Raw genomic sequence first — 55,300 nt, 5'->3', positions numbered from 1 at the left:
TTAATATCTTTCATCACCTGCTCTTTATTTAAAATAGAAATTCTGTGTTGGCGCATTATAACGCCCCCTTTAAAGAGCGCACTTTTCATTGGGTTGTTTGTTGAAAATCTGAACTTTTAATCAAACCCAGCGTCAACCAAAAATTGAATACTGGCAAGGCACTAGCGCGTAATTTCTAAACAGGCTTTAAGTTTTTGACTTTGCAAAAAAGAATATCCTAAATTAAGTCCAATGTTTGTCATTGTAAAGCACATAAGCATGACGGCTGTAAAGCTTTTTATGGTTGAGAGTTGTGTGTCATGTATTAATTGATTTTGGGTGGAGTCGCTTAAGGGGCTGAGAATTTATTGTAAATTGCCTTGATGACTAAAGACGGCATGATCAATTTAGCTCAGCGTAATCGAAAGCAGTTCGTTCGAGTACGTATTAAATGGGCGAAATCTACAGATAAAACTTTTCTCGTCCCAAAAATTGAAATAAGAGTGGCAATAGCAACACAAAGAATACCGGAGAGTAAAAATTGTATTAATAATGCCGGCGCTTTTACCAAGTTTTTCTTTTGGCAAAGCTTGCATCCTAAGCGATGAACTACGATGAACTATTTGAGAAACAAGCTCGAACCAAGCCCCGTTAACAACGGAAACTACAAAGCATGGTAGGTGGTAGAGACGGTGATGTTGTGCAATAAAAGAGCCCTGATGTTGAATAAAAGTGTTGAAGAAATAAAGCATTGCCATCATGGTAAATAAACTCACTGTAATGACTATGTTACCAGAAATAAATAGATGCTTCCGAAAATCAATAAAATAAACGACTGGAATTTGGAAGGGGTGTTCCATAAATCAAAAAAGTAATAAAAGAAAAACACCCGTGATTAATAAAATAAGGATTTTTAAAAAAATCCATCCCCACACATTCCCTTCGACCAAACTTAAAGTTAAGGTAATAAGACCAAAAGCTAGAAAAGCTAAATCCCATAAATCAAGGCGAATATCCTCTCGTGCTCCACGCAATTTTCTCGCCAATAGGCGAGCCATGATAATAGCGATAAACATTAAAAGAACGCGGCCTAAAAAATATAGCGCCAGCTTACCAGCTTAAATAAGTAGAAAAAATACCGCTGATTACTGGACAAAATGCAAAGCTGAGTCCTACAGAGCCTGTCTATAAAGCGATAGAAAATTTCTTTCTTATTCAGAAAAGCGAATTTCGTTATGGTTAATGTCATGGGCGCGACAATGGCGGTGCTAAGCCTTGTGAAGCACGCCCAACGACTAGTATAGTGGGGTGATGTCCAAGGGCGATCATTAACGAGGAAATAATGAAAAACCTGCATCGACAAAAACATATTTCGACGCCTAAAAGATTGCCCAGTTGACCGCCAACGACGATAAACGAAGCGCAAGCGAGTATGTAAGCATTTACAATCCATTGCAATGCGACGGGGTTAAGTGAAGTTCATTGCTCATGGCTAGGAGGACGTTCATCACCGCCATAGTATTAACGGTGAGAGTGAAAACGGCTAAACACCAGCAGTGAGTACTAACAATTTTCGCAAGATATTGATTTTTAGTTAATAAATTTTCATGAATTTCCTTGCAAAGGGTAGGCTACGCATGCTGGTTGAATTCTATCAGTCATAAATTTTTTCAACCCGACAATCCAATTGGCCTTCCGCGACTCGTGTTGTGATTTTATCTCCTACTTTAAGGGCCTGCGCTTTTCGTATAATTTGATTTTGATGGGTCACAATTGCGTAGCCGCGTTTTAATGTTGTAAGTGGACTCATTGTTTGGAGCGTTTGCGCTTTACCTGCTAGATTTTGTTGGCGACGGTTAAAATCGTAATCCATGGCCATCATCAACTGGTGTTGCAGTGTTTCGATTTGGCGGCGCTGTGATTCGAGCTGTTGATCAGGACGTTGCAGCCGCGTGATTAAATGGCGCAATTGTAATTGATAATGGCGCAAGTGGGTGTTTATAAAATGCTGTAGACGCCGCTGGAAAGAATGAACATGTTGCAACCATTCTTTGCGGTTAGGGCTAACTATTTCAGCGGCGGCTGAAGGGGTTGCCGCTCGGTGGTCAGCCACGAAATCGGCGATCGTAAAATCAATTTCATGGCCCACACCAGTAACCACTGGAATTTCGCAGGAAAAAATAGCTCGTGCGACCCTTTCTTCATTAAAAGGCCATAGATCTTCTAAGGAGCCGCCGCCGCGAACGACTAAAAGCACATCGCACTCTTTTCGGCTGCCAGCCTTTTTGATGGCGTGAGTAACTTGTTCAGCCGCTTTATCGCCTTGCACTAGCGAGGGATAAACAATAACCGAAATGGTCGGGAAACGACGGTTTAGCACTTTTAACACGTCACGAATGGCAGCTCCCGACGAAGAGGTGATAACTCCGATGGTCGTTGGAAAGGGAGGAATTGGCTTTTTATTTTCAGGTGCAAATAATCCCTCTTTTTCCAAGCGCTGTTTCAATTTTTCGAAAGCAATTTGCAAGACCCCGCTGCCTGCTGCTTGCATTTGCATGACAATCAACTGGAAGTCACCGCGCGTTTCATACAAGCTGATTTCAGCCTGCAGCAAAACATGGTGGCCATTCTCGGGGTTGAAATTCAATTGGTGATGGTGATTGCGGAAAAAGGCGCAACGCACCTGCGCGCGTTCGTCTTTCAAAGAGAAATACAAATGGCCCGAAGCCGGGCGCGATAAATTGGATATTTCTCCTGTAATCCATATTCTTTGGAAGCGTTCCTCCAAGAGTAAGTGCGCTTCGTTATTGAGTTTGGAAACAGTATAAATAATTTCTGTGTTAAGGCTAATTTCTTCTTCAAGTAGCGACATATTTTTTATTGCCGTTTAGATTCCTTGCCAATTATAAAGATTCCTGTAGTGTAAACATAATTCTGATTCTTTGGAATTCATATTATTAAGGAACAACAGCAAGGGAGTTCCTATCTGATCTGTAGCCAGAATATTGGTTTTTTCCTTTACCTTAATCAATTCACCTATTTTCGCCAGCGGAGGACATTCGTTTTATCTTTTCGCTTTTATTAATCCAGCCGACCTTTCTCCAGTTAAACATTGGAAAGTGAGTGTTGGTTATTTATGTTGCTTTGGTCAGAAACAAATTTCAGGGGTCCCTGCTTGTTCCGATTGGTTTCAATTTCATCACTCGAGCAATTTATTAGTCCTTTGTTGCTCCTAGCTTTAACGTAAATGAAGGGCTTTCAAAGAATCACGCAAGTGGATGGGGATTAGGATGGCATATTGGTATGTTGACTAACCCTTGGTTAGGAAATACCCGGGTTTGACCTAATTATTCGAGATCCCGTTACACGTTCCATGGTGTCACCTAATTTAATGGCACTTTTTCGGCCTATTTTTGCATTTTTGATCTGCACGCTGGAGTATTTTACAATCCATCGCCGTCGCTAATATAGCCGTATCTTCTTACTTATACCTCTAACACGTTCAGCATTGGCTTTAAATATCGAAACGTATGGCGCGTCGGTTTTTGTGGAAGATATGTACTTTCTGACAATTGGATATTCATTTTAGGAACTACGTTTGATCAAACTTCGGTTCCTTTTCCTGAAAATATCGGGGCTTGTTCTTTCCAGAAACTAACACAATCCACCTGTGGGCCTCGCTTACTCGAAAATTCACCAAACAGTTCAGTACGAGTTTAATGTACTCTCACAGTTTTTGTCAAAAAAGAGCTTTGGGTAATAGTTTTGCTGGCGTTACTTCATTAGGTGTTAATCACCCGCTAGTTGATTTCATAGATCTTGATTTAACTTACGAAAGTTAATTCTCCAACCTCCGGCTTTAGCTGGAGGTTTTTTGTCTATCTTTCCTTCATGATGGCAGTTTTTAGCTGAGCATGGTCTACTAGGGCATGTATGTGAGCAGCGGGCCCGTAAATCAATAGCTACTAGTTGTTTTGAGCAGAAAAGTACAATATAAAGTAACGTTGTTGTCGAAATAGAAGGAGAAGAAAAAAATGGTTAAGCATGTCAAAGTAGCGGTGACGGGTGCGGCGGGGCAAATCGGTTACGCCTTATTATTTCGTCTTGCTTCCGGACAAGCGTTTGGGTTAGACACCACTGTCGATTTACATTTATTGGAAATTGAACCCGCTCTGCCAGCGCTTAAAGGATTGGTGATGGAGTTGGAGGATTGTGCGTTTCATCTTTTGCGTAACATGGTTGTAACTTCAAATCCTAGCGTGGCTTTTAATGACGTCAATTGGGCGCTTTTAGTCGGTGCTACGCCGCGTAAAGTGGGGATGGAGCGCAAAGATCTGTTAGAGCAAAACGGAAGCCTCTTTGCTGGTCAAGGCAAAGCTATTAATGAAAATGCCGCGAGTGATGTTCACATTTTTGTTGTTGGGAATCCCTGTAATACGAATTGTCTAATTGCAATGAATAACGCGCCGGATATTCCTAAGGACCGTTTTTATGCAATGACGCGCCTTGATCAAAATCGCGCTATTGGCCAGTTGGCGCTTAAAGCCGGTGTAGATGTTCCCTCCGTTAAGAACATGATAATTTGGGGTAATCACTCTTCGACGCAATATCCCGATTTTTACCACACCACCATTGACGGAATGCCTGCGACCGAAGTGATTCGAGATAAAAATTGGTTATTGAACGATTTCATTCCCGTCATTCAACAACGCGGTGCCGCGGTCATTAAAGTTAGGGGTGCTTCATCTGCCGCTTCTGCGGCAAATGCTGCGTTGGATAGCGTATGGAGTTTAATTAATACCACACCTGCGGATGATAATTATTCGGTTGCCTTATGCGCTCAAGGCCAATATGACGTGGATGAAGGGTTAATTTTTTCATTCCCATGCCGAACAGAAAATAGTGTCGTTAGTGTTATTAAAGACGTTGAACACAACGAATTTGGCCAACAGAAATTGCAAGAGACGTTGGATGAACTTCGGGAAGAGCGCGACGCTGTTGAGGCTTTAGGATTAATTTAAGAAAGAAAACTCCGACCCTCGCGACTGAGATTTTTAACTGTTTTCATGAAATGTATTCTAGGCGTTGAAACCTCCTGTGATGAAACCGCTGTCGCGTTGTATGACGCAGAACGGGGATTATTAGCGCATCGTATTTATAGTCAAATAGCTATTCACGCTGAATACGGAGGTGTGGTTCCCGAGCTTGCTTCGCGTGATCACATTAGAAAAATTTTGTCTTTAATTAAAGCCACTTTGGATGACGCTGCCTTGTCAAAAGAAAAGATTGACGGAATTGCTTACACAAAAGGCCCTGGTTTAATCGGGGCATTGATGGTAGGGGCGTCAGTGGCAAAAAGCTTAGCGTATGCGTTGCGGGTGCCGGTCGTAGGGGTGCACCATATGGAAGCGCATTTAATGGCGGTGCAATTAGAAGAAAGCCGACCTGCTTATCCGTTTGTTGCATTATTGGTTTCGGGGGGCCACACGATGTTGGTCCACGTCGAGCAGCCAGGCCGATATAAAATATTGGGAGAAAGCGTTGATGATGCTGCGGGAGAAGCGTTTGATAAAACAGCTAAATTATTATGGCTGCCTTATCCCGGTGGCCCCGCGTTGGCTCGTTTAGCAGAGCAAGGGGAACCTAAACGTTTTATTTTTCCACGGCCAATGGTGAATCAACCACATCTTAATTTTAGTTTTAGCGGCTTAAAGACACACGCGGTTAATTGTTTTAAACAATACGGCGGTGAGGAACAAACACGAGCGGATATTGCTTGCGCGTTTGAGAACGCGGTCGTCGATACTTTAATTATTAAATGCTTACGAGCCTTGGAAAAAACAGGAATTAATACTTTGGTTTTAGTTGGTGGCGTCGCGGCAAACAAGAAATTGCGTGAACGATTGGGACAAGCCACGGCAAAGCGAGCCGCACAAATTTATTACCCCCGTCAAGAATTTTGTACGGATAATGGCGCTATGGTCGCTTATACAGGCTGGCTGCGGTTAAACGCTGGCGAAAAAGAAGATAAAACAATTTGCGTTAAATCAAGATGGTCGATGGCCGAATTAAATATAATAGACTAGAGTCACAATTTGATTTTGTCTTCTGTACCTTTTCGTAAGCGTTGCAAGTTTTCCCAATGGTTCCAAATAATGAGTATGGCTATTATTAATACAGGGAAAATATAATCGGCCCGGCCGGTGATTATTATACAGATAGGCGTTGCAACGGCAGAAACGAGGGCTGCAACCGACGAATAAGGGAAAATGCAAATGACGATCACCCACGTTGCAATAACAAATAAACCTATCCAAAAAGATAATCCCAATAAAACGCCCATCATAGTAGCAACCCCTTTCCCTCCACGGAATTTAAAATAAACCGGAAAAAAGTGTCCAAGGACCACGACTAAACCAACGAACGCTAAGCTGACGCCCTGAACATTAAGAAAGCGAGCAATCAAAATAGCAATTAATCCCTTTGCAGTATCCCCCAAGAGAACATAAAATGCAGCTTGCCTTCCTCCTACCCGCAACATATTAGTGGCCCCCGCGTTACCGGAACCTATGGTACGAGGGTCAGCAAGCTTCATTAGCTTTGCCACGATAACCGCAAAAGAGAGCGATCCTAGAAGATAAGCGATGATGATGCTAATAATGATGAAGACCATAGTGCTCTAATTGTTTAAATGAAAGCTAAATTAAATAATAAATAGTAGCGACTTGGGGGTAAAATGTCCAGGCTGTTTATTTGACGGGTGAGTAGTACCTTGCTGCCAAAGTGATGTATATACATTAAACAGGGGGAATCTATGATTCGTACTCAAATTTAGCTCACTAAACAAACAAGAGCGCAAGTATTTAAGCTTGCTTTTACAAAAAATCAGTAAGTCAAAGAGTGCATTAATTCGAGAGGCGATTGATCAATTTGTTAAGGTTCATCTAAAAGCATCTGACGATCATCAGGCGGCTATGGAAGCGGCCAAAGGCTTGTGGGTAACCTGAAAGGATTTGTCCAATCCCACTAAAATCCGAAAAGAGCTGGATAGTCGGTTAGAAGGCACAGAGAACGATGACGATGGTGTTGCTATTGGGACGGACATTATTATTGATTTCCTGCTAGGACAGGAGACCGCAGTAAAGTTTAACAAAAAACTATAGTTAAGGTCATTTGCCACACCTCCACGTTGACCATTGCGGAACTTTACGTTAGTGTGAGGAATGGCGAAGAATATGGCGTATTAGAGTGATTTTTAGAAAATATACCGGCTTATTCAAGTCAGCCCGAAAATCGCTCAATCAGGTGGCTTATATCGCCGAGATTATGGAAAAAGCCACACGGCACCAGATTAGCCAATGCAATTATTGCGGCAACCACTCAATCTATTTCCATTAAACTGCTCACCGTAAATAAAAAGCACTATCCCATGTTAAAAAACATTAAAGCCTATATTTCATGTTCCTTACTTAAAAATCCTAAACATATGATGTATGGGGAGAAGTGCGAACCCCATCATTACTCATTGGAATACATTTAATGTGCTTTATTTTGACAAACTTAACAAATTGGCACGGTAATAACGAAGTTCTTCGATGGAATCACGAATATCCTGCAAAGCCAGGTGTTGGGACTCTTTAATGTGCGCGGCGGTAATTTGTGGAGCCCAGCGTTGGGCAAGAATTCTTAAGGTGGTGACGTCTAGATGGCGATAGTGAAAAAATTGGTTGAGCCGGGGCATGTAGCGAGAGAGAAACCGCCGGTCTTGGCAAACCGAATTTCCACACAGGGGGGATTTTCCGGTGGAAACGTATTTTTCGAGAAAGGCCAGAGTCAGGGTTTCTGCTTCGACTTCATCCACGAAGCTATTTTTCACCCGTTCAAGCAGGCCAGAAACAGTGTGGTGGGAGGTGTTCCAGTTATCCATTGCCGTTAAAAGTTTGTCAGGTTGATGAATGGCGAAGTCTGGACCTTCGGCTAGGATATCCAGATGGCTATTCGTGACAATCGTCGCAATTTCAATAATCCTATCCCGCTCAGGATCGAGTCCCGTCATTTCGAGGTCTAACCAAATGAGATTGTCGTCGCTGAAGTCCATTCAGTCATTATAACAACAATGGTTATTTCTACAATGCTGTGGAAACTTTATCCCAGGACAATCGTGCCAAGCAGGGTCGCGCCATTTGTTTAAGTTTTGGTCTGATTGACATGAACTCTATTGTAATTATGCACAGTGGTTGAGGTGGAGTGAAGGTGTTATTTTAACAACCATTCCCATAAAGGCTGTACAGTGATTTGAAAGTGAGAATTGCCGCGCTCGATTTCAAATCTATTAGTTTCGTTATACGTTAATATTATTTCTTCGTTTAAGTTATTGGTTTTCATAACATCAATTAATCTTCCAATTTCCCGTTTTTTATTCTCGAAGTCTTCAAGTGAACAAGTGACCTGAATGGCAAATCAGACATCGAGATTTTCTCTAATTAAAAAATCACATTCTTTATGGCTTCGATAGAAATAAATTTCCTTTTCGCGTTACTTTTAAAGCCTGATAGACAATAGTTTCTAATAAATGGCCTTTATTCTTAGAAAAAAGAAAAGAAACAGCATTACCCAGCCCGGTATCGATAAATATAAATTTTTTTATCATTGCTGTACTGCTTTTTAAGCGAATAATTAAATTTATGAAGTACCTCAAATAAAAAATCTCTTTTTTAAAGATATAATCGGCTATCGTATTGGGATGTAAGTTGATTGCTTTTGCTATATTTTGATAACTGATTATTTTTGCTGAATGAGTTGCCAAATGAATGGCGAGATCCTTTAATTTTGATACATTGAAGTTGTATCGAGAGGCAATACCTTTATAAAGAAAGTCTTGAAAATAATTAATAATTCTCGTTGATAAACGGGGCGTAGAGTAACGGCCGGGAAGGAGGCGATTGAAAGGAATTCATCGAAATATCTTTTTATTTCCACTTCGCGTTCGCGTGAGAGCGGGTGTTGAATAGGAGAGAGTCCGTTAAACTATATTCGATAAACGACAGTGGCCATAAGTAAGCAGCTTAATACTCCGTCCCGTGAGCATTTCCGAATATTTTTTAGTAATTAGAGAGGTATTGGAACCGGTGATCCAGATTTGATCGAATATTTTTCGCTCGTAGAATTTTCGAATGAAAGTGACCCAATCGATGCAGTGCTGTATTTTGTCGATTAGTAAATAGTTAACCGGGTTGTGTTGGAGGTAACCGTAATAAATTTTGGAAATGGAGTATTGTTTGAGTACTTCATATTCAAAATTAATGTAAGGCACTTTCTTGCCTTCTTGAAGGGCGTGATCAACGACCTGGTAAAGTAAAGTGCTTTTCCTGATCGCCGGAGGCCTTCTAAAATTTTGATTTTTGGAATGGGAAGAAGGTGGAAATCGGATAATCACGTTCTATCCCCATTAACTCCTTTGGGAAGGGACCTTCAAGTCAGGGGTTCCAACCGATTAAGGCGGGCAATGATGGCGTCGTGCATTGGTGTCTCCAAATATACTATGTAATCTAGTATATTAAAAAATATAAATTGACATACTGGGCTAGATCATTTTTCTTGTATGTTTTCGTTAAAAATGCCATTGGGAACATGCCCCGTAGCAACGTGCTGCGCGGCGGATTGACAATGGCGGTGTTGATCGTCGAAGAAAATATCGGCTTCGAAGGCTTGTAAAAAGCGGCCTTTTTTAAGCCATCGAGAAACAGGGCTTCATCGATTCTAATATTTCGCGCACGTAATGTTTTGATGACGCGTTCATGGGTAGGCGATTGGCGGGCAGTGACAAGGGCGGTACGAATTTGGCATTGGTCTGAAGGGAAGCAGCTTTGGAGTTGTTGTAGCGCTGCAAGGAATCCTTTGAAAGGGCCACCCGAAAGGGGATATGATTGGCTGCTTTTTGTTCGCTAGCGGTAAATACAGCGAGCCCTGCTTCTAAAGCTTTTCTCACGTCTCGCACGTGGGTAGATAAAAATAAGTGAGCGCGCCGAAAGCTTGAATATTTTAAAAGGGCTCTTACCGCCTGTGAAAGCGACACCGGGTTTTAAAATTTCACTTTTGTGCTGAATTTGATAATTGGGATAGCTGTCAACACCTTCTTGCTCGTAAACTGCATTGCTCTTGTCCAGGTCAAATAAAGCTCGTGATGAGATTGCAACAACCAATTTGCGGGAGATATCTTTTGTTATTGTTGATATTCTGACATATTTTCATTTTAAAAATCGCCACGTATCACCCGCAGAATCCGGCTACTACTATACCACTATTTAAGTAGCTCGTATAAAGCGAAGCGTAATACGGAGAAATAATAAAAATTCTCGTATTTCGCTTCGCTTTAAATACGGGCTACTTATGGACGCGGGGTGGGGTGTTTTAGAAAGGTATTTATGGTTTCGGCACCCATTCGCATTCGCACCAGGCTTGGCAGAGTGGAAAATAAAGGCCTAGTTTTATAGGTCGTGAATCAAAGGCATGAAATGCATTTGCGTATTGTCGAAGTTGGGCTTCGTGAAGTGAGCGTTGTCGTTGTAAAAATAAATCGAGGGGTTCGTCGTTTGGCGTAGCGGATTTATAATCGATAATCCATCGTCTTCCCGCCTCATCAATAAAGGTGCAGTCAATAATAAAATGTTTGATTTTTTTATCTTCTACTAGAGTAATAGGATATTCACTTTTTTGACTGTGTTGATGGGATAAAATCCACCGCCCTTTAGCATCGCAGAGCGTTTGGGATACAGCGGTTATAATACCATTCAGGTAATGGGTCAATTGCTCGGTGGAAGTGCCAAGTTGTATCAATCGTCGTTGCCAAAAAGATTTATTATTTTCAATTCGTTCTTTATCCCAGCTTTCCAGACCTTCATTCGCTATTCTTTCCAATGTTTCATGAATGACGATTCCGAGTCGCTTACTAGAAGCTTGGGTAAAAGGGGTAATAGATTTTGACTCGGCGGAGGATAGAGTTTTTAAAATAAATGGAGGCGCCCAATCGCTAGCTAAACGGCGTAATAATTTTAAGCCTCCCTTTTGAGAAAGCAAAATATCGTCAAAAGTAATAATGGATTGTTCAAAGGCTTCTTGACAGACGGGCCATAAGATTTCTGCGAAACTCCCTTTTGAGGGTGATTGAATAGGGGATTCTGGATCTTCTTTATTGAGTGAGGTTAGTAGATGCAAACTTTCTTTAGCGCGAGTGGTCGCGACGTATAACAAACGGGTAATTTCATTCGTTGTTTTTTCTTTCTCGATTCGCTTAAGGTAATTATAAACAGAGTCAGCTTTTTCGGAAGCGGCTTTAAGTGGCGCTAAAATAAGCTCGTTATTACCTGCTTTTGTGCGGCGTTCGAGCCACAATAATAAATCGTGATCATCCGAACGAGGTCTTTTTTCCAAGCCGGGTAAAATAACGTGATCGAATTCCAATCCTTTCGCTTTATGAATAGTCATAATTTGAATCGGATTTTTAGCATCGGTATCAATTTGAGCATACAGTTGGTTAAGTTTTTGAGTTAGACGCTCCAAGGTAAATTCATTTTGTAATGTTTCTAACAATTGAAAGTAAGCTTGAGTATTTATTAATTCGGTTGAATTCGATAAACAAGCGGGACCGCCTAAGGCCGTCCAAATACCTTCAATCCATTGAGCGAGCACCAGACGATCACGGTTATCAAAAGCGGCGGATAAAATTGGAAAAATGCGATTAATACGATTTTTCCCGTCGGAAGTGAGTAAGGCTATGTCACTGACATTTTGAAGGGCGATCCAGATGGGTTTATCGTTGGCGTAGCGTGATACGGTGTGTAGATCTTGCAGTGTCAGTCCGCACCACGGAGCACGCAACAATGCGAGCCAGGCGATGCGATCTCCAAGGTGGTGGAGTGCGCGAGTGAGCGAGAGTAGGTCTTGTATTTCAATGCGATGCGCCAATTTTTCGATTTCTACGGCGTTGAAAGGAATATCTGCACTTCTAAGCGCCGGCGTAATTTCTATTAATTTGGAACGGGAGCGAACCAATATCGCAATAGTCTTTTCAGGGTTTTCACTCCGGCAGCCTTGGATAATTTTTACAATTTGTGTTGCTTCATTCAAAGCATTTGCGTTTAGGAGTGAATAAAAATTAATATTTTTTTGGCTGATACTGTTATTAGTTGCAAAAGAATGAGAATAAGAAATGGAGCCTAGGTGACTGTTTTCTTCTTTGGGAAAAGTGGGTTCAAATGTTTGGTTAAACCAATCGACTAAATTTTTTTGAGAGCGAAAATTATTCCATAAGATGAGAGGTGTTAATTGAATTTCACCAAGGCCTTCATTTTTCACCTGCAAAAATAATCCCACTTCAGCTTGACGAAAGCGATAAATAGATTGCATTGGATCACCGACTAAGAAAAGTGTCCGGTCGTCCTTCACTTGCCAACCGGCGATGAGTTTTTCAATAAAGTGAAATTGAATAATGGACGTATCTTGAAATTCATCTATTAAAAGATGTTGAATTTGTTCATCTAGCTGTAAAGCGTAATCTGAAGGCTGCTCGCTGTCGCCTAAAACACGGATAGCGCCTAATGTAACTTCCATAAAATCGACCGCATTGCGTTCTTGGAAAATAACATTGAGTTGTGCCGTTAAAATAGGTAATATGCTCACAAGAGCATGGATGATGTTCCATTGTTTTTTGGTGTAAGCAATCGGGGGACAGTTTTTTACTTCGTTCAGCGCCAGTCGGAGCTTTTCGTTTTTACCTAATTGAGATAATAAATCTTTTATCTGCTGTTTATGTTTTTTATCTTCGACAGGAAAACCATCATTTTTATCTAATTGTTTTCGCCAAAAACCTTCTTTAGTTAAAAATAACGCCGCTATACCTCGCCATAAGTCAGCCTCATCAATGCTAACTCCTGGTAATGTCGTTAGCGCGTGACAAGCGCTAATGGCTTCGGTGGGCTTTACTTTATACAAATTATGACCCGCGAATTGAGCGAGAGAAACAAGCTCGTCTGCGATAGTAGGGTTAACTAGCATGCGCACTGTCTGTAATGCGTCCAGTGTTATTGTGGTTAACGATTTTTCCAGTTCTTTTTTCATAGAATTGGGATTTCGATAATGATTAATAATATGAGGCAACCACTGTTCACGGCGAATTAGCATTTTAATTAATAATGTTTCTAGCAATTCCGCTTTATTATCGAGGTGCAACAATAATTCTTCGATGGCGTTCGCATGTTTCTCAGACTCGAAAAGTCTAATAACGGCTTCGTGATAAAACTCAACAATTTCTTCGGATTCTAATGTGGAAGTCGGGCCGCCGAGTCCGGAAAGAATAGGCATCTGAGAACAGATTTGGTTGGCTAACGCATCGATAGTTAATAAACGTAAACGATTGGGATTCATATCTAATTGCCAGTCATAATGCTGATTACGTTCGATAACTTTTCTGGCTAATGTCCAGGTAAGTTTTTTGTGGAAGTCAAATGGGGCCGGTTGGGTTTGTGCTTCGTTAAGCGCAGCGATAATGCGTGCGTGCATTTCAGCGGCTGCTTTACGTGTGAAAGTAATTGCGATAATTTCTTCCGGAATTTTGGCTGCGGCTAATAATTTCAGGAAGCGTTGAATTAATAACTCAGTTTTACCCGATCCAGCCGGTGCTTGAACAATAAAAGATTGCTGCGGATCTAACGCTTGTTGTCGAATGATTTCGTCGTTCATTCGATTTCCCCGATACGGCAGAGCGAATCTAAATGACAGACTTTACAAACGGTTTTTGAGTCGACAGGATCAACATCAGCTTTTCCCGATGAAAAATCCACGGCTAAATGATATAATTGCATTTTCCATCGACGAATTAATTCATCCCACGCGAGCGGTGAAGGTTTCACTTGAGAAAATGAATTAAATTTTTCATTGGCGCTGATTAATCCTTTGAACGTCATTTTTTGACTTCGCACTTCGGCATAAGCAATGCCAACAACCTCTCGCGCGGCGTACGCGCAATACAAGGGCAATTGAATATTTTTCAATCGATCGCTAAACCAATCGCCCACGCTATTTTGACCGCCGGTTTTATAGTCGATAATAAAACGATTATTGTCTATCCGATCAATTCTCACCTCGAGTCGAAGCGGACCAATTTTAATATGGCGTTTGGTTTCCCGTTGACTAACTTCAAAGGGTGGGCGTTTTTTCTCAAGAAGTAACCATTTTTTAATGAGTTGCTTGAGTCGTTTTTTTTCGGTGTTCAAAAATAACGGTTGAATTAATTTTTCTTGGCTAACAAGATAGGTAATAGTTTCGTCAATAATGTTTTCTAATCCGCCGTCGGAAAAGGAATTTAGGGTTTGCCAATCTTTAATTTTTTTCCACACAAGATCGAGGGTTTGATGAACGAAATTTCCACGCTCTACCGCGTTTAGCCCCGTATGAGGTTTATTTAATGGTTTTGCTTGAAGACGAACTTTGGCAAAGGCCTGAAAAGGACAGGTCGATTGACTTTGTAACAGGCTGCTGCCGCCATTCATCGGTTCATTTTCTTGAAGAGCCGGCGCTTGCGCATCCTCTATCGTTTCCAGCATTTTTATTTTAAACAAATGAGCTTTTAGCGGTTGCCACGCAGTCAACTGTAGGTTCTCATTATTTATTTCTGGGAAATGGCGGATGAGGGGGCTGGCAGATAGCTGAATGTCCCCTTCTTGCAATGGCGCACTTAAAATAATATCAGGCGCGCTCTTTAAAAGACGGTTTTGTAGTTGCAATGTGTAGTCCATTTCCCGTTTAGCAGAAGCGTGCGGCATTTGGCAGCGCCTTTGCAAACTTAGCGGTAAAAAAGGGTTGGAGGAGGCTACAGGCGGCCATTTTTTATCATTCAATCCGGAAATCCACAGCTTATCAAAGTAATGGCCCGTTGTTTCTAATAAACCCAATATTTGAATAGAGGAATCTTGGGAAGACATGGGCTGAAATAGTGTATGGTGTGCAAGCTGTCGGAGCAGCTGTAACGCATTTTTTCGTGTTTGCCGTTGTGTAAAGGTATCTAGCGCAGCGTATTCATGCAGAAGGTTCTCCCAACGTTTCCATTGTTGGTATTCTTTTGAATCCAAAGACCGTTGTCCCGGCCAGCCAATAGCGGTTAGTTCTTCGCTAAACTGTTGAGCCCAGGCGCTAGGGAAAAGGCTAGTCGATGATCTTTTACTGAGCCATGTTTGGCAACGCGTAGTTAACGTCGTTGATTGAAAATTGGGTTGGAGTTGATTGAGGTGATATAAAATGAGCGCGGGATTCACTTGCCAATGCTCTGATTCTCGCAGTTTCACATCAAGTTGAGCGGCTAGACAGACATCGGCGGTACTGCTGTTGATGTAAGAAGAGCGAAAGGCAGTCCCTAATTGCATGATATCGATTTTAAAAGGATCTAATTCTAAGCACTTAAGGGCTGTTTGAGTCAGCGGTATTTGAGTCAACGACTCAGCGACAGAAATGTTAAAATGCTTGCCGCTTCCAAATATTTCTGTGAAAAGGCGCAATACCTGAGTACGACGTTGAGCAAGATCTGGCATAACGCAGCCGATTTTTTGATTAGGTTTTTTTTCCCATTGGGCATACGCCCACCGTGCCATCGTTTGAATTTCTATTTCGTTGTTTTGGAAGTTGATGCGCCTGTATGAAGTACAGTGAAATACGAGAGGTAATGATGATTCGGTTCTTATATTCCACTGCGCTTCATACGGGCTACTTTGTGGGATTGTTATTGTGATTTTTTTTTCGAGTGCTGCGAATAATTGCTGGACGTTGGGTGCTAATTCATCAAAACCAATCAAAATTATTTGTTTGGGTAGCTTTAAATGCGGGATTAACAATTGCAGTTGTTTGGGCAGTTCAGCGGAACTAATCCACTGGTTTTTTTCCAATCCCTTTTGGAATTGCAGTGCCCAATCAATAAAACACTGAACCTCGCTATTGGCTTCAAGTTTAAGCTCGTCAGTTGATAATCCCCAGGCTTTCATCAAGCACCAGGCTTCCTTTGCTAAGAGAGCGGTTTTATCCAAAAGCGGAACAATTTTTCTCCAAAGGAATTGCTCTTGAAAATCGGTGAGAAGAATGCCTTCCGCTTGGGGGCAGCGTTGCCAACAATCAAAAAGCCAAGTGGTTAAAGGAAAAATACTGGGTGTAGACCAAACTTTCTTCCCCATATTGAGCTGATATTGTGCATATTCCTTTGAAAGATAATGGGTAAGACGACGATTGGCGGTTAGTACAATGGTATCTTCATTCAATCTAAGAAATAACTCACGATACATTACTATTAACATCTCTCTTGAAGTTTTTATATCTATACCAGTTGCTCACAGGTCTAACCGATTATAAAAATGATGTCAAAACTTTTTTATGAAAATGAAACAAACCTGGGCAAAAAAATCTAATCCATTGAATTTACTAAATTAATTTTCATTGCTTATTTTGTTTTCAATCTGTGTCGGTGGGTTATGATATCAATTAATTAACTCTCATTCTGACAAATTACTCACAAAGTTATCCACAGAAATTGTGAATAAGGGGTAAAGTCACCAAAAAATCTAATCCTTTCCAATGGTTAGGTGTTTTGAGGGCAATTTCTACATTATGGAATTTGGTGATTTGAAGGACAATGCTTATTAGGCCCAGTCCACTTCCCGTGGCTTGATTGCCAATTATTCTGAAAAACTGTTCAAAAACCCGTTCGCGTAGTTCTTCGGGATGCCTGGTCCGTTGTCAATTACGCGTAGAATTACCCAGTTATCTTCTTTTTTGATTCAAATCGTGACTTTGCTCTTTTCGGGTGAATAACGGATAGCGTTGTTATTGCCTTTTGCTTTAGGGGGATCATCGGGGGTGATGAGCTCAAGATCAATATTTTAATAGCCTCAGGTGCTAATTGGGCGGCAATATCCGCTGCCTCTTTGCCCAGGTCCATCTAATTTTTCTCATGGAGAGTGGCTTTAGGAAGCATCCGATTTAAAAACAATTGTTGAACCACATGAGTGTGCCGCGATTAACGCCCGCTAAAAACCTTCAGTAGCGCTTCTTTTCGTTCTTGCGGGGTTTTGGACTCGCAAGGCCACTTTTGTATGCGTGTTTAAGGCCGCTAAAGGGGTACGCAATTCATGCGCTGCGTCTGCAGTAAAGCGTTTTTCTCGTTCAAACGCTTCTTTAATCGACCAAAGAGATTATTCAGCTCGCTGACAAGCGGCTCTATTTCTAAGGCACTGCCTCTAAATCTACAGGTTCTAAGCAGGCGGGTTCGCGATGGCGGACTTCCTTGGCTACTTTTTTAAGAGTGTCTAACCCGCGCCCGACAATAATCCAGATTAAAAAGCCCAGAAATGGATAAGTGATTAGCATGATAAAAATGGAATCTTGGGTGAGTTGATTTTGTAACTGTTAGCGATAATTGGATCGCTCGGCCACCATAAAAGTGAGTTCCGTGGTAGGAATAAAGAGTATTTACACGCCACGATTTGCCATGCAATCAAAGGGTGGATAACCATTCGTTGCTGTTGGAGAAAGGAATGCTGGGTGTACTCGCGGAATTAAGAAGCAATTTTCCTTGATTATTCCATATTTGAAACTCCAAATGATTACTGGCTTCTTTATCCGAACGCAATTGTTCGATCTGTTCTTTTGTTAGCCGAAAATGGGAAGACATCAACATGGATCGTGCACTAGCTTTTAGTAGATTGCCTTGAACAAGGGAAAGGTCTTTATGTTGAATCCCGTAGTCGCTAAAAAAGGCCTGCGTGCGTTCGGCTGAGTGGATCAACTGAGTATCTAAACTGCGTTTGAATGTCTTTATGGGCTAAAAAGGTTGCCGATAATAGTTAATTTAAGGTAATAAGTGTCACGCTTAGTAGTAAAAATTAATGAGAAGAAAAAATTAATGAGAAGAAACGTATGTATCGACGGCGTCATTCAGACTTTTTTCTACTATGTAACCCACACCTCGAATGGTGCGTATTAGTTTTGCCCAAATCGTTTGCGTAAGTTGTGAATATGGACTTCTAGAGCATTGCTATCAATATTTTCCCCCAACCATAGGGGGTTTGATTGAGTTGTTCTCGTGAAATGACATGCCCCGCGTTTTCCAGTAATTTTTGAAGTAACGCAAATTCTCGGCGGGAAACCATCACTTCTTTCTTCTTAAGCGTTACGACGTGAGAAGCAGGGTCTAGCTAGAGTAATATCACCATGAGAAATGATCAGTTTTGCTCGTTCTTTGGAGCGGCGCTGCATAGCGCGCATACGGGCAAAAAGCTATTCAAGATCAAAGGGTTATCCATTTTTTCGCGAATAGTTTTCAGAACATCTAATCCGGAACGTTTAGGAAGACCAAGGTTGAGGATAATACTATCAAAAATTTCGTGGGCGGAAGAAAAAACATCGTTAGCAGCTTGGCGGTCTCTTACTCAATCAATCGCATGACCGTATTGCTTTAAGTTTGCCCGGATGTCATCGCCGAGGAATTCATCATCTTCAACAAGTATGGCCCGCATTGCTCTCACCTTAATTTACTGTGAGTATCCCTGACGGTCTTGGGTGTTACTTTAAAATCCATTATAGTGACTCGATTCAAATTGTAAGTCAGCCATGAGTTTCTTGCTATTGCATGATAGAATGACGGCGATTAATAACTCACTTTGAATTAAAGTTACAATAGTCTAATTTTGCTTTAAATGCAAGCATTTTTATTAAGCTAACTTTACACTTGCTTAAATACAGGGGTATCCATTGTGTCACATGATCGTTTGACTTTGGTCGATAAAATCCTTGAAAAAGTCGTTACTTATGCGGAAAAGCAATTGCCAAAAGAGAAAATTGCTTTAATTATCAAATTCATCCGACTTTACTACGCTCACATCGCATTAGAAGATATAAAAGAACGTTCTATCTCCAGTTTATACGGTGCGGTGATGTCGCACTGGGAGTTGATGCTATACCGTAAGCCGAATGAAGTTAAAATTCGCATATTTAATCCCCAATTAGATCTGGACGGCTGGCAGTCTACACATACTATTATTCAAGTGGTTACCCAAGATATGCCATTTTTGGTGGATTCCATCCGTATGGAAATTAATCGATTAGGCCTAACCACCCATTTGATGATCCACATTGGGGGGATAAAAGTTTGCCGGAATAAGAAAAACGAAGTAGATGACGTTCTGGCTTACCACGTACAACATCATAAGGAAAGCACGCTAGAGGCGCCTATCTCCATGGAAATTGATCGGCAAACCGGCCCTAAAGTATTAGCTGATATTCAACGTAATATTCGCCGAGTTTTAAGGGATGTTCGCGTAGCCGTTGAAGATTGGGGGTTGATGCGAGAGCGTGTGCAAGAAGCCCTCTTAGAATTAGACCCTGCTAAGATGGTTCAAGATCCAGAGCAAATTAAAGAAACTAAAGCATTTTTAAATTGGCTGATGGATAATCATTTTACTTTTTTAGGGTTTCGTGATTATGAATTGGTTGGCGAAGGTAAAGAACAGGCTTTACTTTTAATTCCTGAATCGGGTTTAGGTGTGTTGCGCGATCATACGCACAGTAAAATGTTGAGACAATATGCGGACTTGCCGAAAGCCGCTCGAAAAATGGCGTTATCGACGGAACAAATATTGATTTTATCGAAAACGAATACGTTATCAACCGTTCATCGACCTGCCTATACGGATTATATTGGCGTCAAACGATTTAACGAAAAAGGAGAATTAATTGGTGAATCGCGTTTTATTGGTCTTTATACTTCGGATGTATATCGTTCCGACCCTCGTGTCATTCCCATTATTCGCCACAAAGTCGAATCGGTTTTGAAACGCTCCCAACTACCCGCCAAAAGTCACAGTGGAAAAGATTTACTCCATATTCTAGCTACCTTGCCACGTGATGATTTACTCCATGCAACGGTGGATGAATTATTTCACTGGGTGATGGGTATTTTGCATTTGCAAGAACGACGCCGCATTCGTTTATTTGTGCGGAAAGATGCTTATGGCCGTTTCATGTCGTGTTTGGTGTATGTGCCACGTGATTATTTTACAACGGATTTAGTAATGCGCATGCAGGATATTTTAATGAAAGCATTCCATGGATTGGACGTGAGTTTTACGACTTATTTTTCTGAATCAATGCTCGCTCGCATTCACTTTGTTATCCGCATCAATCCGCGCCGTGCTTTGGAATACGATGTAAAAGAGTTAGAAGAAAAATTAGCTAAAGTAGGCGTATCCTGGGAAGACGAATTTTATAAACACGCGTTGGATTATTTTGGCGAAGAACGGGGCAATGATATTTTTAATCGGTATCGACATGCCTTTTCTTCTGCATATCGTGAAGAATTTGAAGGGCAGCAAGCCGTGTACGACGTTGTGCATATTGAGAAATTATCGGAGCGAACCCGATTAGGTATGAGTATTTATCGTCCTCGTGGCGCTGCGCGGGATGTGATTCGTTTTAAATTATTCCATCCCGATTTTACCGTCCCTTTATCCGATGCTTTACCGATGTTAGAAAACATGGGATTACGTGTAGTAGGTGAGCAGCCTTACGAATTAACTTTTCAAGATGGACGTAAAGTTTGGATTAATGATTTTTTGATGACTTACGCGAGCGAACCTGAGTTTGAAATTGAAACAGCTAAAACAATTTTTCAAGAAGCTTATGAAAAAATCTGGTTTGGTGCAGCTGAAGACGATGGTTTGAATCGTTTGGTATTAGAAGCCCAATTAACGTCGCGGGAAATAGCTGTTTTTCGTGCTTACATGAAATATTTCCGTCAAGTAGGGCTTACCTTTAGTGAAGGATATATTACGGACGCTTTGGTGGATAACCCAAAAGTAGCACGCCTGCTCATCGAATTATTTAAATGTTATTTTGATCCTGAACGAGCGACGACGTCAAAAGAAAAAGCGAAAGATATCGAACAAATCATTCAAAAAGAATTAGATGAGGTAGCCGGACTCGATGAAGACCGGATTTTACGCCGTTATTTAGCCTTGATCCACGTCACTTTACGCACTAATTATTTTCAGCGTGATGAAAAAATGAATCCTAAGCCTTATCTTTCCTTTAAATTAGATTCCTCAAAAATTCCTGACATGCCTTTGCCTTTTCCGAAGTATGAAATATTTGTGTATTCGCCGCGTTTCGAAGGAGTACACTTACGCGGTGCGGCTGTGGCACGAGGTGGTATCCGCTGGTCAGACAGACGCGAAGATTATCGAACTGAAGTGTTAGGATTAATGAAAGCGCAACAAGTCAAAAATGCTGTTATTGTGCCAGCTGGAGCGAAGGGGGGATTTTTTCCAAAACGTCTTCCGTCAGAAGGCAGTCGTGAGGAAATTCTACAAGAAGGACTTTTCTGTTATCGTAATTTTATTCGCGGTTTATTGGATTTAACCGACAATTTGGAAAATGGGGAAATTGTTTCACCTAAAAATACCGTTTGTTATGATGGACCGGACCCTTATTTAGTTGTTGCTGCAGACAAAGGCACGGCTACTTTTTCTGACGTGGCAAACAGTATTGCCATCGAAAAAAACTATTGGATGGGCGATGCGTTTGCTTCAGGTGGTTCTACGGGTTACGATCATAAAAAAATGGGAATTACGGCTCGCGGCGCATGGGTTGCAGCAAAACGGCATTTTCAAGATTTAGGAACTAATTTAGATGAAGCCGAAATTACCGTCGTAGGTATTGGCGATATGAGCGGCGATGTGTTTAGTAATGGGATGTTAATTTCACGTTATATTAAATTAGTGGCTGCTTTTGATCATCGTCATATTTTTTTGGACCCCAATCCGGTCCCAACTTTAAGTTACGAAGAACGCCTGCGGTTATTTAATCTTCCACGATCAAGCTGGAACGATTACGATCACAGTTTATTATCGGCAGGAGGGGGTATTTATTCTCGGACCGCAAAATCCATTCAATTATCACCCGAAGTTAAAGCGTTATTGCACAGTGAAAAAGATGTCATGGTGCCGAACGAGTTAATCCGAGCTATTTTAAAAGCGCCCGTCGATTTAATTTGGAATGGAGGAATTGGTACCTACATTAAGTCTAGCGAAGAAAAAAATATTGATGTAGGCGATCGTAGTAACGATAATTTAAGAGTGAATGCCAAAGATGTGCGAGCGCGGGTAATCTGTGAAGGGGGAAACTTGGGCGTGACGCAACTGGGTCGTATTGAGTATGAATTAAATGGCGGAAAAATTAATACGGATTTCATTGATAATTCAGCGGGCGTGGATTGCTCTGACCATGAAGTAAATATAAAAATTTTGCTTAATCAGATTGTTGCTAATGGCAGTATGACAGAGAAGGATCGCAATCAATTATTAGCTAGCATGACAGATGAAGTGGCTCAGTTAGTATTGCACGATAATTATTTCCAAAATAAAGCGTTGAGTTTGGCATCGCATCTTGCCCTGCGTGATATGGGTTTAAATATGCGTTTTCTTGACACTCTTGAACAAGAGGGGAAAATTAATCGGGCACTTGAATTTTTGCCCGATGATAAAGCGTTGTTGGAACGTCGTGCGCTCCGTCTTGGTTTAACTCGACCTGAGTTAAGCGTTTTATTTGCCTATAGTAAGATTATTTTAAAAGCGCAAATTAAAACATCCGTTGTGGTTGAAGACCCTTATTTATCACGGTATGTGGCTTACGCATTTCCCACACCTTTACGAACTCGTTTTAGAGAACAAATGAAGGAACATTATTTAGCTAAGGAAATTATCGCCACTCAGTTAAGCAATCGCTTGGTTTCAATAATGGGTATTACGTTCATTTACCAAATGCAAGACGAAATGAGTGTCTCAGTGCCTTCAATTATGCGTGCTTTTGTGGCAGCGATGAAAATATTTCAAATGGAAAAGCTGCTGGCCGATATCGATGCGCTGGATTATAAGGTGGATGCGGAAGTTCAATACCAAATGAATGTTGAAGCGATTCGTTTAATCCGACGTGCTTCTCGGTGGCTTTTACGTCACCGTCGTGGCGAACTTGATATCGCTTCGACGGTAACTCATTTTGGTGACTATGTAGCTGCGATTTATTTTCGATTACCAAAATTATTGTTAGGGGCGGATAAAGAGGCAGTGGACAACCGTCAAAATAATTTGATCGAACGCAATGTGCCACCAGAACTTGCCCTGCGCATTGCAGGTACATCGCCACTTTTTCATGCTTTAAATATTGTGGAAGCGGCAACGACGTATCATGAAGAAGTATTTCGCGTAGCAAAAATTTACTTTATGCTCGCCGATAGATTGGATTTATTTTGGTTCCACGAAAGAATTAACGCCTATCCTGTTGACGATCAGTGGGCAGTTTTAGCAAGAGCTGCTTATAAAGGCGATTTAGATTGGATTCAACGCGAGCTTACAGTCCGGGTGCTACTAGATACGAAGGCAAGGAGTATCCCCGGTAAAGTTAAAGAATGGTTGGTCGAACACGATCCTATGATTCAACGATGGCAAACGATTTTAGCGGCGATGCGCAGTGCAGAGAAAAAAGACTTTGCTATACTATTTGTGGCAATTCGCGAGCTATTTGATTTAGCTTCGAATGTGGCTGCTGTCAACGTGGAGTGATTGTAATTTAGGAGGGGTGTTTCGTGGCGGATTATACTTCACGCTTCGTGAGCGTTAAGGGTGCGAAGATGCACTATATCGAGACCGGCCAAGGTGAGCCAGTTCTTTTTATTCACGGTATGCCGACTTCGTTTTCAGGATATGTTGTCTTTACCGGTGCGACAGTTAGTGACGTTATTACATCGCCTCGGCGCTAGTTATCGGGCTATCGTTGAACAAAAATTAATAAATTATTACCCGCAAGCATGATGCGTAAATTGTCCGATGAAGAAATGGCCAATTATTTTTGTCATTTTCTAACCAAAGAAAGTCGAAAGCCATTATGGCAATATTTGCCTAATTTAACGTTGGTCGAATTTTCTGATGTATTACATTTTGCGAATGAAGTGAGATCAGTATTATTCGTCTGATAAATTTTCTGCCGAGATGAAATTTCCATCGTATAAACTTGCATTTCCTTTCAAATACTCCTATCATTTTTACTGGGTTTAAATTCACTCAACCTCGATAAGGATTATTTTATGAACAAAAAAATTGCTGTTATGACTTCAGTGATTGTTGCTGCACTTCTTTTAAGCGGTTGTATTTCACGCACGCCAATGCCAGCCGATCGCGTAGTTTATCATCAAACAGGGCCCAGTGCAAAATTGGGTACTGCACACCGTTGTGTGAACTATCGGCGTGGCCATCGTCATTGTAATCATCATTGATAAAATCTTTTTATAGCAAAAAAGCCAGATTTTATCTGGCTTTTTTGTTTTTTCCATTTATTCTTCCTGGAATGAGAAGTATTGTCCTACCATTTTTATCACGTCATTCTTGCCCACCGATCTGGTCGGGAGCGGGAATGATGGGGTTGGCGGCAGGTTGGTTGTCTTGAAAATCCAATTCCACCTTTTCGATTTTATTAAACCGACTTGTAATTTTTTGCGAAGATTTATGAACCTTGGAAACATCTTCATGCGCCAAGCCGATGTGATGAGCCAATTTGTCCATCCGGTCTTGAAAGCGGTCGAAATCTTTACTCAGCATGATTAAATGTTCTTGAATAATGTGCACTTGTTTTCGAGTCGCTGCATCTTTTAAAACGGCTCGCGCTGTTGTTAAAATAGCCATCATGGTCGTTGGCGACACTAGCCACACCCGCGATTTATGGGCTATTTCGATGAGATCGGGGTAGTGAGCGTGTATTTCAGCAAAAACTGCTTCAGCCGGAATAAACATAACCGCGCCTTCAGCCGTTTCCCCAGGAACAATGTATTTTTCAGCAATATCTCGAATATGTTTTCGTATGTCCAATCGAAATTGCTTTTCCGCTTGCGCTCGCTCGCTTTCCGAAAGTTTTTCGTTTCGGATTTGCTGATAACTTTCTAAGGGGAACTTTGCGTCAATGACGACATTTCCGGTGGGCTCAGGTAAAAATAAAATGCAATCACAACGTTTATTATTCGTTAATGTGTGCTGTAATGCATAGTGAGATTCGGGCAGCATATTGCGGATTAAACTCGACAATTGCACTTCGCCAAAAGCGCCGCGCGAACGTTTATCAGATAAGACTTCTTGGAGACTAACCACATTTGTTGATAATTCGGTAATTTTTTTCTGTGCTTCATCGATAATGGTTAAACGCTTAACCACATCCGTAAACGTTACGGTAGTTTTTTCGAAGCCTTCCGTCAACCTACGATCCACTTGCCCGCTAATTTCTTTGAGTCGTTCTTGCGTTTCACTCGTGAGCTTGTCTACGCGTTTACCTAAGTTTTCGGTGTGATCGGTGAGAGTAGCGCTGACTTGCTCTCGAATACTTCGCATGTTCTGTATCAAACTATCTTGAATCAATTTCAAGCTTTTTATTTGATATTCGTCAAATCGTTGACGTTGTTTGGTTTGCTCTTTTTGTTGTTGTTGGATAAGTGATTGTACAAAGTTCCGTTGCTCATCCCACTGTTTTAAACGGTCTTGAATAATGAGCAATTGTTGGTGGAGAGTTTGATCGACACGATGTTGTTGTTTCAGTCGCCCATAAATTAAAACGCCTACACTAACCGTAACGAGCGTCGGAATTCCTAGAATAAGTACTGCTTGCCAATTCATCGTAATATAATACCAAATTTCTTGATTGGGAGGAGATAAATGTCTTAATCGCACCAACGAACAGCGATTATTGGTGAATGTTTAATTGAACTCACGTCTAAAAATTGCAAAGATTTTAGCGTTAATTTTTCCGGTGATACATTGAATACGGCGGTTTATCTCGTCCGCTCGTTGAGTAAAACAACCATGGTTACGGTCGATTACGTAACGGCGCTCGGGGTTGATACGTTTAGCCATGAAATGTTAAACCAGTGGCTGGGCGAAGGCATTGGAGTTTCCCTGGTCCGCCAAATTACCGACAAGTTGCCGGGGTTATATTTAATTCGTAACGACAAAAGAGGAGAGCGTTATTTTTATTACTACCGCTCGCAGTCGGCCGCTCGGGCGCTTTTTGAAGGCGAAGAGGGTGATTGTCTTTGTCAGAAGCTGTTGGAATTCGATAGTCTGTATCTATCAGGAATTACGCTTGCCATGCTCTATGAAACAGGGCGTGACAAACTTTTAGATTGTCTTAAGGTGGCACATGAAAAAGGAAAACCCATTTGTTTTGATACCAATTTTCGTGTTTGCCTTTGGCCGAATTTGGATTCAGCGCGCGCCATTATAGAAGAAATACTGGAATTGACGACGATAGGATTGCCTTCATTTTCGGATGAAAAGACTTTTTTTGGCGATAAAAGTCCTAAAGAAACGGCCCAACGGCTTCATCGTTTTGGTGTTCAGGAAGTGGTCGTTAAGCAAGGGGAAAATGGTTATTGGTTATCGGATGAGACGGGCGAAAAGAAAGTCGCCATTGAGCGAGTGACTAAGGTCATTGATACCACTGGCGCAGGTGACGCTTTTAACGGGGCTTACCTTGCCGCGCGCTTTGAAGGTTTAAATTCAGCGGCAGCCTCCCAAAAAGCGGCTAGTTTAGCTGCTACTGTGGTCGCTTGTCGAGGGGCCATTATACCTATCATCCACCAATAAGATTAATTGCTTAATTGCGAACTCTAGTAAGAATGACATAGAATGACAGAAAAGAGGATGAATGTTATGTTCAATGGCAGTCTTGTCGCCTTAGTGACGCCGATGCAGGAAAACGGGGAGATTGATTATTCCAATTTGAAAGAATTGGTTGAATGGCATTTGGAAAATGACACCGATGGGTTGGTTATTTTGGGGACCACAGGGGAGTCACCGACGGTCACCGCTGAGGAACGCCATAAAATTATTCGACAAGTCGTTGACCAAGTAAATAAAAAAATCCCGATTATTGTTGGAACGGGTGCAGATTCTACTGTTTATACCATTGAAATGACACAGCAGGCAATGGAACTCGGCGCAGATGCCGCTTTAATAGTAACGCCTTACTACAATAAACCCACCCAAGAAGGTCTTTTTCAATACTTTAAAATGATTGCAGAAGCTGTATCTATTCCCCAAATACTTTATAACGTGCCTTCGCGAACCGCGTGTGACTTGCTGCCTGAAACCGTAATACGAATAGCGAAGTGTCCAAATGTAGTGGGCCTCAAAGAAGCGACAGGCGATATCCAACGGGTTAAGCAATTAAAAGTTGAGGACTTGGATTTATTAAGTGGTGATGATAAAACGGCAATGGATTTTATGCTAGCGGGTGGAAAGGGGGTTATTTCAGTGGTGGCGAATGTAGTTCCCAAACTCTATCACACGTTTTGCATAACGGCTGTTTCGGGTAACGTAGAATTGGCGAAAAAAGAAAATGATCAATTGTCACCTCTTTATGATTCATTGTTTGTTGAATCCAATCCTATTCCGGTAAAATGGGCATTGTCTCAAATGGGGGTAATTCCTGATGGCATTCGATTGCCTTTGACTCCGTTAAGCGAGCGATATCACGCTAAAGTGAGAGAATCTCTGCAACAAGTGGGCATTAAATGCTAGATATGGAGTAAAATAAATATGCGATATTTAACGTTGATAACAGTTATTGCTATAATGACGCTTTTAATAGGGTGTGCAAAACGTCCTCAAAATTATTTGACACACGCTTGGACCGTTCCCGTAATGAGAACCTCCACGGATATGCCGGTAAAGCGCGGCGAAAATTATTACCCCTTGCCGAGCGCGACTCCTTCGGCTATTCAATCACCCTCGCTTGTTCCGCCAGGCAGCAATTTGCAGCGATTTGAAAACCAAACCCAATTACAACAATCCTTTTCAAAAAGAGCGATGGCAACTTTACAACAAAGTAATCAAGGCTCGCCTGTTATGGTTATCGTAGAAAAACCCGCTGTAGCTTGGAGTAAAGTGGAGCGCGCTTTGCAAAAAACCCCTTACCAAATTCTTGATCAAGATAGCACGCTCCACTCTTATTACGTATTGGACGTTAAAGGCACCAATAATAAGATTACAAAAGCAACGCCCATTTATCGCGTTTATCTAAAGGCCCAAGGAAATCAAACAGAAGTGATTTTACTCAGTAAGGGTAATCAACCCGCCGCTAAAGACGTTAGCCAACGAATATTGACGGCCATCCAACAAAAAATTGCATAATCATGAATCCATCAAAACGAAAATTATTCTACAGCGGTAAAGTTAAATCCATATACGAAACGGATGAACCTGGTTTTTTAATTGCTGAGTTTCGTGACGATACAACGGCCTTTGATGGTGAAAAAGACGAGAAATTAGCGAGAAAAGGGGTTATTAATAATCAAATTAATGCGCACATTATGCAGGCGTTGAAAGATGCAGGTATATTAACTCATTTTGAAAGTGTCCTCTCACCGAATGAATCATTGGTTCGACGTCTTAAGATGATTCCCCTTGAATGTGTTGTTCGTAATATTACAGCGGGAAGTTTGTGCCGTCGATTAGGAATTGAAAGCGGTCTTCGGCTCAATCCGTCTTTATATGAGTTGTTTTTGAAAAACGACCCACTGCACGATCCCATGGTCAATGAAAACCACGCGTTGAGCTTTGGTTGGGCAACACAGACCCAGTTAGATCGCATGAAAGAATTGTCTTTTAAAATTAACAATGTGCTTTTTTCCTTATTTTCTAACGTTAATTTAATTTTGGTAGATGCCAAATATGAGTTTGGCGTCAGTGACGATGAAATCTACTTAGGCGATGAAATTAGTCCCGATTCTTGTCGCATTTGGGACGTCAAAACAAAAGAGCCCCTTGATAAAGACCGTTTCCGCAAAGACATGGGACGGGTCGTCGAGTCTTATGAAGAAATTGCCCATCGTTTTCAAATTAAGTTGCCGTAAATGAAATACTCCTTGTCAGCCCCTAAGATTTTAGCGTTGGGAAATCGCTCATCCTAAAGTGCACTCCCGGAAATTTCGTTCATTGATCCCTCCGCTGAAAACGAGCAACTAAAAAATGAAATTAACGATTTTATCAATAAACGCATTCCTCGTCTTTTAAAAAAGTTTTATAAATTTATTGCCTTAAATCAAGTAAAGGTGTATTTAAAAAAGATAATGCTTTATTCGGTCATTAAGCAAAGTTTGAACGAGTGTTATCTTAATTTAGAAGACTTAAGAAGTATTGTGGCGAATATCGCCATGATTATTCACGAAAGAGTGAATCCATCTTGTTTTTTTCATCCAAGAGAATAAACAGGAAGAAAGAAGATGAAAAGGTTTTCGCTACTTTTCGACCAACTCTTGAAGCCGATGCCTCGGAAGGGGATACGATGACGATAAGAAGCAAACTCATATCCCCAACGCCTCTATTTATTTTTGTGGCAATGAGATTCAGACGAAATTTACAAACAAGATAAACGATGAAAACTATCGATTAATTTCTGATGTTTTTTATACGAATAGAAAAAGTAAGCTATCGGTTTTAGAATTTATAGCATTTTACACAGAGATGTAAGGGGAGTTAAAATCAAAGTCTGTCCTATTGTGCGATGATCAACCTCCAGAAGGTATCCCTAATTCGGGCTTCCCTTTTCTTCATGTCCCTGCTTTTGATGAATACGGCGAAATCGAGAATATGGAAGACACTAAAGAAAGTATACCCTTATCTCAGCTTAAACATTTGGACCGTTTTAATTTTATAAAATTTCTTAATAGAAAGAAGTAAGGTCCAGCATTTTTATGCTGAACTTTGAATTTCCGTTAAGAAAACTCAAGCGTCCTTTCTTAATGATTTAACCATGGGATGATACTAATGCCTTGAAATATCAGCCTGTTTCTATAGAATAGTCCCTCTCTTGATGTCCTCAAGCAAGATTGATTGGAGAGGTACCGAAGCGGCCACACCGGCACCGACTCGAAATCGGCTGAGGCCTCACGGCCTACGCGGGTTCGAATCCCGCCCTCTCCGCCATATTAGGCTCTAATGTTTTCGATGACTTCGAAAACCAATTGTTTTTAAATATTTTTTTCGATATTGTGATTCGAGGAATTCGAAAAATCCAGAAAAAAGATGGGTAATTTCTTGGGTAAGATTGGAATCTTTAAAAAGTTACCTATTCTTTATTATTAAGAAGAAGATAAAATGCATTTAACGAATATACAAGTTAAGCTAAGTAACCTGTATGAGCGCAGTAAAATACGCGGGAACGATAGACGAGATCATTATTTTCCTGTATTCTGATTTGCTCTATATGTATATGGTCCCAGGGTTGTTGTCAACAATCAGTTTTGACGAAAAGAAGCGGTTGCATTGGTATATGTGTAGTCTCACGATTTAAATCGGCCAGCATGCGTGCCTGGATGAATTACACAAGGTTGATGCTTATCAGGCATCGGCTTCACAGAGCACAGAGCCACCGCATGAATCAGCATCATTAGCCTCAGGCTTTACCTTAACTTTCATCAGCCCTCTCATCCTTTCCTATTTAGGAATTTTCCACTAACATAGTGGAATTGAGCGTCTGAAAAGCTACGTATAGGACTGTTCCTGGCAGTTGCTGTTAATATTCCAAAGGTTAAACATATCGCATTAAGTGTCTTAATTAAAGTATGAGTTAAAGTTACCATAAGATTCTTCTCGGGAAATTTTAAAGCGTAATACCACTATAGCAGCTTTTCCATTATTTTTCCTAATGCCTAACGGAAATCGGGCTAAAGCTTAAATGAAGGGCGCGACTCTATATTGATAGGCACGATGTAACCCAGAGTGTCTCATCTTCGTGCGTAGGCCGCCTACCGATAGATAAAGAATGGAGGCTTCACACACACAGCCGAAGTCGCGGGGATTGTGGGTCTCCATCATGATATATAAATAGCGTTAAGAGAAATCCCCAGAATACCCTAGGGATTACGGGCACGAGCGATCGTGCGGGAATTGATTTTATACAATTGTGACTGGATCAAGATCCTCGGCTCTATTCTCTCGAGACGTTTGAATAGTTGACTGGGAAGTCATTCCACTACTTCCACTTACAATCCTAAACAAAATTCTCGAGGATGAATCGCGGTGGCCACCAATACGCGACTTATCATGTTATTAGCACATCTATGATTTTTATGGTATTGGCCGCGGATTGTACACAAACGCTTGCATGAAAGGCGAAGAATGTATTCTAACGACTTGGGATATTTTTACGAAAAATTGGGTTGGATGTTAATTTTCTGAAATTTTGCGAGTAGCCCATTTGTTTATTGTATTAATTCCATGTACATGGCTTCACACACGCTTTTTGAACATTCATTACCGTTATTACTGATCGGGCGCCTATTTATTATGTATGGGATACCTCTCAAAGTTAACGCAATAGCTTTCGTATGCAAGAGCGTGGTACGTATGTAAAATGAAAAGCCTTTCCTTAATTGTCGTGGGGAACGTTAAAAAAACCGACTTACTTTCAAGCCAAACGGCAGTTTACTGCTAATCGACGGTTGGTGGCGTTACGCACGCAAAATTCATTACACGGCTGATATCGTCATGGTATTATCGTGGGGTTTAATTTGCGGATTTAATGACTTTTTACCTTATTTTTAGGTAACTTTCTTCGTGGGCATGATTACTCATCGAGCTCGTCGTGATATTAATCGCTGTCGACAAAAATATGGAGAGGATTGGGATCATTATTGCAAAAAAAGTCCCTTGGTTATTTATTCCTTTTGTTTTTTTTAAATAAACTCTCTAAATAAATACAAACACGGGAAGCAAAACCGCTCAGCACCTTTGCTTGCGGTCGATTTACTAAGGAAAAAATGAATAACGAGCGCGCATACCTAATCAACGACCACCGTTTTCACATTTATAAACGAACGAATTCCTTCAGCCGACAATTCACGACCGTAATCCGAATGTTTAACACCTCCAAAAGGTAACCGCGGGTCGGATTTAACGAAAATATTAACGACATAGGTGCCCCCCGCCTGAAGTTCGGTAACCGCTATTTTTTCGCCGCGTTCACTATCATTAGTAAAAACAGCTACTCCCAATCCAAATTTTGAATTATTAGCTATTTTTTAATAGCGTGTTTTTCATCTTTTGCGTGAATAAGTGCAATAACCGGTCCGAATACTTCGTCGTTAAAAGCAGGTTGTCCCGCCCGAACGCCTGAAAGTACGGTGGGGGATAGTAAAAGCCTTTACTTTCCGGTATTTCTACACCCATTTCTAAAAAACACCCTTGTCGATCGATTCCCTCACTTTCCCCATGGACGCCATCACGTAAATCGGAACGTGATAGCGGGCCAAGTACCGTCTCTTTTTTTAAGGGATCACCTTTTAAGGGATCACCCATTTGGTAGAATTGAGCTTTCTCTATCACGAGCGATTTAAATTCATCACAAACATTTTCAACAATAATTAATCGTTTGGCGGTAATGCAAGATTGTCCCGAATTGCTCAAGCGAGATTCCACGCAAGCTTCTGCTGCTTTTTCTAAGCGGCATCTTTTAAATATGAGGTAAGCATCATTGCCGTCGAGTTCCAAAACCACTTTTTTTAGTGCTTTACCAGCAGCACTTCCAACCGCTCTCTCGGTGCCTTCACTGCCAGTTAAGGTTACTGCAGAATTTTAGGGTGAGAGATGACATCGCTCGCTTTTTCCGTATTAATGACAAGGATTCGAAAAATATTATCAGGTAAATCGGCAGATTTTATTAACTTTTCGATCGTAAGGGCAGTACCTGTTAAAATCGAAGCATATTTTAATAAGCAGCCATGACCAGCCATTAAATTAAGCGCAGCAAAACAGAATACCTGCCACAAAGGAAAATTCCACTGCATAATGCCAAAAAACGACGCCGCTAGGCTGATAAGTTACATAGTTTTTTTCTAATCTGTGTTAACGGTTCGAGGTTTTAGCAACGTTTCTTCATGATCAGCATAATAATCGCAAAAACAAGCACACTTTTCAGCTTCCGTTTCGCCTGCTGTTATGGGTTTTCCCCATTTCCGTTGCGATTAATTTTGCGTAATCGGCTTTATTTTTTCGTAACAATTGAGATTGAGCAATACGGCGAAGTTTTCTACCACGTTCTTTAAAACTTACGCTTCGCCATTTTTCATAATCATAATGGGTATCACTAATAATATCTTCAACTTGTTGATCCGTCATTTCTTGGTAAGTTTTTATAACTTCTCCCGTTCTAGGATTAGTTGTTCGTATTAGCATAAATTGCATCCTTTAAGTCGGTTGGCTGTCTGCTCGGTGGGTTTCTTTAGGTGGCGCCACAAAATAATGGGGGTTGGCTTCTTTCCATAGTTTCATGTAGTTTCGATATTTTTCAGGAACGCGTCCTTTAAGTATATCATTCGGTTCAAGGTAAGGAAAAATTTCATCATAAGTCAATGCAGCATCTTTGCTAACGCGACGGTGAATGTGAAAAGGCTGTAATTCTTCGGGTCGTTCCAGTCCGGTAGCTCCTAATACTTCCAAGAAACTTTTTAAAGTGGCTTCGTGGAAATTTTTCACGTAAACGGCTTTTTCATCAACATCTAAGGCGTAACGCCGTTTTGGATCTTGGGTGGTGACTCCGGTGGGACACGTGTTAAGGTGGCAGCGACGCGATTGCACGCAGCCCAGTGCAAACATCATACCGCGAGCGCTATTTAAAATATCAGCGCCTAAAGCAATTTTCGTCAGCATGTCAAACCCCGTAATAACTTTACCGCTGCCGATCAAACGAATATGTTTGCGTGTATCGATTCCGACTAAACAGTTATGAGCGAAAATTAATCCTTCATTGAGCGGCATACCAACACTGTCTGAAAACTCAAAAGGAGCAGCACCGGTTCCCCCTTCAGAGCCGTCAATCACAATAAAATCGGGATAAATTTTTGTCTCCAACATCGCTTTGCAGACTGCCATAAATTCCTGAAGGATACCAATACAAAGTTTAAAGCCGGTAGGTTTTCCTCCACTGAGTTCCCGCAATTGTTGGACAAATTCCAATAAGCCGATGGGGGTGGAAAAAGTTGAATGAGTGGGAGGTGATAGACAATCCATTCCTGGTTCCACCCCTCGCGCTTCAGCCAATTCCCGAGTGACCTTTATGCCCGGCAAAATAGCGCCGTGCGATGGTTTAGCCCCTTGCGATATTTTTATTTCTAGCATTTTGACGTTTGGATGGCGAGATTTTTCTTTAAACTGTTCGGGATTAAATTTACCGTCTTTTGTGCGACAGCCGAAATAAGCGGTGCCGATTTCCCACACAAGATCGCCGCCCTCAATTAAATGGTATTTGCTTAAACCGCCTTCACCGGTATCTTGATGAAAACCACCCAGCTTGGCAGAGCGATTTAGCGCTCGAACGGCTTCGGAACTGATGGCGCCAAAGCTCATGGCGGAGACATTAAAACGAGAGGCGGAATAAGGTTGAGTGCATTGAGGGCCGCCTATTTCAACGTGTGTGCAGGAATTAAAATCTGGTTGTTTAGGGGCTATCGATTGATTAACCCATTCGTAACCGACTTCATGCACATCCAGTTGCGTTCCAAAAGGCATAGTGTCAACCGTTTTTTTTGAACGATCATAAACAAGGAATTGTTGAGCGTGGGTAAATGGCGTTCCGCCCCATTCATCTTCAATAAAATAGGCATGAATTTGGGGGCGTATCTTCAAAAGGATGTATCGCCAATGTCCCCAAATGGGATAGTTTCGCAAAATATTGCTGTCTTTTTGGAAAATGTCGTAGATACCGACGAAAAATAAGGGAAGTGCAATGATAAGAAAGCATAAGATAGGCAGCCAAAAGAACGCGATTACGAAAATGGCTGCAAAAATGACAATAGAAGTGAGGTAAAAATAAGAACGAACTGTGGTTTTTTCATGTATCATCAAATTTCCTTTACCATCCTTGATATGAAGTTAATAACATTATCGGTTGCCGCGGTAAATTCGTCAACTTTTCATTGGCGAACGAGTGCGGAATGCGGTTTGTAATAAAGCAGGATTCCAAGAAGGGGGAGACTTTCCCGTGGTTGCGTAGCGGTAAAGTACCCATCGCAATATGTTGTGAAGGCCGTTACTAAGCATATGAAAAACTATTAATAAAATACCAGTATGCTTGGGCCTAAAAGCGCAGCATTCGTGCTAGGCAGATAAAAGCCAATGAAAAAGAGGAGGCAGAATCAGTAGGTGAGGAATTAAAAATAAAACGCCTAGATTAAAATTAGCAATTAGGGAGGTACCCCAGGTTTTTTTGAAGCCATTGATGTGAACGTTTAATCAATTTTAAAGGGCCCAATTTTTTCAAGAATGATGGCGGGAATAACGAAATAAGAAACTATGGCCCAGGAAATGCCAGCAAAGATCGCAGAAAAAAAGCAAGATTTTTAAGTCGAGATTCCAGAAGACGAATCGTGGCTCCAAAGTCGAACTGATAAACGACCATCCCACAATAGCCACACACGGCTTTAACCACTCGAAAACCTTTTCTCTCACCGTCGGGGGGACCGCTGATCAAAATAAGCCATTACTGAAGCTATAAAGGCGGTATTACAAAAAATGATGACAAAATTACAAAGGTATAAATTTCTAAAAACAAAAGGATCACAATGAGGTTCTTGGAAAAATTTGATTGCCTGGTTTGCCAGTGGTTCAACCCAAAGTGCCATAAGGGCATCGCAATTAGTGAGAGAAGAAGCATACAAATAATAATGCTGATGAGGGGATAAATAAGCAGTTTTTTGTTCGCTCTGAGAATAAAAAACTTTGTTTTCCTATTTCCCAGCTGCAGGTAAATGAAGACATCGGTCACCTATAAATGGATGATCGTGTCCTTACGAGATAAATAAAATCTGTCGGTATTCTACCATATTCTCCTCTTTTTGGGATGGACTTAGGGGCTTTCAGACTGCAAATAGCGCCGATGAAAAACCAATGGAAAACGAGTGATTTTGATTATAACTTGCCATTCGAATTGATCGCTCAGCGCCCTTTGGCTGACAGGTCGGGCAGCAGATTATTGTGTGTCGATCGTTCCCGACGGACAACGTTACATCGTCAATTCAATGGGTTTGTTGAGCAAGTTATGCCGAATGATTTAGTGGTCCTTAACGATACTAAGGTCATTCCCGCTCGGTTATTTTGACATAAGAAAACTGGGGAAAGTTGAATTTCTGGTGGAGCGTATTTTATCTAAAAACCGATTTTTAGCGCACATCCGAGCCAGTAAAGCGCCAAAGCTAGAGAGCCAAGTTATTATTGCTGATAATTTTAAAATTATTATCGAGGGGCAGCATAATGATTTATTTGAATGTGGACTCAATTCATCGGCTTGCGTTTTAGATTTATTATACCAACATGGTAGAAAGAGTACCTTTTCCTCCCTATATTCAACGGGAACCGGATAAAAATGATCAAGCGCGTTATCAAACGATTTATTCTGAAAGAGCGGGTGCAGTAGTAACCGCGCCCCGACAGCGGGGCTACATTTTAATGAAGAAACTTTTGACGTGCTGCGCAGAAAGGGAGTGGCGACACTTACGTCACTTTACATGTAGGTGCAGGCACGTTTCAGCCTGTCCGCGTGGACTCGTTAGCAGACCGCCGGATGCACCATGAATGGATGGAATTATCAAAATCGGTCTGTGATGCTATTGCAGAATGTCGTAAAAATAACGGTTGAGTGATTGCTGTTGGCACCACGGTGATGCGTTGTTTGGAAACCGCGAGAAAAATGGAGAATGCCATCTTTATGCTGGTGAGATAGATTTATTTATCTACCCTGGATTTCAGTTTAATTGTGTGGATGCTTTCTTGACAAACTTCCATTTACCGAAGTCTACACTATTAATGCTGGTGTGTGCTTTTGGTGGCTATGAGTTGGTTATGGGGCCTATCAAAAAGCGGTTGAAAACCGGTGATTTTTTTAGTTATGGCGATGCGATGTTGATTTCATAGCATCCCTTCGATAAGCTACCCCAAACTTTCCCGGCATCTCTTAGCGATGACGGAGTTAACCGGAGTATCCATCGTGACTTACCAGCGCATAAAAGTTCCCAACCAAGGTGAAAAAATCATTGTTAATAAAGTTGTTTTAGAAGTTCCTGGCCGACCTATTATTCCCTTTATCGAAGGAGATGGTATTGGCATTGATATCACACCCGTCATGAAAAACGTGGTCGATGCCGCCGTGGAAAAATCCTACGCTGGAAAGCGAAAAATTGAGTGGATGGAAATTTACGCCGGAGAAAAGGCTACGAAAGTGTATGGCAAAGACAATTGGCTGCCTGATGATACACTTGAAGCCATTAAAGAATACCAAGTGGCCATTAAGGGTCCCTTAACTACGCCGGTCGGGGGCGGCATACGTTCACTTAATGTGGCGCTGCGCCAACAGTTAGACCTTTATGTTTGTCTTCGCCCTATCCGTTATTTTACGGGTGTGCCAAGCCCGGTCAAAACACCTGAAAAAGTCAATATGGTGATTTTTCGCGAAAATTCTGAAGATATTTACGCCGGAATTGAGTGGCCGGCGGGAAGCCCTGAAGCGGTAAAATTAATTAACTTCCTTCAAAATGAGATGGGCGTAAAGAAAATCCGTTTTCCGGAAACGGTGGGGATAGGAATTAAACCGGTTTCTAAAGAAGGCGCGAGCCGTTTAGTGCGTCGAGCGATTCAATACGCCATTGATAATGAGCGCGATTCCGTGACGCTCGTCCATAAAGGTAATATCATGAAATTCACGGAAGGGGCTTTTAAAGATTGGGGCTATGAAGTTGCTGTCAAAGAATTTGGAGCAAAGCCATTAAATGGTGGACCCTGGCATTTCTTTGAGAATCCGAAAACAGGCCAAAAAATTACAATCAAAAATGTTATTGCCGATGCCTTTTTACAGCAAATTTTATTGCGTCCCGCCGAGTACAGCGTCATCGCCACCTTGAACCTCAATGGGGATTATATCTCCGACGCGTTAGCGGCCGAAGTCGGCGGCATTGGCATTGCTCCGGGCGCTAATTTAAGCGACACAGTTGGCCTCTTTGAAGCCACCCATGGGACAGCGCCTAAATATGCAGGGCAAGATAAAGTCAATCCAGGCTCTCTAATTTTATCGGCAGAAATGATGCTTCGTTACCTAGGCTGGAAAGAAGCCGCCGACCTTGTCGTTCAAGGCATTGAGGGGGCGATTAAAAGTAAAACAGTAACATACGATTTTGCCCGTTTGATGACCGGAGCCAAAGAAGTAAGTACCTCTCAGTTCGGTAAGGTCGTAATTAAGCATATGATGTAGGGAAGGTGGGGGCCTCTGACATGTTAGTTTGCAATCCCTATATTAATATAGGGTTTCAAGCTGTCGGACATATTCTTGAATATCTTTCAGGGAAGTCGTCCCTCCTGTTAGCTGATTAACTTTTTCAAAATTTTGGACTAGGGTATCAAGGTGGCTCAGTCCCGAAGCAAAAGTGGGATTCTGATTGAAGAGTTGGAACCCCCACTCAATAGGTCTATCGGGTAGAAGGCCTTCTGGAAGTCGCAATCAAGATTGAAACCCGACTCCCTATCTTGAAAATCTTTAAGCGGTTGTTCTTCTGCTGCGCGGTTGAGGATGTCTCTAATATTTTCTTCCTCTTTTTTCGTAATCACCGAAATAAGATCATACAATCCGGATTTGTATTTTTTAGACGATTTAGATAGTCGCCAAAATACGGAAGCATTATTGCTCATCGAAAAGTTAGTGGTTTTTTTCCTTAGTTTCCGAAACATGGTAGAGATGCTGTCGTGGCGTCTCTTCGGAAGATTCATCATTTCTGGATGTGTTCATTGCTTTTCAAGCCGTCCTCTCGGCAATAAGATTATCCGTTAATCTTACTCCCTTCAACTTAACGCAGCCTTAAAACCTTAAAGTATTTCAGTTATTCTCCATTTGTAAAGCAAATAGAAAGGACTGTCAATGCGACCACAGCGCACTCGAGTGTAGGAAAAACGCCGTTTTTTACTACATTTAGAGTAAGGAGGAATCGATATTCCGGCCAGAAGGGTTGGCGAGGAGGAGGCAAGGGTAGCTAAATCGACTCCAGGCGGCAGAAAAAGGATTTACTGTCGAACATGAGAAAACAACTTAGCAGAGGAGGGTGGGATCATGTTTAGTAAGGCACTGGAGAAGACATTAAACCGCGCATTTTTGCAGGCTCGCGAAAAACGGCATGAATTTATCACTGTTAATCATCTATTGTTAGCTTTATTTGATAATCCTGAGACTGGTAGACTGTTAAGTGCCTATGGCGCTAATTTAGAACGTTTTCGGGTTGGATTAGGCATTTTTATTGATAAAACCACCTCATATTCCTCTGAATGTAGAACGCAATATTCAACCCACCTTGAGTTTTCAGCGAGTATTACAGCACAGGCGATTTATGATGTCCAGTGCAACGGTAGTCCCGAAGTGACAGGAAGCAATATTTTAACGGCGATTTTCAGTGAGCCGGAAAATCAAGCCGTTTATTTCCTTAGCCAAGAAAATATTAATCGGATTGATATCATCAATTACACCACCCAAGGCATAACAAAGCCGCAGCAAGAGGCCCGTTTTTTGTCTGATTCTCAGCAATTACCAGAAGCCAGCGGAATGCAAGAAACTATGGTGGATGAGAATTTAATTGAGCTTTACGCCACCAATTTAAACGTGAAAGCCTGAAATGGCCAGGTAGATCCTTTGATTGGCCGTCAAGAAGAACTGCTGCGTTGCATTCAAACGCGCTGTGCCGACGCACTAAAAATAATCCGCTGTTTAGTGGGTGATGCAGGCAGGAGTGGGAAAGACCGCCATCGTTGAAGGTTTGGCGCAATTAATTGTCCAAAACAGAGTGCCAAAGCCTTTAGCGCATGCGACGATTTATGTTTTGGATTTAGGCATATTATTGGCTGGCATTAAATACCGCGTGGATTTTGAAAAACGATTTAAATCTGTATTAAAGGGACTGAGCATAAAACCGGGCGCCATGATACTTATTAATGAAATTCATAATCTAATCGGCGCTGGTTCTGCAACTGGTGGCACCATGGACGCCTCTAATTTAATAAAACCATTATTGAGCACGGGTGAATTTCGTTGCATGGGCGCGACGACTTATGAAGAATTTTGCAATTTTTTTTTCGAAAGATCATGCCTTATTGCGCCGATTTCAAAGAATTGACGTTAAAGAACCTTCGGTAACCGACGCCGTTAAGATTTTACAAGGGCTGCGGTCGCGTTATGAAAATTACCATCAAGTTCGCTATACTCCAGATGCGTTTAAAACGCGCCGTTGAATTATCCGCTCGCTATATTTCTGATCGACAATTACCGGATAAGGCGATTGATGTTATTGACGAAGAGCAGGTGCTTTTGAGCAATTACAAAGCGATGAAGAGCGTAAAACACTTATTACCGTGAAAGAAATCGAATTCGTTGTCGTCAAAATGGCACGTATTCCGATTCATACCATTACATAATCAGATAAGGAGTTGTTGATTGATCTACCAAAGCAATTAACGCGTATTGTTTTTGGTCAAAGGCAAGCTGTTGAATTGTTTTTTAATTCCATCAAACTATCACGTGCTGGTTTAAATAATGCAGATAAGCCGGTAGGATCGTTTTTATTAGCGAGACCTACCGGCGTTGGTAAACGGAAGTGACTCGTCAGTTAGCTCAGGCATTGGTATCGAATTAATCCGATTCGATATGTTGGAATATATGGAACGGCATGCTGTTTCGCGCTTAATTGGTGCTCCTCCCGGTTATGTGGGTTTCGATCAAGTGGGATACTGACGGAAATTATCCGCAAACAGCCTGATGCTGTGTTGTTATTGGATGAAATTAAAAAGGCCCATCCGGATATTTTTAACATCCTTTTGCAAGTGATGGATTATGGTTATCTCACCGATAATACGGGTCGAAAAGCAGATTTCTGTCATGTGATTATTGTAATGACAACCAATGCTGGCGCCGAACAATTGGAGCGGGGAACTATTGGTTTTGCCGTTCAAGACATGGAACAAGAAAATTTAGGAGCGATTAAACATTATTTCAGTCCTGAATTTCGTAATACGTAATAGGTTAGACGCTGTGATTCAATTTAAATATTTGGATACGGGGACGATTCTTAAAATCGTTGATAAATTTACTCGCGAATTGCGTGATCAATTAAAAGAAAAAGGAATACGACTCACCATTAGTTCGGATGCAAAACAATGGCTAGCTGAACACGGCTATAACGAAAAAATGGGCGATCGCGCCATGGGGCGACTTATTTCAAGAGAAGTTAAAAGTTCCTATTGCTAGCCAACTGTTATTTAGCAAACTGAATGAGGGCGATGAGATTATGGTAAACAGAGCCAATAGTGACTTAGTTGTTCAAAGAAAGCAAATAGTGGTTTAAGTTTTTCGCGACCCCGTTATCCTGCTTGCACGGGAATTACCAAAGCTAAAATAAGGAATATTTTCATTTTTCTACCTTTGAGGTTAGAGATTTTTTCCAGCTTCCCGATAAACGATTCGGCCGCGCGTTAAATCATAGGGGGTTAATTCGACGGTCACCGCATCACCGGTTAGGATGCGAATGTAATGCTTGCGCATTCGCCCGGAAATATGAGCTGTCACTACGTGCCCGTTCTCAAGTTTGACTCGAAAAGTCGTGCTAGGGAGTGAATCGACCACTGTCCCTTGCATTTCAATGGATTCTTCTTTTGCCATAAAATCTAATGGAGTTAAATAAAAAAATAATAATGCCTCAACTAGTAGCTATAAGCAATGGGTTAGCTTCTGGCCAGAGAAAGTTAAGTTTGGTTCAAGCTGTCTAAATAACGTTCCGCGTCGAGGGCTGCCATGCAGCCCATTCCGGCAGCAGTAATGGCTTGTCGGTAGATGCGGTCCGTGACATCACCTGCGGTGAAAACGCCGGGGATATTTGTTGCAGTAGCGTTCCCTTGCAAGCCAGATTTCGCGCGAAGGTAACCCCCTTCATCCATTTCCAACTGGTCTTTAAATATTTTGGTATTAGGGTCGTGACCGATGGCGATGAATAAACCGTCAATAGTAAGATCTTGAGTTTTCTCCTCTTTAACGTGCTTAAGATGGACCCCAGTTACGCCTTGATTATCACCCAAGACTTCTTCGACTACATGACTCCACACAATAGCAACTTTACCTTCCCCCACTTTTTTAATTAATTGGGCGCTTAGCATTTTTTCCGCCCGCAATTTATCGCGCCGATGAATGAGGGTGACATGAGAAGCTATGTGAGAAAGATAAAGTGCCTCTTCCACAGCCGTATTTCCCCCGCCAACCACCGCCACTTTTTTGCCGCGGTAAAAGAAACCATCACAAGTTGCACACGCGGAAACGCCTTTGCCCATATAGGCTTTTTCTGAAGGTAAACCTAAATAACGCGCAGAAGCGCCGGTAGCAATAATTAAAGCATCGCAGCTATACGTCGTGTTATCTCCTTTGAGCAAAAAAGGACGCTGGTTTAAGTTGGCTTCACTAATATGATCAAAAATAACTTGAACATCAAGATATTCCGCATGCTTTTGCATCTTTTCCATTAATTCTGGGCCTTGTAATCCTAGCCCTTCTCCCGGCCAATTATCCACGTCAGTCGTGGTCATGAGTTGTCCGCCTTGTTCCATGCCGGTAATCATTATGAGTTTTAGGTTAGCGCGAGCGGCGTAAATGGCGGCTGTGTAGCCGGCTGGGCCGGAGCCAAGAATGATGAGAGAATGGTGTTGTGGTTTATTCATGCTCTTGGTATTGGTTAGTGAATGATTCGGGCTATAATACTAACCGCTTTCAGGTTTGTCATTACTTGAGAGAGAAGTCCAATCGCTTGCCCGGTTTGGGCGCGCGTTTTAAAATTGAATAAAGAGTATCTTTGATGGGACAGCGCAAGGGTAAAAAATCAGCGAAGGAAAAGGGAGTTCTGTTACGGCGCCATTTGTGTTATCGCCTATGTGAAGGTTGCTTTATTTTGGTGCTGGCTTTTTCGGTTTTTCTTTTTATTGCCCTTCTGAGTTACCATCGATCTGATCCGGGCTGGTCGCACAGTATAGTGGTTAAGCATGTCGCCAACTTGACTGGGGAAGGGGGGGCTTGGCTTTCTGATTTTACTTTATATATGGTGGGTTACCTGGCCTACATTTTTCCTTTGATGGTTGCTTTTGCTGCTTGGGGGTTTTTCCGCAATCTTCATAAAGAACAGGATATTCCGACTAAATGGCCTTTATTAATTTTACGTTCCATTGGGTTTTTGTTAATACTATTCGCTGGTTCTGGATTAGCGGCCATTCATTTAGGTATGCTAGACGCTAATCTTCCGTATAATGGTGGCGGAATAATCGGCGTCGTCATGGCGCAATCATTATTTCCCATTTTTAGTACCGCAGGAACTTCTTTAATTTTAATTGCTTCCCTATTGATAGGAATTACACTATTTACAGGATTATCTTGGTTCCAATTTTTAGAATTGCTTGGAAAAAACGCAATTAAATTTACAAAATTCTGTGCAATTCGATTGGGGGCTATTGCCTGGAAAAATTTATTTCTATCGTTATTACCTTCTCAAGATAAGCGAGAAGCTGTCGCCGTTCCAAAAGTCAAACGCGTCGAACCGGATTTGGTTCCCAATGCACTGCACATGATTTCTACACCTAAAATTGCCGAACGGCCGAAATTAGAAATTATCGATCATGAATTTAAAATGCCACGTTTTAAAGGCTCAGCCATATTACCTGAACTTTCTTTACTTGATAAATCTTCTCAAGACAATACCTTGTCCTATTCGAAAGAAGAGTTGCAGCAAAAATCGTGTGAAGTCGAACTTCGTTTGGCGGATTTTGGTATTCAGGCGAAAGTAGTCGCGGTACATCCCGGGCCTGTGGTAACACGTTTTGAGTTACAACTGGCGGCAGGAACGAAAGCCAGCCGCGTCACAAATTTGGCAAAAGATTTGGCCCGCTCATTATCGGTCATTAGCGTTCGAATTGTCGAAGTAATTCCGGGGAAGTCGGTCATTGGTTTGGAACTCCCCAATAAACACCGAGAAGTGGTCACGATTTACGAAGTGTTGGCGACTAAGCAATACCAAAATGCACGCTCGAGTTTAACGCTTGCATTAGGGAAAGACATCGGAGGGCACCCGGTTATCGTGGATTTGGCAAAAATGCCTCATCTACTAGTGGCGGGAACTACCGGCTCAGGTAAATCAGTCAGTTTAAACGCTATGTTATTGAGTCTTCTTTATAAATCCACTCCACAACAATTGCGCCTTATTCTAATCGACCCCAAGATGCTGGAGCTTTCAGTTTATGAAGGTATTCCCCATTTGCTTACCCCGGTCGTCACCGATATGAAAGACGCGGCAACGGCTCTTCGATGGTGTGTCGTTGAAATGGAACGGCGTTATCGGTTGATGGCTTCGCTTGGCGTGCGTAATATTCTGGGTTACAACGCCAAAGTCAAAGAAGCCATTGAAGCCGGAACTCCATTATTAGATCCCTTGCAAGCCAATCCAGAAGGAAAGCCGCCTGAACTTCAAGAATTGCCGCAGTTGGTAGTTATTGCCGATGAATTTGCGGATATGATGGTGGTTGTTGGGAAAAAAGTAGAAACGCTTATCGTTCGTTTGGCGCAGAAAGCGCGGGCGGCTGGCATTCATCTTATTTTTGCAACGCAGCGGCCTTCTGTAGATGTTATTACGGGATTAATTAAAGCTAATATCCCCACTCGGGTGGCTTTCCAAGTCTCTTCAAAAATTGACTCGCGGACTATCTTAGATCAACAAGGAGCTGAGCAACTATTAGGGCATGGTGATTTACTGTATTTGGCTCCCGGTAGTGGCGTGCCTGTCCGAGTTCATGGCCCTTATGTTAAAGACGAAGAAGTGCACCGGGTAGCGGAGTATTTGCGTGAAAGTGGCGAGCCGAACTATGTCGAAGGAATACTGGATGAAATAGGCGCACAAGATTTAAGTGGTTTTGTGGCAACCGCTTTAGGTGGGAGAGCTGAAGAAGGGGGAGAGAGTGATCCGCTTTATGATGAAGCTGTAGAAGCTGTCATCCGCTCACGCCGTGTGTCGGTCTCCAGTATTCAACGCCGCTTTAAGATCGGGTATAATAGAGCCGCACGTATCGTTGAAGCGATGGAAGCCGCCGGTGTTGTCAGCCCAATGGAAAATAATGGCGTTCGAGAAGTACTAACGCCCTCAAAAGAATAATATAAAAAACAATGAGCACCATAAAAATATTAATCGGTTTATTGGGAATTTTCTTATTTTCCCTGTCTAGGATTGTGAGTGCTCAATCCGATGCCACAGCCCAGTTAAGCCAACTGCTTTCAAATTTTTTGACTTATCAGGCAAAATTTAATCAAATTACTTTTGATAACCAAGATCAAGTGATCCAACAAAGCCATGGGCGAGTCATGATTATGCGCCCGGGGTGCTTTCGCTGGGAAACCGATTCACCGACTAAACAAATTATAATCACAAATGGAAAAACGTTGTGGGTGTATGATGTAGATTTGTCCCAAGCCACACAGCAGCCGCTAGCGAAAGAAACGAATATTAATCCTGCTGCGTTATTATCGGGGTCGGTGAAAGATCTAAAACAAAAATTCACCATTACGGTTAGCTCAACTCCCGATACTGCCACTTTTCAATTGGTTCCCCACTTAGGGAAAAGCCTTAATTTTAATTGGATTCGTTTAAAATTTTTAAAAAAGCAACTTACTGAAATGACCGTGTTAAATAATTTGGATGAAAGAGGTATTTTCCAATTCAGTCAAATTAAAGTAAACGCTCCATTGTCGAGTACGCTTTTTGCATTTAAGCCTTCGCGTGGCATTGATGTTCTCAAACAATGATTTTATTCCGCTCGTTACCCGCATGAGTCCGGGCTGTTTGGAGGAGTTTGTGGGCCAGTCGCATTTATTGGGAAAGGATAAACCCCTTTTTCGTGCCAAAAAAAGGTAAATTGCATTCGATGATTTTATGGGGCCCCCAGGGTCGGGGAAAACGACTCTCGCTGAGATTATGGCGCAAAAAGCAGGAGCATGTGTTGAATCTATTTCCGCCGTCCTCGCTGGGGCAAAAGATATCCTGGATGTGGTCGAGCGGGCTGAACGCCATAAAGGACAGGCAACGATTCTATTTGTTGACGAGATGCATTGCTTTAATAAATCTCAACAAGGTTTTTTACCCCGCGTTGAGAAAGGCACGATCATATTAATTAGTGCCACTACGGAAAATCCTTCCTTTCAATTAAATAACGTATTTCTTTCTCGAACTCGAGTTTATATCTTAAAACAATTGACCGAAGCTGATTTATTATCTATTTTAGAGAATGCGCTTGCCAATGAAGAGCGAGGTTTAGGAAAAAAGCTTTAGAAATACTGGGAACGCTACGTCGTCGAATTCTCCAGTTTCCTGATAGGGATGCGCGGCAATGCTTGAAGCTTCTGGAAATCATTGCTGATTTTGCGTTGGAAGAAAATGGCCGTTTTATGGTCGATGATTGGCTCATTGATAAAGTTTTAACGGCAGGGTACGTCGTTTTGATAAACGCGGAGAAGCTTTTTACGATCAAATATCCGCATTGTATAAATCGGTTTGTGCTTCTGATCCCGATTCTTCGCTGTATTGGTTTTCCCGTCTTTGTAGATGGTGGTGCGATCCTTTTTACGTCGTCGGGCGGGGTAGTGTGCATGGCGAGCGAAGATATTGGAAATGCTGATTCTCGTGCGCTCCAGTTAGCTTTTGATGCTTGGGAGACTTTTGAGCGATTGGGAACGCCGGAAGGAGAACTCGCCATCGCGCAAGCGGTTGTTTACTGTGCCTGCGCTGCGAAAAGTAACGCGGTGTATAAAGCTTTTAACGTAGTCAGCCACGAAGTGAAAAGTACAGGCAGTCTGGAAGTACCCCTTTATCTACCCAATGCACCCACTCGATTAATGAAATTGCTCGACTATGGAAAAGATTATCGTTATGCCTATGATGAGCCAGACGGCTTTGCAGCCGGTGTGGATTATTTGCCCGAACCCTTAATGGGCGACGGTATTATTTCCTTGTTAGTAGAGGATTAGAAATAAAAATTAAAGGAAAGCTTGAATATTATAGAAAGCTTAACGAACAACACAAAACGACTGAGGATAGTAAAAACTAACCTTTTCACGTTATCTCGTAGGATAGGCCGCGGGCTAACAGGGTTGAATTCAGCCTAGAAGGAAAAAAAGAAGCAATGTTAGACCCCAAATTATTGCGACAAAATTTAGAGCATGTTGTAGAAAAATTACGCCGCCGCGGTTTTGAAATGGATAGAGATACTTTCCTTCAATTGGAAAGCAAACGCAAAGAGGCTCAATTAGCAATCCAATCTTTCCAAATTAAACGTAACCGATTATCAAAAACCATTGGAATGGTGAAATTAAAGGGGGAAAACCCAGAATCCTTAATGGCTGAAGTATCACAGTTAAACGATGAATTAAAGCGGGAAGAAGCTAATTTTGAAACCATTCAGAACGTTTTCTCTGATTTTCAATTAGCTATCCCTAATTTACCTCATGATTCAGTGCCCGATGGAAAAAGTGAAAATGATAATCGTGCAATACGACAGTGGGGCGCGCCACCCGGATTCGATTTTACGCCAAAAGACCACACAATTCTTGGCAAACGGGATAACCAATTGGATTTTGATGCGGCAGCCAAATTGTCAGGTGCGCGTTTTGTAGTTTTGCGGGGATCGTTAGCGCGTGCCCATCGTGCTTTGGCGCAATTTATGTTGGATTTACACACCGACCAACATGGGTATGAAGAAGTTTATGTGCCTTATTTGGTGCATGAAGAATGCTTATATGGAACAGGACAATTGCCGAAATTTCGAGAAGAGCAATTTCAAGTTGCCGGCGATCGGAATTTTTTTTTGGTTCCCACGGGCGAAGTGCCCCTGGTTAATTTAGCGCGAGACGAGATTATTGAAGCGCCAGCGCTTCCTGGGAAATGGGTGGCCCAAACTCCTTGTTTTCGCAGCGAGGCGGGTTCTTATGGCAAAGATGTGCGAGGGATCATTCGCCAGCATCAATTTCAGAAAGTGGAACTTGTTCAACTGGTTCAGCCTGAACATTCTTACCAAGCTTTAGAAGAAATAACTCATCAGGCTGAAAAAGTATTGCAATTATTGGCGCTTCCCTACCGGGTTGTGGAATTATGCGCGGGCGATTTAGGGTTTTCGGCCGCAAAGACTTATGATTTAGAAGTTTGGCTGCCAAGTCAAAATAAATACCGCGAAATTTCTTCTTGCAGCAATTGTGAAGCTTTTCAAGCCCGACGTATTCAAGCGCGTTGGCGTAATCCCAAAACAGGAAAGCCTGAACTACTTCATACTTTAAATGGTTCTGGGCTTGCGGTAGGCCGTACATTGGTCGCTATTATGGAAAACTATCAACAAGCTGACGGACACATTCGTGTGCCCGACGTTTTGAAGTCCTACATGGGTGGAGTGGATTATTTTTAGCTAAAGTTCGGGTCGTTCTTTTCCTGTGGCGCGTAAGCGAACACAAAACTGCCACCTTTGATTTTGCTGAAGACGTATTTGGAACATTTAGGGTCAATTGCAAAACAGCCCCAGCTACGGCCTAATCGGCTTACTTTTTCTGCGAAAGACTTGGTCGCGTACCAAGCTAAGTGGAAAACCACCACTCGCTTGAAGACGTTATTGGTTAACGCCTTTTTCAAGGCCGTGAATTCGGATAAATAAACCGTGGTGCCCGTAAACTTTCACCTGTCACCATCGCTCCTATCGAAGAGAGGTCTGATCCGTCTTTATTAGAGAAACGAGTCGCGTAAGAGGTTCCCACTGCCTTTACCTTGGGCGACGTAACCGTTGAATAGCAGTTTACCATTAGATATTGTCAATAACCCACAGTGGCTTTTTATTGGAAGGCTGTTTGAAGTCGATCAAAATCATGATCGGCTTTTTAACTGCACCATGTGCTCGCGTCCATCGATAGGCTTTAAGGCCAACCTGCAAATCTTGGGGAGACAAACCTTTATTAATTAAGGGTTGGAAATCAGAATAATCAAACGCCTTCGCTGAAAGGGAGGCCAACGAAGTAGCTAAGAAGATACTTGTTATTAAAGCTATTAAACTACCGCTCATCTTTTTACCTTTAGTTAGTTTTACCTCTATATTATTTCTCTTTAACAAATACTATGTTTTTTCTTCCGAAGAAAACAAATTCACATGATACCGAATTGTTCATAATTTTTCTAGGAAGATCTAATTTTTCATAATTTCTTAAGAACATATTGTAATTATTTGAAATATAAATATTCTTAACTCTTCAGCTAGCTCTAAAAACGCTCATTTCCCGTTTTTGGGAATGACGATTAAAAACACTTAATTTCTAAAAATCATTTCCTTGACAATGACCTTCCGTCCGCAGTTTTAAATCGTTTTAGGAAAAGTTTAAATTTGTAGGCATAGCTGTAACCCATGGGTACGACCACCAGCGAGAAAAAGGTACCAAATATAATAAATCCCCCGATAATAACAATGCCGATTTGATGGCGGCTTTGTGGCTGCCACCGCTTAAAAACAAGAGTGGAAGTGCGCCGAATACCATCGCGGCTGTGGTCATTAAAATTGGACGCGGTCGAATAGACGCCGCCTTCAACAAAGCTTCACATATGGTGAGGCCTTTTTTTGCAGTCGATTAGCGAATCGCGTGATTAAAAACAGTGTTTTGAAACCAAACCGATAAGCGTCATAAGGCTGATGTCAGTGTAAATATTCAAGGTACCGCCAATTAATTTTAAATAGGCCATCGCGCCCACAATACTTAAAGGGACGGTTAACAAAATAATGAAAGGATCAATAAAGCTTTCAAATTGATCGGCTAACACTAAATAAAGACCATTGCGAGTAAGAAAATAAGCTACATGCTGTTGTTCGAGGTTAATAAATCGTGCGCTTGGCCAGTGAATGCTTATTTTACGTTTGCTGGCAATAGTTAAGGTAATTCAGTTTGTAAATAATTTACCACGGTTCCTAAATTATAACCAGGGGCCAGTTGGGCAGACATTTGTGCCGCGCGCAAGCGATTATAGTGAGGCAATACCACTTGCGAAAGAATAGGTTTAATTGAAATTAAATTGCTAAGAGGGATTAATTTATTTGTTTGTTATTGACATAAAGTTTGTTGATGCTTGCTAAGCTGTGCAAATCGTTTTTCTGCGCTTGGAGATAAACGTTATAAGTTTTGCCGTTGGCGTCGAATGTGGAAATTCTACTCCCGCCATACAATGCCGCCATCGTATTATCGATGTCTTTAATGTTTACTTGCAATTGACCGTCATATTATATTGTTGACTATCAAACCACATGTTGCTTTGAATCACACGAAGCCCAGGGTAATTTCCTAATTGATTTATTAGTTTTTGAGAAACAGCGTAAAGGTCCGAATACGTATCTCTCATGATATAAAATTCGAGCTGGTGCTGCATTGAGCCGCCGAAAGAAGGCGCAAAAGCAGCGGCATTTAATCCGATAATTTGCTTTATTTTTTAATTGACTACATTCGCAACTTGTGAAGCGCTTTGCTTTCGATCTTTAAACGGTTTAAGCATGGCAAAACGGAGTTAAACACTTTAGCGTTGGTATCCGCGACGGTAATCACTGAAGCAGCGGCGGGCGCTTGTTTAAAATAATGGCTACTTGTTCTAATCCTCGATTGATTGTATTAATGCTGGAACCACTGGACGTAGAAACAGCAGCGATCACAAAACCCATATCTTCTTGAGGGACGAACGCCATCGGAATATTTTTAGCAAGGAAAAAGTCGCCGACAGCGATCAGTATCACAACAAAGACGACAAGAATTCGTTTATTTAAAATGACAGCTAATATTTTTTGATAAGCTCGCGCCATCCCTTCATAGATAGTTTCGATTATGCGGTTATAACCTTTAGGCTCGCCGCCAGCTTTTAAAAAACAGGAACACATCATTGGAGATAAAGTTAATGCAACGAACCCGGAAATTAACACCGTACCCGCGAGTGTAAATGCAAAGTAACGAAAAATATTAGCCGCTTGATTTTGTATTAAACCGATCGGCGCGTACACCGCAGCCGAGGGTAATCGTCATCGCAATCACAGGGAAGGTGATTTCTTTCCTTCCTTTAAAGCTGCTATTAAAGGCTTTTCGCCGTTTTCAATATGTCGATAAATATTTTCGAGCATCACAACGCATCGTCGACAACCAAGCCGATCGAAAGAACTAAAGCGAGTAAGGTAATGACATTAATGCTAAAGCCCAATAAATACATGACACCAAAAGAAGTGATCAAACAGACGGGAATAGTCGCAATGGGAATAGCAACCGTGCGCAACCGGCCTAAAAATAAAAAATGATAAAAATAACGCATAAAATTGCAATGCCAATAGTAGAGGTATACTTTATGAATTGATCCATGCATATAAGCGGAAATATTAAAAGAAGGAACGATTTTTATCCCATTGGGCAAATGCGGTCGGATTTGATTTAAAAAGTGATTGATGTTTTTTCTGCATCATCCAATGGGTTAGCATCGGTAGCGTTATTGATGCTCAGTAATGCCCCTGGCTGGCCGTCCAAGGTCACTATGCTTTGATCGGCGCCATCATCACCGAGTTGTGCTTGGCCGATGTCTTTAATACGAATTACTTGACTATTATCATTTTTTATAATAAAATAATATTATTAAACTGATCGGTGGCGTTAAGTTCGGTTTCCGCTGTAGTTAGGATAATTAATTGAGGAGCCTTTAATTTCACCGGCAGGCAGTTCGACGTTACTGTTTTGGATGGCCGTTTGAACGTTGTTAATGCTTAGACCGCGAGCCACCATTTTTTGTGGATCTAGCCAAATTCGCATGGCGTATTGATTGGCGCCCGCTACTTCAACATCAGCAATTCCGGGAATTTCTTCAATTTGGTCGATAACATTTCGTTCTAAATAATCCTGAATGGCTTTGGGGTTTTTATTGGGTGTGCCGTAAAACCAACATCCATTAATTCCATATCACCCCAACCGACTTGTACCACAGATGCATTAATATTAGTGGGCAGTTGAACGCGGACTCATTCGACTTTATCGCGTATTTGATTCGCGACTTCGTAAACGTTTACTCCGTAATCTAAAGTCAATTTAATGGCGCTTTCTCCCTCGAAACTTTGAGAGATGATAGCATCAATCCCTTGCACTCCGCTGATCCCTTCTTCCAACGGCGTTGTAATGCTAGATTCCACTAATTTTGCGCTAACGCCAGGATAGATAGGCCGTCGAAATATTTATAACGTTTTTCTCAAACTTGGGGAGAAAAACGCGTGTTTAAGTCATTAAACCCCATGATGCCAACGATGACAAGAACCAGGTTTAAGACGAGCGCCAAAACAGGACGTTTGATAGAGATTTTAGAAATATTTATGTGTTTTATTTGATATAAATATTAAGCAGCAGCGTGTGTGAGTAGACTTAATGAACCACTTTTACATTTGCTCCACTTTTATAAATTTTATCTTCTCCAGTCGTAATAATTTGATCACCTGGTTTCAAACCATTGGTAATTTCTACTTTTCCATAAAGGCGTTCTCCGACTTTAACCGGTATTGAAATGGCTTTTCCGTTTTTAACTTTAAACACGTAATGACTATTCATGTTTGCAAATAAACTATTTTCAGACATCAAAATAGTTTTTTTAAGGTTTCTAACGTTTGAGAAACGGTGACAAACTGGCCGGGTTTTAATGCACCATTTTTATTATTTAATAGAGCGTGTATTTCAATGGCTTGCGAATCAGAATAATTTACATAAGGTGCGCAATATAATTAACTTTACCGTTGAAGCGTTGACCCGGCAGAAAATCAGCAGTGACAGTAACCGGCTGGCCTATTTGTAATTATTTATTGTGGCGCGAAATGGTTCGGTAAATCGTAAATTACTTTTAATTTTAGTTGATTCACGAGGATCACCAGTTTTTGTCCCGGCGTGACATAATCGCTAAGGCTGAATTGCTTGGCGCCGAGATAGCCGCTGAAAGGCGCTCTCAATGTCATGTCCTGTAACGCCGTTTGATCCGTTTGAGTAAGGGCCTTGTCCTTGTCTTTATCGAGACTGACTTTATCGCTATGCATGGTCATTTGTAAAATTAAGTCCCTTTTTAAAGCTAAAGCGTCCCGTTTGTATTGTAATTCACTTAATTCGACATCGGCTTTCGCGGCCGCTAAGTCATTTTTTGTTTCTGATCGTCAAGTTGAATAAGCATCGTCAAGTTGAATAAGCAGCGAGCCAGCCGTCACAAAATCTCCAGGTGAAAAGGCTATTTTTGTTACATAGCCCGCTATTTTGTGGCTGATATTTGTTTGGTTTTAGCGACTAGCATCCCTATTGTCGTAGCGATAATGGGTAAATCCGCTACCTCAACAGGACTTTCTTTTACTAACAGGGGAGGCGTGTTGGGGTTACCGGTACTTTTTATGTGAAAAAATAAGGCCAGCCGCAATAAAGCAGCCTACCAGCCATAAAGTGATAATAATTTTTGTATGTTTTTTCATTATTGTGATTGTTGGATAACTAAAAATAATTGTTCCGGTCCACGCGCTACTTTCAGTAACAACTCCTTTGGCTTACCTTCAGCAATTTTCATTAGTTGATCGACCGTAGGTGTTAATTGGCCATTAGCACTGATAATAATATCGCCGGGCTCTAGTCCGCCGAGCGCGCCATTGCTGCTATCGTCCACGCCGGTAACTAACACGCCCTGCAAGATAGTACCATCGGGCTCCAGATCGTTGAATTTCTGCATGCGCATGCCGCCGAGAAAAGGCAGTTCGCGTTGCAATAACACTTTTTTAGGATCGGCTACTTCCGTTTTTATAGATAGAACCTTATGGTTGCGCAATATGGTTAATTGAATCTTAGTTCCTGGACGCGCCAGTCCGAGCATGTTGTGTAGTTGCGCTGAACTATGAATCCGAATAGCATTGACAGATTTAATAATATCCTGAACCTCAATCCCGGCTTTAGCCGCCGGACTTTCAGCAACCACTTTAGTTACTAGCGCTCCTTTGTTATGTTTTAAATTTAGGGCATTCGCTAATTCCGGGGTAATATTTTGAGCCGTTACGCCGAGCATGCCGCGTTCGACTTTTCCATATTTAATTAATTGTTCGGTTACTCTTTTGACCATATCGCTGGGAATGGCAAAGCCGATGCCGATATTTCCCGTAGACGGAGTGACAATCGCTGTATTAATACCAATTAATTTACCCTCTAAATCGATTAAAGCCCCGCCGGAATTACCGGGATTAATTGGCGCGTCGGTTTGAATAAAGCTTTGAAAATTATCGATACGCGGTTCCTGGCGATTCAAGGCACTAATGACGCCGGAAGTGACTGTTTGAGTTAAACCAAAGGGACTTCCCACAGCGACGACGAAATCACCCACTTTTAATTGATCTGAATTTCCGATGAGAAGTGCGGTCAGATGGTTAGCGTGAATTTGAATCACAGCCAGATCAAACCCTGCATCTTTCCCGATAACTTTCGCTCGATAATGGTTCCCATCTTTAAGGGTGACCACCATGATTTTTTGGTCTTTGACGACGTGAGCATTTGTTACAATATAGCCTTTTTTGGCGTTGATAATTACACCTGAGCCTACAGCGAGAACTTTTGTTGGTATTGAATTTTGATCCGTTTCAGGTTGTAGAGGGTTTGGTGTTTGAGGGATTAGCTTTTCCACGGAAATGTTGACGACGCTCGGCGTAGTCTTATTTAAGATCGGCGCAAGGCTGGGCATAGCTTTTCCTTTGACAGCAGGGGGCAAGTGAGCATAACTACTTACAGGCAAGAGTAATGGAAGTCCTGCAAAAATACTGCTAAAAATAATTTTGTATAATTTTTTCATTTTTTACTCGATCATTATAATTAACCGACTTGAACTACCAGCTCTACAAAATGATCTGGTTAAATTTCATGCTTTTAAATTTGGAGAAGTAGCTTACCATTCTATCAAGCGCTAAACCATCTTTCCTCAAAAATTTAGCCTCCCCTTCCGCTTTTTTAAGTAGAAAAAGATCGATCATTAGCTTCTGTTGATCAAGAGGGAAATGGCCAACTGGTGAGTGCTCAAAGTAACGAGCATCCATTTTAAATTATTTTTGTTTTTGAACGATTGTTC

43 protein-coding genes, 1 tRNA gene and 17 pseudogenes are annotated in these 55,300 nt (G+C 41.6%); 31 read left to right on the top strand and 30 right to left on the bottom strand.

Going from position 1 to position 55,300, the window contains the following annotated elements:
* Positions 1-842: 842 nt before the first annotated feature.
* From FIV31_RS08295 to xseA, 3 genes are all read right to left on the bottom strand, one after another.
* A complete protein-coding gene (locus FIV31_RS08295) occupies positions 843-1,055 on the bottom strand; it encodes a hypothetical protein (RefSeq protein ID WP_425278248.1) in 213 nt (70 codons plus the stop codon).
* 169 nt (positions 1,056-1,224) lie between these two features.
* Positions 1,225-1,437 (bottom strand): hypothetical protein, encoded by a 213-nt coding sequence (locus FIV31_RS08290; RefSeq protein ID WP_425278247.1) that lies wholly within the window; start codon positions 1,435-1,437, stop codon positions 1,225-1,227.
* A gap of 196 nt (positions 1,438-1,633) precedes the next feature.
* Positions 1,634-2,851 (bottom strand): exodeoxyribonuclease VII large subunit, encoded by a 1,218-nt coding sequence (gene xseA, locus FIV31_RS00845; RefSeq protein WP_280123478.1) that lies wholly within the window; start codon positions 2,849-2,851, stop codon positions 1,634-1,636.
* Between the two features lie 1,162 nt (positions 2,852-4,013).
* Here xseA and FIV31_RS00840 point away from each other — a divergent pair.
* Both FIV31_RS00840 and tsaD read left to right on the top strand, forming a co-directional pair.
* Positions 4,014-5,000 carry a malate dehydrogenase gene (locus FIV31_RS00840; RefSeq protein ID WP_280123477.1) on the top strand — a complete coding sequence of 329 codons (987 nt, stop codon included), beginning with the start codon at positions 4,014-4,016 and terminating at the stop codon, positions 4,998-5,000.
* Positions 5,001-5,045: 45 nt separating this feature from the next.
* The gene (tsaD, locus tag FIV31_RS00835) at positions 5,046-6,065 is read left to right on the top strand and encodes a tRNA (adenosine(37)-N6)-threonylcarbamoyltransferase complex transferase subunit TsaD (RefSeq protein ID WP_280123476.1); all 1,020 of its coding nucleotides are present in this window, start codon (positions 5,046-5,048) and stop codon (positions 6,063-6,065) included.
* 2 nt (positions 6,066-6,067) lie between these two features.
* Here the strand turns inward: tsaD and plsY are convergent, their stop codons facing one another.
* Positions 6,068-6,652 (bottom strand): glycerol-3-phosphate 1-O-acyltransferase PlsY, encoded by a 585-nt coding sequence (gene plsY, locus FIV31_RS00830; RefSeq protein WP_280123475.1) that lies wholly within the window; start codon positions 6,650-6,652, stop codon positions 6,068-6,070.
* A 141-nt stretch (positions 6,653-6,793) separates the two neighbouring features.
* On the opposite strand from plsY, the pseudogene FIV31_RS00825 reads away from it, so the two are divergent.
* Both FIV31_RS00825 and FIV31_RS00820 read left to right on the top strand, forming a co-directional pair.
* A pseudogene (locus FIV31_RS00825) lies at positions 6,794-7,049 on the top strand (hypothetical protein); the annotation flags it as partial.
* A 4-nt stretch (positions 7,050-7,053) separates the two neighbouring features.
* Positions 7,054-7,423, top strand: a pseudogene (locus tag FIV31_RS00820) (PIN domain-containing protein); the annotation flags it as partial.
* A gap of 102 nt (positions 7,424-7,525) precedes the next feature.
* Here FIV31_RS00820 and orn read toward each other — a convergent pair.
* From orn to FIV31_RS00785, 8 genes and pseudogenes are all read right to left on the bottom strand, one after another.
* Positions 7,526-8,077, bottom strand: a complete 552-nt coding sequence (gene orn, locus FIV31_RS00815) for an oligoribonuclease (protein WP_280123474.1) — start codon at positions 8,075-8,077, stop codon at positions 7,526-7,528.
* A gap of 402 nt (positions 8,078-8,479) precedes the next feature.
* Positions 8,480-8,785: a DUF4143 domain-containing protein gene (locus tag FIV31_RS08285; protein ID WP_425278246.1), complete on the bottom strand. Its 306-nt coding sequence runs from the start codon at positions 8,783-8,785 to the stop codon at positions 8,480-8,482.
* Between the two features lie 216 nt (positions 8,786-9,001).
* Positions 9,002-9,292: an ATP-binding protein gene (locus FIV31_RS08280; protein WP_425278245.1), complete on the bottom strand. Its 291-nt coding sequence runs from the start codon at positions 9,290-9,292 to the stop codon at positions 9,002-9,004.
* A 275-nt stretch (positions 9,293-9,567) separates the two neighbouring features.
* Positions 9,568-10,205: pseudogene (locus FIV31_RS00805) on the bottom strand (5'-nucleotidase).
* A 183-nt stretch (positions 10,206-10,388) separates the two neighbouring features.
* Positions 10,389-13,716: pseudogene (locus tag FIV31_RS00800) on the bottom strand (UvrD-helicase domain-containing protein); the annotation flags it as partial.
* On the bottom strand, positions 13,713-16,301 hold the full coding sequence (locus tag FIV31_RS00795; RefSeq protein WP_280123473.1) for a PD-(D/E)XK nuclease family protein: 2,589 nt from the start codon (positions 16,299-16,301) through the stop codon (positions 13,713-13,715). The pseudogene FIV31_RS00800 and the gene FIV31_RS00795, both read right to left, overlap by 4 nt.
* 232 nt (positions 16,302-16,533) lie before the next feature.
* Positions 16,534-17,949, bottom strand: a pseudogene (locus FIV31_RS00790) (ATP-binding protein).
* Positions 17,915-18,530 (bottom strand): annotated as a pseudogene (locus FIV31_RS00785) (winged helix-turn-helix domain-containing protein). The pseudogenes FIV31_RS00790 and FIV31_RS00785 overlap by 35 nt, the downstream one beginning before the upstream one ends.
* Positions 18,531-18,767: 237 nt before the next feature.
* Here FIV31_RS00785 and FIV31_RS00780 point away from each other — a divergent pair.
* From FIV31_RS00780 to FIV31_RS00770, 3 genes and pseudogenes are all read left to right on the top strand, one after another.
* Positions 18,768-23,627: an NAD-glutamate dehydrogenase gene (locus FIV31_RS00780; protein WP_280123472.1), complete on the top strand. Its 4,860-nt coding sequence runs from the start codon at positions 18,768-18,770 to the stop codon at positions 23,625-23,627.
* A 68-nt stretch (positions 23,628-23,695) separates the two neighbouring features.
* Positions 23,696-24,013: pseudogene (locus tag FIV31_RS00775) on the top strand (hypothetical protein); the annotation flags it as partial.
* Positions 24,014-24,148: 135 nt separating this feature from the next.
* Entirely contained in the window at positions 24,149-24,337 is a 189-nt protein-coding gene (locus FIV31_RS00770; RefSeq protein ID WP_280123471.1) for a hypothetical protein, read from the top strand.
* 103 nt (positions 24,338-24,440) lie between these two features.
* Here the strand turns inward: FIV31_RS00770 and FIV31_RS00765 are convergent, their stop codons facing one another.
* Complete coding sequence (locus FIV31_RS00765) at positions 24,441-25,721, bottom strand: DNA recombination protein RmuC (protein WP_280123484.1); 1,281 nt, start codon at positions 25,719-25,721, stop codon at positions 24,441-24,443.
* 66 nt (positions 25,722-25,787) lie between these two features.
* On the opposite strand from FIV31_RS00765, the gene FIV31_RS00760 reads away from it, so the two are divergent.
* The 7 genes and pseudogenes from FIV31_RS00760 to FIV31_RS00730 all read left to right on the top strand — a co-directional run.
* Positions 25,788-26,690 carry a sugar kinase gene (locus FIV31_RS00760; RefSeq protein WP_280123483.1) on the top strand — a complete coding sequence of 301 codons (903 nt, stop codon included), beginning with the start codon at positions 25,788-25,790 and terminating at the stop codon, positions 26,688-26,690.
* A 66-nt stretch (positions 26,691-26,756) separates the two neighbouring features.
* Positions 26,757-27,626, top strand: a complete 870-nt coding sequence (dapA, locus tag FIV31_RS00755) for a 4-hydroxy-tetrahydrodipicolinate synthase (protein ID WP_280123482.1) — start codon at positions 26,757-26,759, stop codon at positions 27,624-27,626.
* A gap of 18 nt (positions 27,627-27,644) precedes the next feature.
* Positions 27,645-28,238 (top strand): outer membrane protein assembly factor BamC, encoded by a 594-nt coding sequence (bamC, locus tag FIV31_RS00750; RefSeq protein WP_280123470.1) that lies wholly within the window; start codon positions 27,645-27,647, stop codon positions 28,236-28,238.
* Entirely contained in the window at positions 28,238-28,960 is a 723-nt protein-coding gene (gene purC, locus FIV31_RS00745) for a phosphoribosylaminoimidazolesuccinocarboxamide synthase (RefSeq protein WP_280123481.1), read from the top strand. Before bamC ends, purC begins: the two co-directional genes overlap by 1 nt.
* Positions 28,961-29,814: pseudogene (locus tag FIV31_RS00740) on the top strand (hypothetical protein).
* A 127-nt stretch (positions 29,815-29,941) separates the two neighbouring features.
* Positions 29,942-30,032: transfer RNA gene (locus tag FIV31_RS00735), tRNA-Ser, on the top strand.
* Between the two features lie 1,097 nt (positions 30,033-31,129).
* Positions 31,130-31,791, top strand: a pseudogene (locus FIV31_RS00730) (phosphatidylethanolamine N-methyltransferase family domain-containing protein); the annotation flags it as partial.
* Between the two features lie 97 nt (positions 31,792-31,888).
* On the opposite strand, the pseudogene FIV31_RS00725 reads toward FIV31_RS00730, so the two are convergent.
* From FIV31_RS00725 to FIV31_RS00715, 3 genes and pseudogenes are all read right to left on the bottom strand, one after another.
* A pseudogene (locus FIV31_RS00725) lies at positions 31,889-33,290 on the bottom strand (aldehyde dehydrogenase family protein).
* 3 nt (positions 33,291-33,293) lie between these two features.
* Positions 33,294-34,946 (bottom strand): FMN-binding glutamate synthase family protein, encoded by a 1,653-nt coding sequence (locus FIV31_RS00720; RefSeq protein WP_280123469.1) that lies wholly within the window; start codon positions 34,944-34,946, stop codon positions 33,294-33,296.
* Between the two features lie 63 nt (positions 34,947-35,009).
* A pseudogene (locus FIV31_RS00715) lies at positions 35,010-35,861 on the bottom strand (DUF6159 family protein).
* Positions 35,862-35,979: 118 nt separating this feature from the next.
* Here FIV31_RS00715 and FIV31_RS08275 point away from each other — a divergent pair.
* From FIV31_RS08275 to icd, 6 genes and pseudogenes are all read left to right on the top strand, one after another.
* Positions 35,980-36,201: an S-adenosylmethionine:tRNA ribosyltransferase-isomerase gene (locus FIV31_RS08275; RefSeq protein ID WP_425278244.1), complete on the top strand. Its 222-nt coding sequence runs from the start codon at positions 35,980-35,982 to the stop codon at positions 36,199-36,201.
* A gap of 31 nt (positions 36,202-36,232) precedes the next feature.
* Entirely contained in the window at positions 36,233-36,463 is a 231-nt protein-coding gene (locus FIV31_RS08270; RefSeq protein WP_425278249.1) for a hypothetical protein, read from the top strand.
* On the top strand, positions 36,414-36,674 hold the full coding sequence (locus FIV31_RS08265) for an S-adenosylmethionine:tRNA ribosyltransferase-isomerase (RefSeq protein ID WP_425278243.1): 261 nt from the start codon (positions 36,414-36,416) through the stop codon (positions 36,672-36,674). The genes FIV31_RS08270 and FIV31_RS08265 overlap by 50 nt, the downstream gene beginning before the upstream one ends.
* A pseudogene (locus tag FIV31_RS08260) lies at positions 36,631-36,738 on the top strand (tRNA preQ1(34) S-adenosylmethionine ribosyltransferase-isomerase QueA); the annotation flags it as partial. The gene FIV31_RS08265 and the pseudogene FIV31_RS08260, both read left to right, overlap by 44 nt.
* Positions 36,735-37,013 (top strand): S-adenosylmethionine:tRNA ribosyltransferase-isomerase, encoded by a 279-nt coding sequence (locus tag FIV31_RS08255; RefSeq protein WP_425278242.1) that lies wholly within the window; start codon positions 36,735-36,737, stop codon positions 37,011-37,013. The pseudogene FIV31_RS08260 and the gene FIV31_RS08255, both read left to right, overlap by 4 nt.
* Positions 37,014-37,059: 46 nt before the next feature.
* Entirely contained in the window at positions 37,060-38,343 is a 1,284-nt protein-coding gene (icd, locus tag FIV31_RS00705; RefSeq protein ID WP_280123468.1) for an NADP-dependent isocitrate dehydrogenase, read from the top strand.
* 622 nt (positions 38,344-38,965) lie between these two features.
* On the opposite strand, the pseudogene FIV31_RS00700 reads toward icd, so the two are convergent.
* Positions 38,966-39,160, bottom strand: a pseudogene (locus FIV31_RS00700) (hypothetical protein).
* Positions 39,161-39,192: 32 nt separating this feature from the next.
* On the opposite strand from FIV31_RS00700, the gene FIV31_RS08790 reads away from it, so the two are divergent.
* The 7 genes and pseudogenes from FIV31_RS08790 to FIV31_RS08760 all read left to right on the top strand — a co-directional run bounded on the left by FIV31_RS08790 (position 39,193) and on the right by FIV31_RS08760 (position 41,373).
* Entirely contained in the window at positions 39,193-39,747 is a 555-nt protein-coding gene (locus FIV31_RS08790; protein WP_482765895.1) for a Clp protease N-terminal domain-containing protein, read from the top strand.
* A gap of 103 nt (positions 39,748-39,850) precedes the next feature.
* Positions 39,851-40,246 carry an AAA family ATPase gene (locus FIV31_RS08785; RefSeq protein ID WP_482765903.1) on the top strand — a complete coding sequence of 132 codons (396 nt, stop codon included), beginning with the start codon at positions 39,851-39,853 and terminating at the stop codon, positions 40,244-40,246.
* A complete protein-coding gene (locus FIV31_RS08780; protein ID WP_482765893.1) occupies positions 40,182-40,361 on the top strand; it encodes a hypothetical protein in 180 nt (59 codons plus the stop codon). Before FIV31_RS08785 ends, FIV31_RS08780 begins: the two co-directional genes overlap by 65 nt.
* Positions 40,306-40,485, top strand: coding sequence for a hypothetical protein (locus FIV31_RS08775; protein WP_482765891.1), 180 nt, complete (start codon positions 40,306-40,308; stop codon positions 40,483-40,485). The genes FIV31_RS08780 and FIV31_RS08775 overlap by 56 nt, the downstream gene beginning before the upstream one ends.
* A gap of 74 nt (positions 40,486-40,559) precedes the next feature.
* Positions 40,560-40,727: a hypothetical protein gene (locus tag FIV31_RS08770; protein WP_482765889.1), complete on the top strand. Its 168-nt coding sequence runs from the start codon at positions 40,560-40,562 to the stop codon at positions 40,725-40,727.
* A gap of 46 nt (positions 40,728-40,773) precedes the next feature.
* Positions 40,774-41,144: pseudogene (locus FIV31_RS08765) on the top strand (AAA family ATPase).
* A 13-nt stretch (positions 41,145-41,157) separates the two neighbouring features.
* Complete coding sequence (locus FIV31_RS08760) at positions 41,158-41,373, top strand: hypothetical protein (protein ID WP_482765887.1); 216 nt, start codon at positions 41,158-41,160, stop codon at positions 41,371-41,373.
* A 180-nt stretch (positions 41,374-41,553) separates the two neighbouring features.
* Here FIV31_RS08760 and infA read toward each other — a convergent pair whose 3' ends face one another.
* Positions 41,554-41,784: a translation initiation factor IF-1 gene (gene infA, locus FIV31_RS00690; protein ID WP_280123467.1), complete on the bottom strand. Its 231-nt coding sequence runs from the start codon at positions 41,782-41,784 to the stop codon at positions 41,554-41,556.
* Positions 41,785-41,867: 83 nt separating this feature from the next.
* Positions 41,868-42,830 carry a thioredoxin-disulfide reductase gene (gene trxB, locus FIV31_RS00685; RefSeq protein ID WP_280123466.1) on the bottom strand — a complete coding sequence of 321 codons (963 nt, stop codon included), beginning with the start codon at positions 42,828-42,830 and terminating at the stop codon, positions 41,868-41,870.
* 134 nt (positions 42,831-42,964) lie between these two features.
* Here trxB and FIV31_RS00680 point away from each other — a divergent pair, with 134 nt between their 5' ends.
* The 4 genes and pseudogenes from FIV31_RS00680 to serS all read left to right on the top strand — a co-directional run bounded on the left by FIV31_RS00680 (position 42,965) and on the right by serS (position 48,593).
* Positions 42,965-45,301, top strand: a complete 2,337-nt coding sequence (locus tag FIV31_RS00680; protein ID WP_280123465.1) for a DNA translocase FtsK — start codon at positions 42,965-42,967, stop codon at positions 45,299-45,301.
* A gap of 11 nt (positions 45,302-45,312) precedes the next feature.
* Complete coding sequence (lolA, locus tag FIV31_RS00675) at positions 45,313-45,948, top strand: outer membrane lipoprotein periplasmic chaperone LolA (protein WP_280123464.1); 636 nt, start codon at positions 45,313-45,315, stop codon at positions 45,946-45,948.
* Positions 45,932-47,246: pseudogene (locus tag FIV31_RS00670) on the top strand (replication-associated recombination protein A). The gene lolA and the pseudogene FIV31_RS00670 overlap by 17 nt, the downstream one beginning before the upstream one ends.
* A 75-nt stretch (positions 47,247-47,321) precedes the next feature.
* Positions 47,322-48,593, top strand: coding sequence for a serine--tRNA ligase (gene serS / locus FIV31_RS00665; RefSeq protein ID WP_280123463.1), 1,272 nt, complete (start codon positions 47,322-47,324; stop codon positions 48,591-48,593).
* On the opposite strand, the pseudogene FIV31_RS00660 reads toward serS, so the two are convergent.
* The 11 genes and pseudogenes from FIV31_RS00660 to FIV31_RS00610 form a co-directional block, all read right to left on the bottom strand.
* Positions 48,590-49,238, bottom strand: a pseudogene (locus tag FIV31_RS00660) (murein L,D-transpeptidase catalytic domain family protein). The gene serS and the pseudogene FIV31_RS00660 overlap by 4 nt on opposite strands.
* 298 nt (positions 49,239-49,536) lie before the next feature.
* Positions 49,537-49,755: a hypothetical protein gene (locus FIV31_RS00655; RefSeq protein ID WP_280123462.1), complete on the bottom strand. Its 219-nt coding sequence runs from the start codon at positions 49,753-49,755 to the stop codon at positions 49,537-49,539.
* 55 nt (positions 49,756-49,810) lie between these two features.
* Complete coding sequence (locus FIV31_RS00650; protein ID WP_280123461.1) at positions 49,811-49,984, bottom strand: efflux RND transporter permease subunit; 174 nt, start codon at positions 49,982-49,984, stop codon at positions 49,811-49,813.
* 262 nt (positions 49,985-50,246) lie between these two features.
* Positions 50,247-50,426 carry an efflux RND transporter permease subunit gene (locus FIV31_RS00645; protein WP_280123460.1) on the bottom strand — a complete coding sequence of 60 codons (180 nt, stop codon included), beginning with the start codon at positions 50,424-50,426 and terminating at the stop codon, positions 50,247-50,249.
* A gap of 327 nt (positions 50,427-50,753) precedes the next feature.
* Positions 50,754-51,203 (bottom strand): efflux RND transporter permease subunit, encoded by a 450-nt coding sequence (locus tag FIV31_RS00640; RefSeq protein ID WP_280123459.1) that lies wholly within the window; start codon positions 51,201-51,203, stop codon positions 50,754-50,756.
* Positions 51,204-51,319: 116 nt separating this feature from the next.
* The gene (locus tag FIV31_RS00635) at positions 51,320-51,637 is read right to left on the bottom strand and encodes an efflux RND transporter permease subunit (RefSeq protein WP_280123480.1); all 318 of its coding nucleotides are present in this window, start codon (positions 51,635-51,637) and stop codon (positions 51,320-51,322) included.
* Positions 51,638-51,837: 200 nt separating this feature from the next.
* Complete coding sequence (locus tag FIV31_RS00630; RefSeq protein WP_280123479.1) at positions 51,838-52,041, bottom strand: efflux RND transporter permease subunit; 204 nt, start codon at positions 52,039-52,041, stop codon at positions 51,838-51,840.
* A gap of 158 nt (positions 52,042-52,199) precedes the next feature.
* Positions 52,200-52,367, bottom strand: coding sequence for an efflux RND transporter permease subunit (locus FIV31_RS00625; RefSeq protein ID WP_280123458.1), 168 nt, complete (start codon positions 52,365-52,367; stop codon positions 52,200-52,202).
* Between the two features lie 226 nt (positions 52,368-52,593).
* Positions 52,594-53,672: pseudogene (locus FIV31_RS00620) on the bottom strand (efflux RND transporter periplasmic adaptor subunit).
* Positions 53,672-55,027: a Do family serine endopeptidase gene (locus FIV31_RS00615; protein WP_280123457.1), complete on the bottom strand. Its 1,356-nt coding sequence runs from the start codon at positions 55,025-55,027 to the stop codon at positions 53,672-53,674. Before FIV31_RS00615 ends, FIV31_RS00620 begins: the two are co-directional and overlap by 1 nt.
* 43 nt (positions 55,028-55,070) lie before the next feature.
* The gene (locus tag FIV31_RS00610) at positions 55,071-55,268 is read right to left on the bottom strand and encodes a hypothetical protein (RefSeq protein ID WP_280123456.1); all 198 of its coding nucleotides are present in this window, start codon (positions 55,266-55,268) and stop codon (positions 55,071-55,073) included.
* Positions 55,269-55,300: the final 32 nt, after the last annotated feature.

It is taken from the genome of Coxiella endosymbiont of Ornithodoros amblus (genome assembly GCF_019425495.1).
GTDB lineage: Bacteria > Pseudomonadota > Gammaproteobacteria > Coxiellales > Coxiellaceae > Coxiella.
The sequence above is the reverse complement of the archived record's forward strand: the minus strand, read 5'-3'. Positions and strand labels throughout refer to the sequence as shown.

What these genes read in the sequence shown, in the direction of transcription:
- FIV31_RS00840 (WP_280123477.1), top strand. Translation starts at nt 4,014, where the DNA reads ATGGTTAAGCATGTCAAAGTAGCGGTGACGGGTGCGGCGGGGCAAATC.
- FIV31_RS00615 (WP_280123457.1), bottom strand. Translation starts at nt 55,027, where the DNA reads ATGAAAAAATTATACAAAATTATTTTTAGCAGTATTTTTGCAGGACTT.
- FIV31_RS08785 (WP_482765903.1), top strand. Translation starts at nt 39,851, where the DNA reads ATGCAGGCAGGAGTGGGAAAGACCGCCATCGTTGAAGGTTTGGCGCAA.
- FIV31_RS08790 (WP_482765895.1), top strand. Translation starts at nt 39,193, where the DNA reads ATGTTTAGTAAGGCACTGGAGAAGACATTAAACCGCGCATTTTTGCAG.
- lolA (WP_280123464.1), top strand. Translation starts at nt 45,313, where the DNA reads ATGAGCACCATAAAAATATTAATCGGTTTATTGGGAATTTTCTTATTT.
- FIV31_RS08780 (WP_482765893.1), top strand. Translation starts at nt 40,182, where the DNA reads ATGAAGAATTTTGCAATTTTTTTTTCGAAAGATCATGCCTTATTGCGC.
- FIV31_RS00680 (WP_280123465.1), top strand. Translation starts at nt 42,965, where the DNA reads ATGGGACAGCGCAAGGGTAAAAAATCAGCGAAGGAAAAGGGAGTTCTG.
- FIV31_RS00770 (WP_280123471.1), top strand. Translation starts at nt 24,149, where the DNA reads ATGAACAAAAAAATTGCTGTTATGACTTCAGTGATTGTTGCTGCACTT.
- FIV31_RS00795 (WP_280123473.1), bottom strand. Translation starts at nt 16,301, where the DNA reads ATGTATCGTGAGTTATTTCTTAGATTGAATGAAGATACCATTGTACTA.
- FIV31_RS08295 (WP_425278248.1), bottom strand. Translation starts at nt 1,055, where the DNA reads ATGTTTATCGCTATTATCATGGCTCGCCTATTGGCGAGAAAATTGCGT.
- trxB (WP_280123466.1), bottom strand. Translation starts at nt 42,830, where the DNA reads ATGAATAAACCACAACACCATTCTCTCATCATTCTTGGCTCCGGCCCA.
- bamC (WP_280123470.1), top strand. Translation starts at nt 27,645, where the DNA reads ATGCGATATTTAACGTTGATAACAGTTATTGCTATAATGACGCTTTTA.
- FIV31_RS00720 (WP_280123469.1), bottom strand. Translation starts at nt 34,946, where the DNA reads ATGATACATGAAAAAACCACAGTTCGTTCTTATTTTTACCTCACTTCT.
- serS (WP_280123463.1), top strand. Translation starts at nt 47,322, where the DNA reads ATGTTAGACCCCAAATTATTGCGACAAAATTTAGAGCATGTTGTAGAA.
- tsaD (WP_280123476.1), top strand. Translation starts at nt 5,046, where the DNA reads ATGAAATGTATTCTAGGCGTTGAAACCTCCTGTGATGAAACCGCTGTC.
- icd (WP_280123468.1), top strand. Translation starts at nt 37,060, where the DNA reads ATGACGGAGTTAACCGGAGTATCCATCGTGACTTACCAGCGCATAAAA.
- FIV31_RS00610 (WP_280123456.1), bottom strand. Translation starts at nt 55,268, where the DNA reads ATGGATGCTCGTTACTTTGAGCACTCACCAGTTGGCCATTTCCCTCTT.
- FIV31_RS00765 (WP_280123484.1), bottom strand. Translation starts at nt 25,721, where the DNA reads ATGAATTGGCAAGCAGTACTTATTCTAGGAATTCCGACGCTCGTTACG.
- orn (WP_280123474.1), bottom strand. Translation starts at nt 8,077, where the DNA reads ATGGACTTCAGCGACGACAATCTCATTTGGTTAGACCTCGAAATGACG.
- plsY (WP_280123475.1), bottom strand. Translation starts at nt 6,652, where the DNA reads ATGGTCTTCATCATTATTAGCATCATCATCGCTTATCTTCTAGGATCG.
- FIV31_RS08275 (WP_425278244.1), top strand. Translation starts at nt 35,980, where the DNA reads ATGAAAAACCAATGGAAAACGAGTGATTTTGATTATAACTTGCCATTC.
- infA (WP_280123467.1), bottom strand. Translation starts at nt 41,784, where the DNA reads ATGGCAAAAGAAGAATCCATTGAAATGCAAGGGACAGTGGTCGATTCA.
- dapA (WP_280123482.1), top strand. Translation starts at nt 26,757, where the DNA reads ATGTTCAATGGCAGTCTTGTCGCCTTAGTGACGCCGATGCAGGAAAAC.
- FIV31_RS08775 (WP_482765891.1), top strand. Translation starts at nt 40,306, where the DNA reads ATGAAAATTACCATCAAGTTCGCTATACTCCAGATGCGTTTAAAACGC.
- FIV31_RS08265 (WP_425278243.1), top strand. Translation starts at nt 36,414, where the DNA reads ATGGTAGAAAGAGTACCTTTTCCTCCCTATATTCAACGGGAACCGGAT.
- xseA (WP_280123478.1), bottom strand. Translation starts at nt 2,851, where the DNA reads ATGTCGCTACTTGAAGAAGAAATTAGCCTTAACACAGAAATTATTTAT.